The 40674-nt window shown below is 49.0% G+C and carries 46 protein-coding genes, 1 tRNA gene and 1 pseudogene; 25 read left to right on the top strand and 23 right to left on the bottom strand.

From position 1 onward, the window contains the following. Positions 1-164 precede the first annotated feature (164 nt). From AC5JLP_RS22820 to AC5JLP_RS22805, 4 genes are all read right to left on the bottom strand, one after another. Positions 165-647: a Crp/Fnr family transcriptional regulator gene (locus tag AC5JLP_RS22820; RefSeq protein ID WP_496070258.1), complete on the bottom strand. Its 483-nt coding sequence runs from the start codon at positions 645-647 to the stop codon at positions 165-167. 125 nt (positions 648-772) lie between these two features. Next, positions 773-3871 carry a HEAT repeat domain-containing protein gene (locus tag AC5JLP_RS22815; RefSeq protein WP_496070257.1) on the bottom strand — a complete coding sequence of 1033 codons (3099 nt, stop codon included), beginning with the start codon at positions 3869-3871 and terminating at the stop codon, positions 773-775. A gap of 455 nt (positions 3872-4326) precedes the next feature. After that, positions 4327-4869: a translation initiation factor IF-3 gene (gene infC, locus AC5JLP_RS22810; protein WP_496070256.1), complete on the bottom strand. Its 543-nt coding sequence runs from the start codon at positions 4867-4869 to the stop codon at positions 4327-4329. Positions 4870-5224: 355 nt separating this feature from the next. Further along, positions 5225-5596: a Mo-dependent nitrogenase C-terminal domain-containing protein gene (locus AC5JLP_RS22805; protein ID WP_496070255.1), complete on the bottom strand. Its 372-nt coding sequence runs from the start codon at positions 5594-5596 to the stop codon at positions 5225-5227. A 55-nt stretch (positions 5597-5651) separates the two neighbouring features. On the opposite strand from AC5JLP_RS22805, the gene AC5JLP_RS22800 reads away from it, so the two are divergent. The 6 genes from AC5JLP_RS22800 (at position 5652) to rfbD (ending at position 10823) form a co-directional block, all read left to right on the top strand. Beyond that, positions 5652-5828 (top strand): hypothetical protein, encoded by a 177-nt coding sequence (locus AC5JLP_RS22800; protein WP_496070254.1) that lies wholly within the window; start codon positions 5652-5654, stop codon positions 5826-5828. 201 nt (positions 5829-6029) lie between these two features. Next, positions 6030-6647 (top strand): TetR/AcrR family transcriptional regulator, encoded by a 618-nt coding sequence (locus AC5JLP_RS22795; protein WP_496070253.1) that lies wholly within the window; start codon positions 6030-6032, stop codon positions 6645-6647. A 124-nt stretch (positions 6648-6771) separates the two neighbouring features. Continuing rightward, complete coding sequence (locus tag AC5JLP_RS22790; RefSeq protein ID WP_496070252.1) at positions 6772-7386, top strand: 2OG-Fe(II) oxygenase; 615 nt, start codon at positions 6772-6774, stop codon at positions 7384-7386. A 161-nt stretch (positions 7387-7547) separates the two neighbouring features. Further along, complete coding sequence (locus AC5JLP_RS22785) at positions 7548-8990, top strand: aminopeptidase P family protein (protein WP_496070251.1); 1443 nt, start codon at positions 7548-7550, stop codon at positions 8988-8990. Positions 8991-9178: 188 nt separating this feature from the next. Then, positions 9179-9757, top strand: a complete 579-nt coding sequence (locus tag AC5JLP_RS22780) for a photosystem I reaction center subunit XI (RefSeq protein WP_496070250.1) — start codon at positions 9179-9181, stop codon at positions 9755-9757. A 184-nt stretch (positions 9758-9941) separates the two neighbouring features. Beyond that, the gene (gene rfbD, locus AC5JLP_RS22775) at positions 9942-10823 is read left to right on the top strand and encodes a dTDP-4-dehydrorhamnose reductase (protein WP_496070249.1); all 882 of its coding nucleotides are present in this window, start codon (positions 9942-9944) and stop codon (positions 10821-10823) included. Between the two features lie 142 nt (positions 10824-10965). Here rfbD and AC5JLP_RS22770 read toward each other — a convergent pair whose 3' ends face one another. From AC5JLP_RS22770 to AC5JLP_RS22755, 4 genes are all read right to left on the bottom strand, one after another. Beyond that, positions 10966-11235, bottom strand: a complete 270-nt coding sequence (locus AC5JLP_RS22770; RefSeq protein ID WP_496070248.1) for a ParE family toxin-like protein — start codon at positions 11233-11235, stop codon at positions 10966-10968. Beyond that, a complete protein-coding gene (locus tag AC5JLP_RS22765) occupies positions 11232-11462 on the bottom strand; it encodes a hypothetical protein (RefSeq protein WP_496070247.1) in 231 nt (76 codons plus the stop codon). The genes AC5JLP_RS22770 and AC5JLP_RS22765 overlap by 4 nt, the downstream gene beginning before the upstream one ends. 45 nt (positions 11463-11507) lie before the next feature. After that, positions 11508-11924, bottom strand: coding sequence for a DUF6896 domain-containing protein (locus tag AC5JLP_RS22760; protein ID WP_496070246.1), 417 nt, complete (start codon positions 11922-11924; stop codon positions 11508-11510). Between the two features lie 181 nt (positions 11925-12105). Beyond that, the gene (locus AC5JLP_RS22755; protein WP_496070245.1) at positions 12106-12453 is read right to left on the bottom strand and encodes a winged helix-turn-helix transcriptional regulator; all 348 of its coding nucleotides are present in this window, start codon (positions 12451-12453) and stop codon (positions 12106-12108) included. Between the two features lie 150 nt (positions 12454-12603). Between AC5JLP_RS22755 and AC5JLP_RS22750 the strand changes: the two genes are divergently transcribed. Further along, positions 12604-13380, top strand: coding sequence for an SDR family NAD(P)-dependent oxidoreductase (locus AC5JLP_RS22750; protein ID WP_496070244.1), 777 nt, complete (start codon positions 12604-12606; stop codon positions 13378-13380). A gap of 166 nt (positions 13381-13546) precedes the next feature. Here the strand turns inward: AC5JLP_RS22750 and AC5JLP_RS22745 are convergent, their stop codons facing one another. The 4 genes from AC5JLP_RS22745 to AC5JLP_RS22730 form a co-directional block, all read right to left on the bottom strand. Then, on the bottom strand, positions 13547-13741 hold the full coding sequence (locus tag AC5JLP_RS22745) for a hypothetical protein (RefSeq protein WP_496070243.1): 195 nt from the start codon (positions 13739-13741) through the stop codon (positions 13547-13549). A 173-nt stretch (positions 13742-13914) separates the two neighbouring features. Further along, complete coding sequence (locus tag AC5JLP_RS22740; RefSeq protein WP_496070242.1) at positions 13915-14187, bottom strand: hypothetical protein; 273 nt, start codon at positions 14185-14187, stop codon at positions 13915-13917. A gap of 314 nt (positions 14188-14501) precedes the next feature. Further along, positions 14502-14687, bottom strand: coding sequence for a hypothetical protein (locus AC5JLP_RS22735; RefSeq protein ID WP_496070241.1), 186 nt, complete (start codon positions 14685-14687; stop codon positions 14502-14504). A gap of 359 nt (positions 14688-15046) precedes the next feature. After that, entirely contained in the window at positions 15047-15559 is a 513-nt protein-coding gene (locus AC5JLP_RS22730) for a GNAT family N-acetyltransferase (protein WP_496070240.1), read from the bottom strand. Positions 15560-16137: 578 nt separating this feature from the next. On the opposite strand from AC5JLP_RS22730, the gene AC5JLP_RS22725 reads away from it, so the two are divergent. The 4 genes from AC5JLP_RS22725 to AC5JLP_RS22710 are packed head-to-tail and all read left to right on the top strand — an operon-like array spanning position 16138 to position 19346. Further along, positions 16138-16347 (top strand): DUF433 domain-containing protein, encoded by a 210-nt coding sequence (locus tag AC5JLP_RS22725; RefSeq protein WP_496070239.1) that lies wholly within the window; start codon positions 16138-16140, stop codon positions 16345-16347. A 13-nt stretch (positions 16348-16360) separates the two neighbouring features. Beyond that, positions 16361-17302 carry a glycosyltransferase family 2 protein gene (locus AC5JLP_RS22720; protein WP_496070238.1) on the top strand — a complete coding sequence of 314 codons (942 nt, stop codon included), beginning with the start codon at positions 16361-16363 and terminating at the stop codon, positions 17300-17302. A gap of 32 nt (positions 17303-17334) precedes the next feature. Continuing rightward, positions 17335-18264, top strand: coding sequence for a glycosyltransferase family 2 protein (locus AC5JLP_RS22715; protein ID WP_496070237.1), 930 nt, complete (start codon positions 17335-17337; stop codon positions 18262-18264). Between the two features lie 14 nt (positions 18265-18278). Next, positions 18279-19346, top strand: a complete 1068-nt coding sequence (locus tag AC5JLP_RS22710) for a glycosyltransferase family 4 protein (RefSeq protein WP_496070236.1) — start codon at positions 18279-18281, stop codon at positions 19344-19346. Here the strand turns inward: AC5JLP_RS22710 and AC5JLP_RS22705 are convergent. After that, on the bottom strand, positions 19329-20006 hold the full coding sequence (locus tag AC5JLP_RS22705; protein ID WP_496070235.1) for a phosphoribosylanthranilate isomerase: 678 nt from the start codon (positions 20004-20006) through the stop codon (positions 19329-19331). The genes AC5JLP_RS22710 and AC5JLP_RS22705 overlap by 18 nt on opposite strands. A gap of 130 nt (positions 20007-20136) precedes the next feature. On the opposite strand from AC5JLP_RS22705, the gene psaK reads away from it, so the two are divergent. The 3 genes from psaK to AC5JLP_RS22690 all read left to right on the top strand — a co-directional run bounded on the left by psaK (position 20137) and on the right by AC5JLP_RS22690 (position 25536). Then, on the top strand, positions 20137-20400 hold the full coding sequence (gene psaK / locus AC5JLP_RS22700; RefSeq protein WP_496070234.1) for a photosystem I reaction center subunit PsaK: 264 nt from the start codon (positions 20137-20139) through the stop codon (positions 20398-20400). Between the two features lie 191 nt (positions 20401-20591). Continuing rightward, on the top strand, positions 20592-23738 hold the full coding sequence (locus AC5JLP_RS22695; protein ID WP_496070233.1) for a hypothetical protein: 3147 nt from the start codon (positions 20592-20594) through the stop codon (positions 23736-23738). A 109-nt stretch (positions 23739-23847) separates the two neighbouring features. Continuing rightward, entirely contained in the window at positions 23848-25536 is a 1689-nt protein-coding gene (locus tag AC5JLP_RS22690) for a glycosyltransferase family 4 protein (RefSeq protein WP_496070232.1), read from the top strand. Between the two features lie 35 nt (positions 25537-25571). Here AC5JLP_RS22690 and AC5JLP_RS22685 read toward each other — a convergent pair. Both AC5JLP_RS22685 and AC5JLP_RS22680 read right to left on the bottom strand, forming a co-directional pair. After that, positions 25572-25880: pseudogene (locus AC5JLP_RS22685) on the bottom strand (DUF4241 domain-containing protein); the annotation flags it as partial. 42 nt (positions 25881-25922) lie between these two features. After that, positions 25923-26405, bottom strand: a complete 483-nt coding sequence (locus AC5JLP_RS22680) for a DUF4241 domain-containing protein (RefSeq protein WP_496070231.1) — start codon at positions 26403-26405, stop codon at positions 25923-25925. 192 nt (positions 26406-26597) lie between these two features. Here AC5JLP_RS22680 and AC5JLP_RS22675 point away from each other — a divergent pair, with 192 nt between their 5' ends. Further along, positions 26598-26771, top strand: coding sequence for a DUF3096 domain-containing protein (locus AC5JLP_RS22675; RefSeq protein WP_496070230.1), 174 nt, complete (start codon positions 26598-26600; stop codon positions 26769-26771). Positions 26772-26782: 11 nt separating this feature from the next. Here AC5JLP_RS22675 and AC5JLP_RS22670 read toward each other — a convergent pair whose 3' ends face one another. Further along, positions 26783-28018 carry a BaiN/RdsA family NAD(P)/FAD-dependent oxidoreductase gene (locus tag AC5JLP_RS22670; RefSeq protein ID WP_496070229.1) on the bottom strand — a complete coding sequence of 412 codons (1236 nt, stop codon included), beginning with the start codon at positions 28016-28018 and terminating at the stop codon, positions 26783-26785. 102 nt (positions 28019-28120) lie between these two features. Between AC5JLP_RS22670 and AC5JLP_RS22665 the strand changes: the two genes are divergently transcribed. From AC5JLP_RS22665 to AC5JLP_RS22655, 3 genes are all read left to right on the top strand, one after another. Further along, positions 28121-28261 carry a hypothetical protein gene (locus AC5JLP_RS22665; protein ID WP_496070228.1) on the top strand — a complete coding sequence of 47 codons (141 nt, stop codon included), beginning with the start codon at positions 28121-28123 and terminating at the stop codon, positions 28259-28261. A 27-nt stretch (positions 28262-28288) separates the two neighbouring features. After that, positions 28289-28525 carry a hypothetical protein gene (locus tag AC5JLP_RS22660; RefSeq protein ID WP_496070227.1) on the top strand — a complete coding sequence of 79 codons (237 nt, stop codon included), beginning with the start codon at positions 28289-28291 and terminating at the stop codon, positions 28523-28525. Between the two features lie 205 nt (positions 28526-28730). After that, on the top strand, positions 28731-29864 hold the full coding sequence (locus tag AC5JLP_RS22655; protein WP_496070226.1) for a DUF3747 domain-containing protein: 1134 nt from the start codon (positions 28731-28733) through the stop codon (positions 29862-29864). Between the two features lie 197 nt (positions 29865-30061). On the opposite strand, the gene AC5JLP_RS22650 is transcribed toward AC5JLP_RS22655, so the two are convergent. Continuing rightward, positions 30062-30949, bottom strand: a complete 888-nt coding sequence (locus AC5JLP_RS22650; RefSeq protein ID WP_496070225.1) for a glycoside hydrolase family 19 protein — start codon at positions 30947-30949, stop codon at positions 30062-30064. A gap of 313 nt (positions 30950-31262) precedes the next feature. Here AC5JLP_RS22650 and AC5JLP_RS22645 point away from each other — a divergent pair, with 313 nt between their 5' ends. The 3 genes from AC5JLP_RS22645 to AC5JLP_RS22635 all read left to right on the top strand — a co-directional run bounded on the left by AC5JLP_RS22645 (position 31263) and on the right by AC5JLP_RS22635 (position 33857). Then, a complete protein-coding gene (locus AC5JLP_RS22645) occupies positions 31263-32297 on the top strand; it encodes a hypothetical protein (RefSeq protein ID WP_496070224.1) in 1035 nt (344 codons plus the stop codon). A gap of 131 nt (positions 32298-32428) precedes the next feature. Beyond that, a tRNA-Gly gene (locus AC5JLP_RS22640) sits at positions 32429-32499 on the top strand. Positions 32500-32672: 173 nt separating this feature from the next. Beyond that, positions 32673-33857 carry a tyrosine-type recombinase/integrase gene (locus AC5JLP_RS22635; protein WP_496070223.1) on the top strand — a complete coding sequence of 395 codons (1185 nt, stop codon included), beginning with the start codon at positions 32673-32675 and terminating at the stop codon, positions 33855-33857. Between the two features lie 217 nt (positions 33858-34074). On the opposite strand, the gene AC5JLP_RS22630 is transcribed toward AC5JLP_RS22635, so the two are convergent. Further along, positions 34075-34701: a hypothetical protein gene (locus tag AC5JLP_RS22630; protein WP_496070222.1), complete on the bottom strand. Its 627-nt coding sequence runs from the start codon at positions 34699-34701 to the stop codon at positions 34075-34077. A gap of 482 nt (positions 34702-35183) precedes the next feature. Here AC5JLP_RS22630 and AC5JLP_RS22625 point away from each other — a divergent pair, with 482 nt between their 5' ends. Further along, complete coding sequence (locus AC5JLP_RS22625) at positions 35184-35804, top strand: hypothetical protein (protein ID WP_496070221.1); 621 nt, start codon at positions 35184-35186, stop codon at positions 35802-35804. 782 nt (positions 35805-36586) lie between these two features. Here the strand turns inward: AC5JLP_RS22625 and AC5JLP_RS22620 are convergent. Continuing rightward, positions 36587-36985 (bottom strand): transposase, encoded by a 399-nt coding sequence (locus AC5JLP_RS22620; protein WP_496070220.1) that lies wholly within the window; start codon positions 36983-36985, stop codon positions 36587-36589. Further along, positions 36982-37416 (bottom strand): transposase family protein, encoded by a 435-nt coding sequence (locus AC5JLP_RS22615; protein WP_496070219.1) that lies wholly within the window; start codon positions 37414-37416, stop codon positions 36982-36984. Before AC5JLP_RS22615 ends, AC5JLP_RS22620 begins: the two co-directional genes overlap by 4 nt. A 517-nt stretch (positions 37417-37933) precedes the next feature. On the opposite strand from AC5JLP_RS22615, the gene AC5JLP_RS22610 reads away from it, so the two are divergent. From AC5JLP_RS22610 to AC5JLP_RS22600, 3 genes are read left to right on the top strand one after another with little or no spacing between them, the layout of a single operon-like run. Then, positions 37934-38287, top strand: coding sequence for a hypothetical protein (locus AC5JLP_RS22610; protein WP_496070218.1), 354 nt, complete (start codon positions 37934-37936; stop codon positions 38285-38287). A 51-nt stretch (positions 38288-38338) separates the two neighbouring features. Next, complete coding sequence (locus AC5JLP_RS22605; protein WP_496070217.1) at positions 38339-39487, top strand: DEAD/DEAH box helicase; 1149 nt, start codon at positions 38339-38341, stop codon at positions 39485-39487. 15 nt (positions 39488-39502) lie between these two features. Next, on the top strand, positions 39503-39637 hold the full coding sequence (locus AC5JLP_RS22600; protein WP_496070216.1) for a DUF433 domain-containing protein: 135 nt from the start codon (positions 39503-39505) through the stop codon (positions 39635-39637). Positions 39638-40048: 411 nt separating this feature from the next. Here AC5JLP_RS22600 and AC5JLP_RS22595 read toward each other — a convergent pair whose 3' ends face one another. From AC5JLP_RS22595 to AC5JLP_RS22585, 3 genes are read right to left on the bottom strand one after another with little or no spacing between them, the layout of a single operon-like run. Continuing rightward, positions 40049-40237, bottom strand: coding sequence for a hypothetical protein (locus tag AC5JLP_RS22595; protein ID WP_496070215.1), 189 nt, complete (start codon positions 40235-40237; stop codon positions 40049-40051). 5 nt (positions 40238-40242) lie between these two features. Continuing rightward, positions 40243-40365 carry a hypothetical protein gene (locus AC5JLP_RS22590; protein WP_496070214.1) on the bottom strand — a complete coding sequence of 41 codons (123 nt, stop codon included), beginning with the start codon at positions 40363-40365 and terminating at the stop codon, positions 40243-40245. Next, complete coding sequence (locus AC5JLP_RS22585; protein WP_496070213.1) at positions 40362-40523, bottom strand: hypothetical protein; 162 nt, start codon at positions 40521-40523, stop codon at positions 40362-40364. Before AC5JLP_RS22585 ends, AC5JLP_RS22590 begins: the two co-directional genes overlap by 4 nt. Between the last annotated feature and the right edge of the window lie 151 nt (positions 40524-40674).

Here is a 40674-nt window from a genome sequence, read left to right as displayed (position 1 = left end):
GGGGGCAGGGGGGCGGTTCGGGTAGGCATTCATACCTTTTAAGACATCCTCTGAGCGCTACTCAGTCCTCAGCACTCAGCCCACCGCAAAGCGGAAGCAAGCTACAGCACTCAGCACTCTTGCAACATCGGTTGCAAGAGTGCTGAGTGCTGTACTAGTGGGTACTAGCGCCGTTTACCCGCTCCGTACATCGGTGGGGGTGGGGGCATCACAGGTGCCTTCATATGATTCATCTTTTGGTTGAGCTCCCGAATGCGGCGCGAGAGTAACCGAATAATGTTGACGGCGATACCAGGGGTTTCATCGATCGCCTCATAAAGCTGCTGCTGTGTCAGCACCAGACAATCGCAGGGTGCCAGTGTCGTGACTGATGCAGAGCGTGGTTCTGCATCAAAAAGAGACATCTCACCGAAACAGGTGCCTTGCTCAAGCTGCACAATTTCCTGATTGCCGATATGGACGCTGACTCTGCCAGAAACGACGACGTAGAGCGATCGCCCTTCTTGCCCTTCGGTAAAAATGGTGTGATTGGTCGGAAACGACAGTTCGTCCATGATGGAAGCCAGACGCACCAAAAAATCATCCCGCAGCTCTTTGAAGATGGGGACTTGCCGGACAAACAGTAAGCGATCGACGCTGGTTAACATAAATCGGCGGCGTGCAGCTTGGACTGGAGCTGAGACTGTGGGCTTTAAAGCTGGAAACGATGAACCTGAAGTCTACGGCTAAAATGGGCTTTCTCTAGAGTGCCCATCCTGCGCCGCTAACCCTACTAAAGCGTCTCAAATCCAGTTCGTTTTGGAAAATTAATCACATTATTGCCTCGTTTGGCTGCTCGGTTAACTGTTTTTGCCGAATTTAACGCAAATTCCTTCATCAATGCTTGCACCTGATCGGCCACCAGTGGATCTGGATCGTGCGTCAGCATCGGCAATAGTTTCATCAAAGCACGAGGCGACGCCATTGTGAGATATGCCAACACGGATTCTCGCACAAACCCTCTGGGATGTCGCAGACATGCGATCGTTTGTTCGGGGGTCAAGCTCCAACGCGCTTGACGTGCGAGATGAAAGCAGCAAGCAAGCGACCAGTCAGACAAGAAGTGGCGTAGATCGAGCAGGTGCCGCAGTCGATCGCTCGGAGCCATTGGCTCATAGCTCATTAAATCAGACAGGCTTTGGAGCTTTTCCAGGTCAGAGTTGCGGTCAAGCAAACTCAACAGGGCACGCTTGCTGGGAATATCGAGTGTATTGTCTAAAATTTCCAGTCCTCGTGCCATATTGCTACGCGAGTTTGATTGCAGGTTAAAGGCTGCGGCCTTGATAGACCCAATGGGGTACAAAAACTTCATCAGCAAAAACAGACGCTCTTCAGCATCCAACTGCAAATCACGCAACGCACGCCGCAAAAGGTCTGCTTCACGCCCCCAAACCTGTGTAGGAGTCAAATCTAACAACGCAGCATAGAGCTGCCCAACAAACATCAACTCCTGATCAATTAGACGCTCAATGCCTCGTCTGCCCAAATGATCGGCTACACTATCAACCCCAAGATCGCGGGGCATTTCGAGCAAGATCCGCAGAATGCTACGTCGATCAGTGCCCCATGCCGTCATTAGATGCGAAATGAGGGCATCTAGCGCTTCGAGCGTACCGATTTGCCCGATCGCCCGCCATGCATGCAGCCTCACCAGATCAGGCTTGTGGGTATCTTCTGCCAGTTGCACTAGCATGGGGATGGCATCATTCTCCAGCCTCACCAGTGCCTGCATAGCTGCATCACGCGTAGATTTGTAGTACAACCCACGCAGCAGCGATGGGTAAAATTCTTCTAGATGGGTAGCCGCGATCGCTTCCAGTAGCGCACACCGTACTCGCAGCGATTCGTCTTGCAAGAGATCGGGAATATAGAGCCGCAGAGCTTGCAGATAGACGGCTTCTCCTAGCGCTCGGCAACCCATCACGCGCTCTTTTTCCTGCTTGTGGGTCAGCATAAAGCGAAGCGTATTAGTGGCTTCTGCCTTTTGCGTTGGGTTGCCTCGCCGCATCATTAACGAAGCCGCCGTCCCTCGCACCACAGAATCGACTTCTGGACGCAGGTATGGACGCAACTGACGAATATCTGGCGCTTCCTCAGTAATCCAGACGTACCGTAGTGCCACAGCTAGCACCTCTGGCATGGGCGACAGGTCAATGAGATCACGTACCTGCCCCAAATAAGCTGCATTGGGGTACGCCAACATCGCCTCCAGGCTCTTGCGCTGCAACCCCGGAGAGAGTTTTGTCAGCAGGGGGGCCAGCACTTCACCCACATTTTTATGATCAAGCTGGCTCAACAGTTCGATGCAAGCGCCTTTATGAGCATCTGTTCCTGGTTGATCGAGGGCTTCAATCACGGCGCGCTTCAATTCACGTAAGTCTACATCGCCACTGAGTTGTCCCCGTTCTGCACTCATGACGAGCAAACCGACATATTTGCTGCGCAACAGCCAAATCGTCAAGACCCAGACGAGTGAGAGGCAAACGATCGCAGGTAAAAGCCAGTTGAGGCCAACATCACCAAAGCTAGTATTGCGGCTAAACCAAACTAGCACCAGCAGCGCTAGCCCAGTCGCACCTGTAGATAAGGGTTCAGCAATACCCCGTACAACAGATTGAATACTACTGCGAACACTGTCAGGAATCGGCTGAAAGAGCACAGGCCCCAAACTGGCAAACAATGTGTAGTGCAGCAATTCATCTAAAAACTTTAGTGCGATAATGCTGATGAAAAGCCCCATAACCCAGGCTGTCGGCGCGATCGCCATTGCCACTGCCCCTAAAACGCCAATCATGCCCGGTAACAGCATCGCGGTTGCAAACACCCCAATGCGCTCAATCACACGACTAGAGGCCAACCACTGCATAGCAAGTTCGCAAATGCCCAGAATGGCGCTAAACCAACCCAGAAAGCTGGCGATCGCCTCATCCGAATTTTGCTGTCCGAGCAATTGAGCGATCGCGCCTTCATTGCCATGCAGTTGCAACTGACGAAGAAACTGAAAGTCAACCAGGAGCAACAGCACCTGCGCCAAAATAAAAAACGTAAACAGCAGGACGACGTAACGGCGCAGCGGCCCCTTTAGACGGCGACTCGCAAAGTCAGATAGTCGATCGTCTGACGATCGCCGTAGCGAATCGGGAAACGCCTGTCGGTAGGACTGACTCAAGTAAAAAAGAATGCCCGCGCCGAACACCATCATCAGGCACGCCATTGCAATCACGTTTTTCAGCCCCACCCAGGCAATGAGAAACGTGAGAGAGAAACCGCTCAGCACATCCGCAACGAGAATGCCACTGCTAATGAGCGGATAGGTTCGCTTAATCTCTCGAATATTAAAGAGTTGGTTGGCAGTAATCGACGTATTGAGATCATTGAGAACGTAAATCGCTTCCAGCCAGAGCCGCATGAGGAAAATCGTAATGGCAACAACGGTTGCACCCCACAGCGACGATCGACTATCCAGCCCAAACCAGAACAGTAGCAGCGGTAACGCCATGAGCAGCGCGGTCAGAACCAATACCTGCCGCAAAGGCAACACTTTTTGCATTTGCGAGTATACAAAGCCTAATCCTGAGCCAATGCCCGCACTTGCAATGTAAATCCAGGGCAGCCCATCTTCTGCTTTGTATTCTTGCAGGAAGAGTGCCACCGTGCTGGCTTCAAACCATACTAAGCCGATCGATGTAATGGTATAGAACGCAAACATTAGAAATGTGCGCTCACTTTCTTCTGGGCGCAGGTTAACCCACCGCAGAATTTTCTGCCGCCACCCATTATCAACTAACCACTGGCTATTGAGTTCCATACCGCGCTTGCGTCCTGTATGCATTGCCGATAGGTACAATCAGCTCAACTCTAATCAAAGAGCGCTGTGCGATCGCAACCCTCTGCCCTATTGCCATCGTCGATGACATCACGCCGCATCGACTACACCTCATTAGCTTGCCCCGAATGGCTCTCATTGTAGATAGCGGTAGATCATTCATCGCAAAAAGATCCTGAGCGTAAGACCCAAACCACTAAGAAATGTGGATTGAACAGTACCTGGAAGCCAGAAATTAGCAGAGAAAAGCGGTAGACTGCTGCAATGTACCGATTAAAACTAGAGCTTTGGATCAAGCAAATAAAGGTTTGGAACCTCTTTATATGAGTCAGGCTACCACTTAGGGGCGCAAAACACCGCACTAGCTCACCCATAAGTAGGCCAAATCAACCGAAAAAGACACTCCAGCCAGAACCGGAGTGTCTTTAGAGCAACAGTAAATCGAACAATATTGTCCGTCGCTATTTCTTGGGGGCCAGCAGCATCATCATGTTGCGACCTTCGCGCTTTGGTGCCTGCTGCACCTCTGCAAGCTCCTGCAAATCGCCTGCCATGCGCTTCAGCAAATCCTCAGCAATGTCGCTGTGCTGAATTTCGCGGCCTCGAAACATGATCGTAGCTTTGACTTTATCGCCGTCTTTCAAGAATCGCTTCGCCTGACTGATGCGCACATTGTAGTCATGCTCCTCAATCTTGTAGCGCATCTTGACTTCCTTTACATCGACGGTGTGCTGCTTTTTCTTTGCCTCACGCGCCTTTTTCTCCTGCTCAAACTTAAACTTGCCGTAGTCCATGATCCGGCAAACCGGCGGATCAGCTTTATCACTGACCAGCACCAAATCCAGGTCTTTCTCTTCAGCAATTTGCATCGCTTCACGGGGAACCATAATTCCCAATTGAGCGCCGTCTGAATCGATTACTCGGATTTTTGGAAAGCGAATCCGTTCATTAATGGCTGGTAAATCGCGGTTTGGTCTTCTTTCAATTCTTTCAATCACAGGCATTTGATGGTTGGCAAAGTAAGGGGTGACAACGAAAAATCAGTCTTCAAACGTGGACTGGATGGCGTGTCGTCGATCGTCAGAGCACAAGTGATAGAGATAACCGATTCTAAAGTGGCTACGAACTCTGATACTTGCTATTCTACTCAGTCCATCCAATTTTCTGTTTATTTCTGCCTAATTGTTACGTAAGTTCCCAAACTACCGCAGAGGTGCCAAGACCGCCAAGAGTTGTCTTTGTTCCCTCTGCGTCTTGGTGATCGATCAAGAGCAAGGCCAACCTATTTTAATGCGCGATCATCGGGGACTCTTGATGGTGTAGCCAGTGACGAAGTACAACCTGGTGACGAAACTCAACCTAACAGTAGCGGCTGACATCCTGGCGGCATTCATCTGCAAGATAGCAGAGTGCTCGGAATCGTAACCCAACGACCTGATCGTAAAAGGGGTTGAGCTTGCAAAGGGGTGGAATGGAAAACAGGGTGCGATCGAAAAGTTTAATCGTCCGCTCAAAGGGGCAGCGAGACGGGATCATCTGACACAGAAAGTTGGCAGTTTCCGGATCGCGGATTTCGATCGTGTCAAGCCACTGACGAATCGGTTGGAGTGGAGCGAACGATCGAGGCGGTAACTCCTGTGGCAATGGCATTACTTCGACAGCAGCTTGTTGGGCAGCCCAAACAATCTGGCTGGCGTTGGAACGGGATACTGTAGCGTGAACGGATTTCATTGCTTGCTCTCCTGCATGAGGGGTGAGAGTTAAAGACGGGTGAGAGTAGTGAGTAGTGAATTTTGGGGGTGATCGCTGGTGGACGCTAACATCTCTCTGGATGGTGGAGCTTGAAGATGGGGCGCATGGGAGCGGTTGTTGCGCCGCGATCAGCCTTTACCTTGACAAGCCTATGCTGCCCGTAGTTGAAGAAATATTAATGGGCAAGATTACTGAAGTTCCGCGACCTTGATTTTGAGTGATCAGAGACTTCACCCAGGAAAGAGCAACCATTTGAGGTAGAGGAAAGGCAAAGAACTTGCCTGTTCCGACTCCTGTGTGGCTCGATCGTCGGCCAAATCTGTAATGATCTGTGACACTTCTGCTGTTTTCACAAGGTGGCAATGGAGAATGGCGCTACGTAGCTGCTCTCACTCGCTTATTCTTGAACGTTATGCGTCTTTCCCAACGTCCATTGCCGCCCGAAACTGAACCGCGCGATCGCATCTTAAAGTCAGCGCTGCGATTATTTGCGAAATTAGGGTATGACGGTACGACGACGCGTGATTTAGCTGAGTCCGCTGGGATCGCAGAAGGCACGCTGTTTCGCCACTTTCCTAATAAAAAAGCCATTCTCATCGAGGTCGCCACGCAGGGTTGGGTCGAAATCCTCACCGATCTGTTAACCGAATTGAGCGAGATGGGCAGCTATAAGGCCGTAGCTCAGGTCATGCGGAGACGGATGCTAAACCTGCACAAGAACGCCGATATGCTGAAGGTCTGCTTTATGGAGGCGCAGTTTCACCCAGAGCTACGCGATCGCATCCAGCTGGAGGTCATTGACAAGATGACGGATGTGGCAGAGGTTTTCTTTCAATCAGCGATGGATCAGGGGATTTATCGACGGACGAATCCGAAAGTTGTAGCGCGTGTCTTTCTGGGAATGTTTGCCGTGGCGGGGTTCAGCCAAGACACGATTATGGGCGAAGGCTCATCTCCTAGAGAGATGCAGGAAATGGCAGAGGGGCTGGCAGATATCTTTTTGAATGGGGTATTGGTGAAGGAGGAATGAAAGTTTTGAGTTTTGAGTTGGAAGAGAAAGGAGTGAGGTGAGAGGTGTAAGGGTGTAAGAGTTTTGAGTTTCCTTTGCTTCCCTTGCGTCCTCTGCCTTCCCTGCTGCCTCTGCTTCGCTTGTTATGAGTTACTACCGTCAACAGTTTGATGTGCTCTCATTGACCGATCTCCATACCCTGCGTGGAGAAATCTTGTCGTGCCCATATTTTGCGGTCAATAACCTCAACCGCGATTTTGTTGGCACGAAAGGGTTTTCGGTAGTGTTTCAGCAGAGTGGGTTAGAGACGGTGAAGCAGGAGTTTCCCTTTTTTGCGGCCTACCTCGATCGCGCTCTGGAACAGGATTGCAATGCATTTTACCTCAATCCGCTTTTGCTTAAGGAGGGGTCGCGGGTTGATCCCCACATTGATCGATCGCTGCGATCGTACTGCAAAACGGTGGAACCACCCGCGATCGTAAGTGTGCTTTACGTGCAAGTACCTGCCGATTTGCAGGGGGGTGAGTTAGTGCTGCGAAACCATCGGCAACAGGTGGGGCAGATTAAGCCAAAAATCAATACGCTGCTGCACTTTCAGGGCGATTTAACTCATTCTGTAAACCCTGTAAGAGTTAATGGCACACGTTTAAGTCTGGTTTGTGAACAGTACAGCTTAAGTGCGGCTGAGTTGCAGGAAATTCCTGAATTTACGGTGGAATCGAGAGCCGCGAAGCCGAAACGGGCAGCGATGAGGAGATGACACGATGGCAGGATAGCGGTCAGCGGTCAGCGGTCAGCTTTGTACTGCGATTGAAGGATAGCTTTCGGCAGTCAGTTTTCAGCGGTCAGCTTTATACTCATAGCTAGGCACTAGAACCAGCGGGTTTTGACAGGCTTCACATTTTTAGCTGATTTTTGTGTATGCAAACGCTTGATCGCACCCTTTCTCTTATCGATGCCTTAAAAGCGCGACGGCTTAGATTGGCGGCATTGGTGGACTTTCCTGTGCTTCTCTGGTCGGGGCAAAGCAGTCCGCGTAACTTTCGGGCAAATACATTTCCGTTTCGCGCTAGCAGTCACTTTCTCTACTTTACAGGGTTGCCGCTAGAGAATGCTGTGATTCGGTTAGAGGACGGCAACCTGATTCTGTTTATGGATGAGGCGAGTCCAGCCAGCGCATTGTGGCATGGAGAAACGCCGACGCGGGATGAGATTGCAGGCGCGATCGGTGCAGATGAAGCATATCCCCTCTCAGAGCTAGAGAAACATGAAAGCGATGAGTCGAGTGCTGATAGTAATAAGTGGCAGATAAATCCTTCAAAGTGGTTACAGGACACAGCAACGATCGGTGTGCAAGATCCTAGAACTCATGCTGATCAATGCGTCCTATACCAGCGCAGCATTCTTCGTGATGTCAGTCGGATCAAAGGCATTGACTTGGAGTTGGCAAAGGCGGTCGTCTCCTTGCGTTTGACTCACGACGAACTCGCATTGGCAGAACTGCGGAAGGCTGCAACGGTTAGCATTGTTGCACACAAGGCAGGTATGGCAGCGACGCAAAACGCTCGTGTTGAAGCAGAGATACGAGCCGCGATGGAAGGGGTCATTATTGCTAACGATATGATGTGTGCATATACCAGCATCGTCACAGTTCACGGCGAAGTGCTGCACAATAATCAGTACAGTCATTCCATCCAACCAGGCGATCTACTGCTGGCAGATATGGGTGCGGAAGCGACATCGGGCTGGGCCTCGGACATTACCCGTACATGGCCTGTGTCTGGCAAATTCTCTTCAACGCAACGATCGCTCTACGATGTGGTGCTAGCAGCGCATGATGCCTGTATTGCAGCCATTCATCCCGGTGTGGAGTATCGAGACTTGCATCTCTTGGCGGCACGAACGATCGCAGCCGGATTAGTCGATTTAGGCATTTTGTGCGGTTCGGTAGACGCATTGGTGGAAAGGGATGCCTATGCCCTGTTCTTTCCACATGGAGTTGGGCATCTTCTGGGTTTGGATGTGCATGATATGGAAGACTTGGGCGACTTGGCGGGCTATGAGTCTGGGCGATCAAGGAGCGATCGCTTTGGGTTGAATTATCTGCGGCTCGATCGTCCCTTACAAGCAGGAATGGTGGTTACGATCGAACCGGGCTTTTATCAAGTGCCTGCCATTTTGCACGACTCAGAACGGCGATCGCGCTATCAAGATGTGGTGAACTGGGATCGATTGGCTCAGTTTGCTGATGTGCGCGGCATTCGCATTGAAGATGACGTGCTGGTGACAGAAACAGGCTCTGAGGTTTTAACGGCGGCACTACCAACAGACGCACAGGCGATCGAACAATTAGTTTTGGGCTAAGCAACGCACTCTCCGCTCAAGCAAATACTTCTACCCGTTGCGTTGATATCGCACTATTAAGCATGGGCTCAAAGCGGTGATCGCATAGCGACCCCATGTCTCTTTGACTCAGTGTGTTCGGCATAACCAGTGCGATCGCCTCACTCCATTGCCTGCGAGAGAGGACTTGCCAAAGCAATGCTTTTAGGATGGTTGCAGACGCCGAACATCTTCAGGAATTACGGAATATGGCTCATCTAGTAGACAAGATTGAACGGTCTAATACGAACCCAAGAGACCCCAGAAACCGCGAGGTCGTTCACGCTGCCTGGGGTGATCCCCAAATTGGTAGCTTGGAAACGCCCATCAATGCGTCTGGGTTTTCTCGCGCTTTCATCAATAACCTGCCCGCCTATCGTCAAGGTTTGTCTCCTTTACGGCGCGGCCTTGAAATCGGTCTAGCGCATGGCTACTGGTTGTTGGGCCCCTTTGTGACCTTTAATCCGCTCCGGGATACAGCGGTTGGATCAATCACAGGGCTACTGGCTGCTGTTGGCCTGATTTTGATTGCGACACTAAGCATTTCACTGTATGCGGCCAGCAATCCTCCTTTCCCACTTGCTACGGTCACGGTTCCCAGTCCTCCAAAAGCTTTAGATAACTCTGAGGGGTGGAATGAATATGCTACAGGCTTTTTCCTCGGTGGAGTTGGCGGTGCCGTGTTTGCTTATGCCCTCCTCTCCAACATTGAGCTGTTCCAACAGTATTTAAGCTTTGTGGCTCAATAACCTCTGTCATGCACTACTTTTCAACGAGAGGTATTGTGTTGTAATTGTGAAGAAAAGTCTAGGGCAGTGCTGCTCTAGATTTTTCTTCTTTAAAGAAGCATTTTCAAGCACTCAGAAAGTGAAGCTGAGAGAGTATTTAGGTAAAGTAGCTCAAGCAGCACTTAACCCTTTTCCCCTTTACGATATGACCCGAATTTTGCTTACAGGTATCACCGGACAGGTTGGTCAGGAACTCCAGCAAACCCTGGCTCCATTGGGAGAAGTCGTGAGCGTGGGGCGCGATCGCGTCGATTTTTCGCAACCAGAAGCGGTACAAGCGGTGATGGAAACGGTAAAACCCACGATCGTCATCAACTCGGCTGCCTATACCGCCGTCGATAAAGCCGAAAGCGAACCAGACCTCGCTAAGTTGGTGAATGCCGTTTCGCCTGGAATTCTCGCCAAAGCCGCAAACAGCATTGACGCGAGCTTAATCCACATCTCGACCGATTACGTGTTCGACGGCACTCACAGTTCCCCTTACCTGGAAACGGATGCCACCAATCCGCTTGGTGTGTATGGCTCGACCAAGCTAGCAGGGGAAGAAGCGGTACGGGCAGCGTGCGATCGCCATTTCATTATCCGTACTGCCTGGGTTTACGGTGTAAAGGGCAAAGGCAACTTTGTGAAAACAATGCTGCGCTTGGGAGCCGATCGTGAAGAACTGCGAGTTGTGACCGATCAAATTGGTGCCCCTACCTGGTCGAAAGATCTGGCAGGCGCAATCGCACAACTTGCCCCCCAACTCTCTGCCGATACCGCAGGCACCTATCACTACACCAACAGCGGGGTCTGTAGCTGGTATGATTTCGCCGTTGCCATCTTTGAAGAAGCTCACCAACTTGGCTTCCCACTCAAAATCCAACGCGTCGTCCCCATCACGACTCCCGAATACCCCACCCCCGCTAAACGTCCTGCCTTCTCTGTCCTCTCGCTCAAAAAAGTTTCCACTCTACTGGGAACCCATCCTCCCTACTGGCGAGACAGCTTACGCGAGATGTTAAAAGAACTGCGATCGAGCCTCTAATCGCCTCTGCTAGTCTATAAACTTTTAGTGATCTAACGCTCCAATTGAGCGGCTGCCAGTAACTTTTGCTGCAACACTGACTAAGTTTGTTCAGTCCGCTCCAATTGGGTTGTTATGCTGCGTCTCCGCCGATCGCCTCAAACTACATCCGTTTTAGCAATTCATCGTACTCATCGTGTGTGCCAATCCAATACCAGTAAATATGGTCGGCTTCCAACAAACCTAGAACACGATAATTGATACTGACACGAGCAGAATAAATTGGTTGCTTCTGGCTGACTCGCTTGAACTGAAGACTCGGATAATAAGGATCTTCCTGCCAAAGGGCGTAAGCTTTACCGGCTTGTTCCTGAACTGATACAGGCAGATCAACTAGCCGCTTGCGAAATGACTTTGTGACACTTGATTTCATTTTTGGGTTGGGAAGACCTCATCAAGTGGAACAGTTTCTCCTGCCGCGATCTCCTGCCGCACCATTGCCGCCATCTGATCCCATTGATCATCTGTTGTGGCAGCAAAACTAGTTTCCCATTTTTGCTCATCTTGCAACTCTGCCAAAAATCGAGCCGCAATTGCATCTTGCTGATCAGGCGGGAGTCTTTGGATTTGGGCGATCACCTGTTGGAGAAGTTCAGTCATGGCTTAACAACAGTAAACAATGCAATTTTATACAGCTTCTTCATTCTACTCATTTCGTTTCAAATAATACAAAATGTAATCTGATTTGTGAAACAGACCTTTAGATTCTGCTTCGGCGAACACAGCCTCTAATACCTCTTCATCCTGAAACTCCGGAAAATTCTGTGTTCCTCTCTCCACAAATTCATACAGACGCCATACGTCAAACCCATCAATTTGCCCTTCTTGACCAAAATCCCAATCTACTCTTCCTGATGGCAAATGCACACAGCATCCATACCCATGAAGAAAATAGGAAATCTGCTTATCAGGATCTAGATATCCGCTCTGTGGAATTCCTGACGATTGCCATTCTAGAAGATGTTGAGGTTGTTTTAATCCTTTGTAATACTCAAACAGTTCAATCGCTTCTTGTACCCTATTTTGGTATTCATGAATTAATTGGATAAGTCGTTCTATCATTCACAAGTTAATTCAACTGTTCAACAATGTCAGGCTTTGTTCATTTCCTTGTGCTTTCAGTTCTTGTGTAAGGAGCAAAGCCCCTCAAAGAAATTCCGCACCGATTGCCCAGCAGCATAACGTTCCCAACCAGCGGCGGCAGATAACCTCAAACTTAGCACCAGCGGCTTTCGTCCGTCCGCTACGTTGGGGTTGTTATGCTGCCGCAATCAACATCCATCTCACGCTGCAACTCTGCAATTGCATCCAAGATCGAAATGAAGCGTCGCCCAAAATTAGTGAGTTTGTATTCAACCCGTGGTGGAACCTCTGGATAAGAGAATTTCTCCAGAATGCCAAAGTTAACCATTTTACTTAGGCAATCATTTTGAACTTTTGTTGTGAGTCCATCAATAGAGCGTGTAATCGCCCCAGGACGATCGACCCCCTGACAAATCAGGGTCAAAATTTGCATTGACCACTTACAACCAACAATGTACTCCACCATTGCGGCGGCTGAAGTATTTTTTCTGGTTTGCTTCCCATTCATGATGTAGTCTAAATTTTTCCTAGATTCCGCCTCAATTTCTACCCAAAAGTGCCTACCTTACTGAACGGTACATGCTTCCTAACCCAATTGAAGCTTGGTTAATATGCTTGCTGAAAGCACGTTACTCCCAAACTTTATAGGAACGCAACCATGTACCAGGAATTCAAGCATCGGCAAGCATTAGTTATTGGTGGAAGTAGTGGCATTGGACAGGCGGTTGCAGAAATTCTATTAAATTATGAAACATTTGTAACTGTCGTTGCTCGCAATTCTGAAAAGCTTCAGGCAGCCTTACCCCATCTGGAGCAGTTGGGTAACGTTCAGGGATGGCAAGCAGACATCAGCGATCGCCAGGAGACATCTCGCCTTGTGGAGCGCATTGCAACCGAGTTACCAGATGTGCATTACCTTATCAATTCTGCTGGCGTTTTTCTGCCAAAGACCTTTCTTGACCACTCTGAGGCAGACTACGATCGCTACCTCAACATCAATCATGGAACCTTTTTTGCTACCCAACAAGCTGTCCGTAATATGGTTCAGCATGGGCACGGTGGTGCAATTGTCAACATTGGCTCAATGTGGGCACATCAAGCTGTTCTGGCTACCCCCTCTTCTGCTTACTCAATGGCAAAAGCAGGTTTACACTCTCTCACACAGCATTTGGCAATGGAACTGGCACAGTATCAAATTCGTGTTAATGCTGTTGCCCCGGCAGTGGTGGAAACGCCTATTTATGGAGCTTTTATCAAACCAGAGGAAATTCACACGACGCTACAAGGCTTCAATAGCTTTCATCCAATTGGGCGGGTTGGAAAACCGATTGATGTTGCGGGGGCTGTGACTTTTTTACTCTCCGATCAAGCTTCTTGGGTTACTGGAGCGACATGGGATGTAGATGGTGGAGTCATGGCTGGGCGTAATACCTGATGTTGAGCGCTAACAGGCAATCTTCAAACATCTGTCCCTACCGAGGACTTGCAGCATAACGGTGAAGATGAGCGGCGGCAAATAGAGCCGAAACGAAGCGAAAAAACTTTATTCGCCGCTCCATCGCATTGTTAGACCGCGCCTCATCGATCGTCTTTGCACACAATCACAGTGCTTCAATCTTGACGATACCTCCCTCAACGTTATCGACCTGCAATCGATATCCGCGAAGTATTGCCAATCCTAGTAGGGGTTCCGTCTCTGATTCGGCAATATCGATCGAGCGGTACTGACCATCCCAGATTACGATTCCGGTGTAAAAGTCAAACAGGGTTTTGCTGCCATCCCCCAATGTCGCCATATTGGAAGTCCTCCAAGACAATCCAAGACGAACAATTATTTCAGAGGGCAAAGACAAGAATCCATCAAATCCGGTGTCAATCACGGTATTGACGAATTCTCGTTGCTCATTCGAGTTTCCGAGCACAAGGGAAAGCGTTAGTTCATAACGGGAATTAACAACTCCATGAATCATTAATCCTTCTTCAGACTCCTCGCTCCAAAATGATAGACAGCGCTGTGCCCAATCCGCAGCGTCCAAGGTTGAGCATCAGGCTGACGCTCAAAGAGTCGATCGGTTGCACCCATTACCGTTTCATCGACCTCAAACTCTCCGGTTTCAATGTCGATCGCCACAATTTTGCTATCGTTGTCTGCTTCGACCTGCTGCCGAATGCCAGATTCATAGAGTTCTTGACCTCGTCGAGCCAACTCCTCCTTGCTATAACGTCTTTGCCGAACTGTCATAGGCTTGACCTCATTTTAACTGTACCTCTTTATTTTAGCTTTAGCTATATTGCGCTGTCGCTAACACGTCCTACGCGATCGGAGATCGCACTGCAAGGTCGGCGATTGTAATCAACAGAGTGATTTTAGAGAGCTTAAGAGCTAGAGAATCAATTACTAGTTGAAATCGCTCGGAGTAAGATTGAAATCTCATTATTAAGTGCGGTAATCTCCTCTTGAATACTCATCGCTCTTGGTCCTAGTCCAGGAGCTCCGCCAGATTTTTCACCTGAAACTTCAGCCTGAAGTTGTTGTTGAAGCTGTTTGACTAGGTTCTATTTTTTACTAACAAGATCTTTCAACTTTTGGTTGTCAGACAGATTGGCTGCCGCCGCTAAAGGTAACTGTTGTGCTTGTTGAGCCTGAAGAAAATTTAGTGATTCTAACAAGTTATCACCATTTGGGTATGCAACCTTAAAAGCAAGAAGCAAGTTACCGTTGGCGTTCTTTATCTCTTTCATTCAGTATTTCTTTTAATGCAGCAAACCGTACTGACGAAATCTGTGTTTGAGATGATTCACGCCTCAGTATTGACTCTGGACTCTGTATCCAAAAGAAAACAAATACTCCCCCAGCAAAAGCAAGTATGGTCTTAACAGCCTCAAAGACAGTATTAAAATGGACACTTTGCCTTTCAGCTTTGAGCTTAGAAATCTCCTCCCTGAGCTTTTGGTTTTCTAGACTTTCCATATCGTACTTAACTATGAAACTAAGCAACAATCTGTAACTACTAAAATGCTGTCTAACGTTCCGGCTGAGCGGCTGTAATCAATCTTTGTAACGCAGCCAAGATTCTCGGTAGTCTGCTCCAGCCGGGTTGTTATCTCGCTGGCAAAGACTCTGCCAACTTCAACACATATCGCCAATACTGTATTCCAAAATGGCGAGGCAAATCAATCTCTTGTTTAAATCCCAGCTTCTCATATATCTGCCTTGCGGCTGCCATTAACTCGCTCGTATGCAGCCCAACCACTTCCGCTTTGTCTTGCTTCGCTCGATGAATGCACTCTAAACTGAGTTGCTGTCCGATTCCTTGACCTCGGTGCCGGGGCGATACCGCTAGCATCCGCAACGATGCCCACTCTGGCGAAAACAGACGACTATCGGATGCTCCAGGAGGATGATAAACAACCGACCCGACTAACTCTTGATCCTGTTTGGCAACGATCAATTGTCCCTGTTTCGCTATCTCTGCCATGTTGGATAAGCTAGATCGCATGATCTCCCAGTTGTCCAAGGTCAGGGCGTGAGAATATTCGCGATATGCTTCTACAGTTAGCAATGCAACATCATCAACCTCTTGAGCAAGAGCATCACGAATAATCACTGCCATAAGAATTAGTTCTCCTTCGAGCGAATCGACCTCAATCTAATTCTGATTGCTTGACCGAATCTTGTGCAAACAACTACCTCACCAATAATCTTGCCGATCCTATAACTTTAGACACCAATCGTTCTCTTTCAAACTGTACCCGCCCGACTAAACGAAGCGAGATAACTATTATTAGACTGAAAGTTTCTGCCTAAGATCCCATAGTGGGTGGATAGACGGAACGATTTGGCATAACATCTCAGATTTAGTACATAGGTAGAGTCTTTCCGCATAATATCCGGTTAACGGTAGCTAAACAGAATCCTTCCGCATGTTTCTAGATTTCTGTGGGGGTGAGCGGTCTGCGCTAGACGATCGCAGTATGTACAACGTTGCTGACATAGCAGGAGACGATCGCACAGATGGTTGGCAATTGTAAAACCCTAAACAACTATAGCGATCCCATTTGGATTGTGAGAAAGGATTCCAGTGGAATCCTTTCTCACAAAGCCTCTCAATCTCACAAATGATTTAGGACTGCTATAGTACTGAGTAAGCAATAATTAGGTAGAGCCTTGTTATGTGTGAACGCGATCGCCATGACCCAATTACTTGAACGAATCACCGTCAATCCAAAGCAGTGTGGTGGTCGTCCATGCATTCGAGGCATGAGGATTCGGGTGATAGACGTGCTGGATTTGTTTGCGACTGGACTCAGTGCCGAACAAATTCTAGAGGAGATGCCCGATCTTGAAATGGATGATCTCAAAGCATCGCTTGCGATCGGGCGAGTCGCTAGTAGAGATTAGCGGATATTGAAGCATGGGTAGCGATCGTCAAACGACTTACACCGTTGCTGCATACATTACGGCGTATGAGGATGCGATCGCTTTGAATGAGTGTCTTACAGCGATTCGAGCACAGTCCTACCTTATTAAAAAAATTGTCATTGTTGACAACTCGTTGCGATCGCTGGAACTTTCGGATGCAAATCGAGAGGACGATCGTCTTCTGATCTGGCATCATCCTGAAAATATTGGCATTGCGGGAGGGTTGTCACTGGCAACGCAATGGGCCGTGCAGCAGGGATATGATTTTCTATGGACGTTTGACCAGGACAGTGCTCCGGCTTCTGATTGTCTGGAACGATTACTAGAAGCGTATGGTGAGTTTACGACAGAGGCGTATGCGATCAGCATGATGGCACCCACCGCGATCGATGCTCGCACAGGGCAAATCGTGAAGCCAAGTCTGTTTTTGGGCGATCGCTTTCGTGGCTTTTTGCCTGATAACCCAACGGTTCCTTATGAATGCGATGCCCCCATTACCTCTGGTGCGCTGGTGTGGTTGCAAACAGTTGATCGCGTGGAGCCTCCAGCGATTGGACTATTCATTGATGGCCTTGATCTAGACTATGGGCTACGCTTGCGCCAAGCAGGCTTCCACAATTTGGTGGTGCCTGGTGCAGCGATGTATCATCGGTTTGGGGTGCCGTTTCAAGTTGAGTTACTGGGTAAGAAAAAGGCGTTTCAGCTTTACTCTCCACTGCGGTATTACTACATTTGTCGTAATCATACGTATCTTGAATTGGCACACTCGAAAGGATGGTATCGATTCACGTGTGCCCTAAGACGCGCGAAATTTTTGCTATTAACGCTGCTTAAAATTTTGCTGCTCGATTCAAATTCAAAATCCCAAAAAGCGATCGCGTGCATTATTGGTACCTATCATGGTTTTTTAGGTAAGCTGGGTAAAATTTGGTAGAGGAATAAAAGAGTCGAGGGTAGGGAGTGCAAATGAGTACGGCTGTAGTTTCAATTATCTTAGTTAACTACAACGGATCAGATGTGGTAGTAAATTGTTTGCGATCGCTCTTGCAATTTCTTCATACTATTCCATACGAAATTGTTGTAGTTGATAATGCTTCTACTGATGATAGTGCAACGTTAATTAGTGAGAATTTCCCAACTGTACAACTGCTTAAGCAACGAGAAAATCAAGGCTTTGGTGCAGGAAACAATGTAGGGGCAAAACACGCTCAAGGAGAATTTCTCTTTTTCTTAAATACAGACACGCTGCTAACCAATAATGTGTTACCTCCTTTAGTCATGCTGATGAAAGAACATCCAGAAGTCGGTATTATTGGGACGAAGTTGTTAAATACAGATGGTAGCTTGCAGTCTTCGATCGCGTCGGAAATCAGCATTGCGGGAGAATACCAAACGCTCAAACAACTCAAGCAATTTAACAACCCTCAGTACCGAGAAATGATTGAACAGAGGTTCGCACAAGTTCAGATTGTTGACATTGTCATTGGTGCCGCTTTCTTCATACGCAAATCGTTATTTGAAGCGCTCAATGGGTTCGACGAAGCCTTTTTTATGTACTTTGAAGAATCGGATCTCTGTCAGCGTGCGCGCGATCGAGGTTGGCAGATCCTCTACACGCCAGAGGTTTCGATTATTCATTTGGGCGGCTATTCTGTAGACAAAGTTTCTGATCGGATGCGGCTAGAATATCGCCGCAGTCAGCTTTACTATTATCGGAAGCATCGCTCAGTGTGGGAACAAGCTGTTCTAAGATGCTATCTACTGGTTAAATTTGCGCTTGCCACTTTAAGATCGTTTAATCCAACCAACTTTAAGATACTGCGCTTGCTTCTAGATCTCTATCGTTATCCAATGCAGCTAAACCGAACACACGCTGTTAAAAATTACAGCAAATAATGTATTCATCAACTATGTCAATCTTGGTGAATTTGTCTCCTGTTTTACCTCAACCTACTGGTATTTCTACTTATAGTCTCAACATTGTTAAAGAGCTACGATCGCTCAACCCCGAAGTTATTAGTTCCTTTGAGATTGATGGATATACGTTTCATCGCTCTCCCGCTGATTTAACAGCTGAATACGGTTTAAAGGGTCACTTTAAACGCTTAGTCTGGACGCAGTTTCAGCTTCCTGAGATCTACCAAAAACTGGCGTCTCAGCTATTATTTTCGGTTTTACCGGAAGCACCATTATGGTCAAACTGTCGCACTATTGTGATGGTGCATGATCTCATTCCGTTACATTTCCCCAAGCGCTTTTCACCCGGAACGCTTTATAACCGTCACTATATTCCTCAAGTATTGAGACAAGCAGAACACATCATCTGCAACTCCAGCGCAACGGCACAAGATATCATGCAGTTTTGTGGCCTTTCTGCCAATCGAATTACTCCGATTCCCCTTGCTTACGATGCTCAACATTTTCGGTTTCTAGATTTGCCTAAGCGTCATTATTTTCTCTATTTAGGTCGCTTTGCACCGTATAAAAATGTGCAGCGGGCGATCGCCGCTTTTGCTACGTTTCCCAATTGTTCAGACTATGAATTTTGGCTGGCAGGGCCAACTGATCAACGGCAGTTGCCGCTTTTACAAACCCAAATCGAAGAGTTGCAACTCACGCATCAGATTAAGTTCTTGAATTACGTGGCTTACGATGACTTGCCGAAGCTGATCAATCAGGCGATCGCGCTTGTGTTTCCAAGCCTCTGGGAAGGGTTTGGGTTGCCTGCGTTGGAAGCAATGGCTTGCGGTACACCTGTTATCACGTCTAACGTATCGTCACTGCCAGAGGTTACGGGCGATGCGGCGCTTTTGGTCGATCCCTATGATGTGGGGGCGATCGCGCAGGCGATGCATGACATCACTACCGATACTCAGCTATGGGCTAACCTTCGTAGCGCCAGCCTTACAAGAGCCAGTCAGTTCAGTTGGGCAAAAACCGGACGGGCGACGGCTGAAGTTCTACAGCGGTTTAGCTGAAGGTGCTTGGAGCGTTTCAAGTTGGTCAAATAACCGAGCGACTTCCCGCAGGTTTTTATCACCGGGTGCATGTTCAACGCCACTTGAAAGGTCAATGCCGTGAGGCTGAGCTTGACACAACGCATTCAGAATATTGTCTGGCGTAAGACCACCCGCCAGGAACCACGGGCACGCTGGCTGAAATTGCTGAAGCAAGGACCAATCAAGCGTTTTGCCAGTGCCGCCAAACAGTTTTGGATCGTAGGCATCGAGAAGAAGGGTATCAACCCAGGCCGCGTAGGTATTGGCTTGCGCCAGAGCATCGGCTGTATGGATACGTAGCGCTTTAATGATTTCAATCTCAGGGATTACCTGGCGGAGGCGATCGCAAAACTCAGGCGCTTCGTTGCCATGCAGTTGAACCCCGGTAAGTTGGCCGATCGCAACGGTCTGCTCAATGTCTTCAAGGCTCGCGTTAACAAACACCCCAATCCGATCACCGCTGGGTCTTCCAGTCTCAAGATGGGGCAATGCAGCGACAATGGCTGCGATGTCTGTCGGCGAGACATAGCGCGGTGAAGCCTCAACGCAAATGAAACCCAGCGCTGTGGCTCCCAGTTGGACGATCGCGCCTCCTTGTTCTGGTTTGGTGATACCACAAATTTTGACGCGTAGACGCATGAGATGTATCGAAAGATAACGGTTTTTGTTAACTCTTAAAACAAATCTAGCCTTTTTTTTAGTTTGTTCTTGAGGTATTTTTATAATCCTCTTTGTTTATAAGTTTTTCAATGATTTAGGAGGCAGAAAATTGGTTTATACATCTCTGGTAGCAGTTGCACGGACGATCGAATGGTCGCCTAACATCGCCATTGTCATGATTGCAGCAAACCTGTTTGCGATCGCGATTGGGCGCTACGCCATTCAGCGACGTGGTGTCGGTCCGGCGCTGCCTGTGCAGGTACCTGGTCTCTTTGAAGGGTTTGGCGTTCCCGAACTACTGGCTACCACAAGCTTTGGTCATATTCTGGGAGCAGGCATGATCTTGGGTCTCAGCAACGCAGGCATCCTTTAAGGTCATTGGGGCATAGCAATGCTATGCCCCAACTCAATTGAGAGAGTTCCTTGAAGTCTCACTTAGGACGGGCGCGACCGACAATCTTCGGTTGCTATGCTGATGCTAGCTTTGACAGCCTGGGCAGACACGCAATCGTAGTACTGCCTGGGCTGTCGTAATTTAGCACTGCCGCATTTGCATGGCGCTCGATGCATTCAGAGACTTCGTTTTTGGCAATGGGTACTCCTCCAGTCCTGGTCACGCTGTTTACAGGTTTGCTGATTGCCTTTGCAGTGCAGCTATTGTTAAGCACTTTTGGGATTGCGGCAGGCATCACCGCGATCGGCTACTTACCAGGTGTGCAAGCAGCAAAACCAGACGAAGCTCTTGAAGAGGAGGCCGAAGCTGAAACTAAAGTCGCAGGCCATGCAGGTACCGCAGGCAAAATTGGGTTTGCCGTTGGAGCAGGTACGCTCTTAACCGTTAACACTGTCCTTTTTGTTGCGTCGTTTCTGGCGGTCAAACTGAGCCTGGTGAGCACACTCACGCTGGGAGCCACGTTGGGCATCGTCATCTGGGCAGGCTATTTCCTGGTGCTCACCTGGTTGAGTTCAAAAGCCGCAGGGTCAGTGATGGGCTTAGTAACCGGGGCTGTCAGTGTCGGCGTGCAGGGTTTTATGACAACGGCCATGACCGCGCTGGGACGCAATAAGGATGCAAAGAATGCTGCCACTGCACTGCCAGCCGCAATAGACAACCGCTTAGCCGCAGCCGAATCGAGCCTGGAAACGCTGCAAACGCAGCTAGAAGCCAATACTCGCACAGTTGAGACGACGCTTCAGAGCTATGTGCAGACGCTGCAACCACCCAAGCTTGATCTGGAGCGCATTCGGAATGAAGTCGCAGCAATTCTAGCAAACGCAGAACTGCCGTCTGTGTCGCAGAAAACGGCTCTTAGCAGGATCGATCGCCAAACATTAGCCGATCTCGTCAGCCGTCGCACCGATTTTTCTAAGCACGATATTAATCAGGTTGTGGATCAGTTGGAAGCGGTGTGGCAGGAGGTAACTGGTGGAAATGACGCGATCGCCGACCTCACGACCTTCTTGCAATCCGCCAGCCCCGATCAACTAACACCCGATGCGGTGAATGATCGTCTCAAGCATCTACGCGCAGAAGCTCAGCAGGATGCACCAATCGATGGGCGACTTGCAGACCTAACCCCAATCGCCTTACTGGAACCAAAACAGTTGATTAAACGGTTGGCGCAGACCGTGCGCGATCGCGTAGATCTCTCTGATCTTGATGTCGGCAAAGTTTTGCAGCAGTTACAGGCGTTCACCCAAGCCTCTGATACAACAGACGCAGACAACTCGATCGATCCGTTTAGCGCCACGATCGCGTCCGATGTGGAAGCTTACTTGCTCAACGCCTATCCCTGGAATTTGACGCGCAAAACCGTCACAGAAGAATTCAAGGATGTGCTTTACGATTCTGAAGCAAACCCAGTCGCGGTAAAACATCAGCTTCTATCCTTAAACCGCGAGGCGTTTGTGTCGCTGCTGGAGCAACGGGATGATCTCACCTCTAAAAAGATCGACAAAATCGTCGATCGCCTGGAAGAAACACGCCTGGAAGTGCTGGACAGTCTGGAAGCTGCTATCAGCGAAGCACCCTTTAAAACCTTTTACACTCAGGTCAGCGAGTATCTTCGTACAGCTAAGAAAAGTGCCCTAAAGCCAGCCAGTTTTCAAAAGCAACTCCAGACCCTTCTGCAACAAGTAGAACATTCGCTTGAGTACTGGAGCGATCGCCTGCATTACTTGACCCACGATCGCCTGCTAGCAAGCCTCAAGGAGCGACAAGACCTGACTCAGGAGGAATTAGACGCCCTCATAACCCAGCTAGAAACGGCGCGCGATCGCCTGTTAGAAGAACTTCAAACCCGTCAAGCTACCTTGTCCACCGAGGCGATGGCCTTCTGGCAGAAGGTTGGCGACTATGTAAGCGATCGCAGCCAAAAATTGACGGCTCGTAACATCCAACGCCGGTTCAACGCCCTGACTAAAACCACTCAAAGCGAATTTGCTGAGCTGCGGCACTACTTACCATCCTTTGATGCTGAAGCGGTAACGCAATGGCTCGCCGATCGTCAGGATTTGACCGTCAAGCGCCAAAAGCAAGTCCTGAGCCAGCTAGAAAAGACGTGGAACAGTTTGCTTCAGGTGCCCCAAGCGGCGGTTAATGCCGCACGATCGAGCTACAGTCAGGCATCGACCATTCTTACAGACTACCTTCAGCACCTTGACCCTACGACCTTCAATGCAATTGAACTGCCTCAAGATTTACTCCACTACTTGACGCAGCATCACCTCACCGAAGAAGCTCTTGGTGAACTGACTCACATCGACTGGACATTGTTGGTCGATCGCGTGCAGCAACGGCAAGACCTGACGATCGACCAACAGCAACAGCTTGTAGAGCAAGTACAGCAGACCATTTACACGGTGGGTAAGCTACCCCGTCGCTTTGCATTGCGCGGCAAACGGCAAATTCAACAGTGGCAAGACACATTGAGAGATTACCTGCGGTATGCAGAACGCGAAGATTTAAGCATTGATCGCCTGCCGCAACTCCTTCAACGCTTATTCCACGAACTGCAAGCCTCTGACTCAGGGAGCCGTCATTGGGCCGAGGCATTGCAACAGCAGTTTCTCAGCTTTGATCAGGCCCATTGGCTGGCAGTGCTCTCTGAGCGAGGCGATCTGACTGAGGCAGAAATCAGTCATCTACTTGAGAAACTTGAAACGACAATCAAACAAGCGATAGAGCAAGCAAAAACGCTACAGCAGCAGACTCAAGCCGCCCTTGCAAACACCTTTGACCAGCTACAGCACTACATCACCTCCCTGCCGCTACCTGACCTGGACTACGATCGCCTGAAAGATGAACTTCAACAATTGCTCGTCGATCCACGCCTTGGGTTAGAAAATCTCAGCAGCGCCGTTGGGGACACGCTACGCGAACAGTTGAGCCGCTTCAATCGTCAAACCCTATCTGCCTTGCTCAGCACCCGCGATGATCTGTCAGAAAACGTTGTCCAGAACCTGATCGATCGGGTTGATGCCGTCCGTCTCAGCACTCTCGATCGCATTGAAACCGTTCAGCAAGAAGCCCAACGTCGCGTTGAAACCCTTAAACAGCAGGCCCAACGTCAGGCCGAAGAAACCCGTAAAGCCATCGCTGTTGCCGCCTGGTGGCTCTTTGCAACCGCCTTCTCTTCAGCACTCACCGCCGCGATCGCCGGAGCAATAGCAGTTGGTGGCTTGGATTGGTTAGAGCAAATCATTAGCTAAAAGCAATGTCCCCAGCCATTTTCATCGGCATTCACTACACCCTACACCACACACCCTATCCCTATTACCGCTGTATGATGGCGATCGACACGCAGCAAGCAGCAACGCAATGAGCGCCACAGCAGCAATTTTCTATCTCAAAGATGGCTATCATACGGGTGGACAAAAGCTGTATGGACGCCAAGCCGCCAGCGAAGGGTTTCTTAAAGGGTTTGTGCAGCACGGAACAGCCGATCGCCTATATTGCTATACAGCCGAGCAATCCGGCTTTACAGAATTTTGTGAACAGGTCAAGCCCTGGCTGACGCGTCAACGGGATGTACAGTGGTTGCCATATAGCCAGCCGCATCAACTGGCGCAACCAGGTGCCGTCTTTCGTCCCGATTCGGTCATCACGCCAATGGTATGGGAACGGCGGTTCGTCAATCAGCAAGCTTATAGCATTTGCGGCATGACACACTCGATCGCCAGCAAAGACGCGATGGAAGATCTGGGTAAACTGCTGCTGGCTCCGGTGCAACCCTGGGATGCGCTTGTGTGTCCATCACCCGCCGTCAAAACTGTCGTTGAACGCCTCTGGGCCACGTGGAGCGAGTATTTAGCCAAGCGGACGGGTGGTCACATCCAGCAAGAAATTAAGCTACCCGTCATTCCGCTAGGGGTCGATTGTACGGCCTTTCCACAAGGCGAGCAGGCGCAGGCCATTCGTCGTGATCTGCGGGCGAAGTGGGACATTGGGCAAACCGATATTGTCGTGCTGTACGTGGGACGGCTTAGCTTCAGCACCAAAGCGCATCCAGTGCCGATGTTTATGGCGCTAGAGCGAGCCGCACAGGCAACGGGCGCAGCAGTCCATTTGGTATTAGCTGGCTGGTTTGAAAACGAAACGGAGTCTACTACCGTGCGCGAGTGCGCTCAGGTCTTTTGTCCCTCGGTGATGACGAGTTGTGTGGATGGACGATCGCCCACCATTCGTGCCAACGTCTGGTCAGTTGCAGATATCTTCCTGTCTCTCGCCGACAACATTCAGGAAACGTTTGGTCTCACCCCAATCGAAGCAATGGCAGCCGGATTACCGACGATCGTGTCTGACTGGGATGGCTATCAAGCATCGGTGCGCCATGAAATTGATGGCTTTCGCATTCCAACCGTGTTGCCGCCACCTGGAGTAGGGCTAGATTTAGCCTGGGAGCAGTTGAGCGATAGCATGCCCTACAGCGCTTACGTAGCGCATACCGCGATCGCCACCGCGATCGATATTGATGCCTGCACACAAGCTTTAACAACTTTAATGACCAATCCTGATCTGAGAGCACGGATGGGTGCCGCAGCCCGCCAACGAGCCGAGCAGGTTTATGACTGGAGTGTAATTATTGCCGCATACGAACGCTTATGGCAAGAGCTAGCCGAAATTCGGGCGATCGCGTCCGAAGTTGCACCTCTGGCACCCAACGAGCCACCCTATCCCTTAGTGGATGATCCCTTCCGTCTCTTTGCCCACTACCCAACCACAACGCTTGGTGCCGATCATCGCCTCAAACTGGGCGCGATGGCGAAACCAGATCCCCTTGCGGCGCTACGTCAAATTGGTATTACAGGCTTTGGGGCTGAACGACGGCTTGCATTGGATGTACAGGATGCGATGTTAAGCGCGATCGCCGAGAATAGTTCTCTCCCAGTCAGTACCCTCCTCAATCGCTACGCCAACCACGATCCGGCTGCGTTCTTCCAAACCCTCCTCCACCTGTTGAAATTCGATATTTTGCAGCTAGAACACCAAGGAATACAACCTAAATAAGACCAGCTTTTTTAGATGCTATCTCTTGCTCAAAATTAGACTTGAAGCAGTGATTTAGGACAGACACCAAAGTCTGTAATAACACTCACAACTTCACCGCTTTCATTAAATCCAAAATAAGTTGGGTAAATTCCGTCTCCCCAACCACTTGAAAATGCAATTACGTTAGCTTGAGTCTCGTTATCTAAACACATATTTGCCCAAGAGCATGTAAATGTTTGATTGACTTCAAGCAAATTCTGCAACTGATAAATCAGAATACTCTCTTCTTCCGCGTAAATTGAATCATCGAGTATTGTGGTAACATCTGCATTCATGAAACAGCCTGTTCCGGAGTCAACACCATACCAAAGAAAGTTCCTTCTTCAAGAGAATCTAGGGCGTGTTTAAAGCCCTCGGAAGCCCCCAACCTCCAAATTTGGGGGCTTGTAAACCAGCTTCAAAGTCCCCCAGCATTGGGGGCTTAAAGCCCTTTGGGCATACAAGAAAAGGGGGCAGAAGCTATTAGCAATGAAACGATTGAATTTTAAAACACTGCCTAGCTTTTCACCAGAATGATATGCCATTTCCCAATTTGAACTCTGCTGCCAGTCATGGTGAACGCAGATCATTGCATAAGCAAGTACATGAGCTTCTTGTTGCTTATTTCTTTCGATATGAGCAATACTTAACAAAACTGGGTATTTCCCAGGTTCTAAAGTCGCTGTGAAAGGTTCGCTACCTACTAACGTCAGTGGATCGCAAGCAACTAATTGCCCAGAAGTTAAAATCAACTCTCCAGCTTCGATGGTTGTAAAATTGATCTTGCCTCCATTTATAGTGAATTCTCGTTTTTCGTGGAAAGCTTTTGAGTAATTAATATTATCCATTTCTTATTAAGTCTACGATTAGCAGAACAACACATTTCAATAATGTCTGTTGCAAATAATTAACTTAGCTTACATGGTTGATGAGGTAACTAATGCCAAGTTATATCTCATGTTTTCTACCTTGAGATATATTCACACAGAGTGATCGACACGATAATGTGAGATTTTCCAACGCATCCAGAGGAAAACGCCGTGCTTGACCACCTCTTTCTGGCCCAACAAGTTGCTGTAAATTTCCGGTTGAGCGGCATTGTTGCACTCATCGCGGGCATCCTGATTCTCGCCATTCCTCGACTGCTCAATTTAATTGTGGCAATCTACTTGATTGTGATTGGCCTGGTGCAAGTGTTCAATTTGAGAATTTAAGACTTGAGAATTTAAGCCATTCCCATTGCTTGTCCCGCAATCCATCCTGTCGTCCAGGCACTCTGAAAGTTGAAACCACCTGTCACACCATCAATATCGAGAATTTCACCTGCAAAATGTAAACCAGGACAGAGACGGCTTTCCATCATTTTGAAGTCTACTTCCTTGAGGTTGACCCCTCCACACGTCACAAACTCTTCTTTAAAGGCTCCTTTGCCGTCGATCGTATACTGCCCACGCGTCAACTCCTGAATCAACAGGTTCAATGTCTTGTTAGAAAGCTCTGCCCACCGCATTTCAGCCGTGATGCCCACATAGTTCGTCAGGCGTTCCCACAAGCGGCGGGGGATGAGAACCGGGCAACTCGTGGCGATCGCTCGTCTTGGTAACTGCGCTTTTACCACTAGAAGCTGTTGGCGCAGTGCCTCTGGATTAGTTTGCGGCAACCAGTTCACCAGCAAGGTTGCCTTGTATTGGCGATCGTATAAAGCTCTCGCTCCCCACGCAGAAAGTTTGAGCACCGCTGGCCCACTCAAGCCCCAATGGGTAATCAAAAGCGGCCCCGTTTGCTCTAAAGGACTTTTTTCGCCAGTTTGCAGTCGTAAATGGGCGTTTTGTACCGACACACCTGCTAAATCTTGTAAGCGGCTATCCGTAAGGTTGAAGGTGAAGAGAGACGGTACAGGTGGCTCGATCGTGTGCCCTAAAGCCCGCGCGATCGCATACCCTTGGGAACTGCTGCCAGTGGCGAGAAGGAGGCGATCGCACCGCAGCACCTCACCCGCCTTCACATCCACCCTAAACCCATCATCTTTGCGAGTGATAGCTTTCACGGCAGCGCCCTGCCAGAGCTTTACTCCCACTGCTTTAGCGGTTTCCATCAGGCAATCCACAATGGTTTCTGAGTCATCCGTGATGGGAAACATGCGCCCATCCGCCTCCGTTTTCAACGTCACGCCATGCGACTCAAACCATGCCACCGTATCCTGTGCTTGAAAGCGACTGAAGGGACTCCGCAATGCCTTGCCCCCTCTGGGATAATGCTGCACCAAAAGCGCTGGATCAAAGCAGGCATGGGTGACATTGCAGCGTCCTCCACCCGATACCTGCACTTTCGCAAGCGGTTGACGAGCCGCTTCTAGCAGTGTGACTCGCACGTTGGGGTAATGACTGGCGCAGGCGATCGCTCCAAAGAATCCAGCCGCACCACCACCTACCACCACAATAGAACAAGGGTCAGATGGCATAAGGTGAGGGAAGAAAAGCTAAAGGCTAAAACATTTTGCAGTGGGTGTTCTATCGTAACCGATCTTTCTGCTACGCTGAGGCAACTATTTTCCAGTAAACCGATGACCGAGCCTCGTGACGCCTTTGATAGTCCCTGGAAAGACGTTCTCGAAGCTTACTTCCAAGACTTCATGCAGTTCTTCTTTCCTCAAATTCACGCCGATATTGATTGGAGTCGAGGGTATGACTTTCTGGATCAATAGCTACGGCAAGTTGTGCGGGATGCCGAGTTGGGAAAGCGACCGGAGGGCTTGAGGCAGGTGTTTCGAGCAGAACTTAAGCAGTACGAACAGGAGCGACAGATGCCTTACGTTACGTCGATTGAACAAATGGGCAGAGAGGAAGAGCGTCGATCGATAGCCCTAAGAATGCTTCAGGAAAACATTCTACTCGAAGCGATCGCCCGAATTACTGAATGGACGATCGCCGAACTCCAACAACTTCAAGCCGATCAATCACAGGAATAGCGTTCCTAAAAAGGTCTGCGAGGTAACATTTGGCTGACCGAAAAGCAGTGTAAGAGTTCCCGAAAACCATTGCTTTGTAAGGATTTGTAATCTTTTAATCTGCCAGTTGGAAAATTGGCACATAGGTGTTTTATTTCGTCCGGAAGGGAGAGAAAGGGATGCGGACAGGACAACAGTACCTACCTTCCTACTCAGACAAACGGATATGATGACTCATCTTAAAGTGGTTGCTCTAGCAACCCTGGCTTTTAGTTCCCTGACCGTTGTAAAACCAGCCACTGCGGCCCTGTTTAGCAAGGCAGATTTAGATCCTAGCAGGCTGGTGTTGGTCGCTTCGCCCTATGGCAGCAATGCACACCAGCTTTTGATTGTTGAGCAAGTTGCCAATAACCGTGCCTGCTGGAGTGAGAGCGGCACCAGTCCCACAATGGTCGATCCACTCCTGGTAAATTTTGACTTTACGGGCATTTGTGGACGTAGCACCGATGCCAATGGCTACTCCATTCGGATGGGTGACCAGGACTTGGGCCTGCAATACAGCCTGCGGGTTGTGAAACGCAATGGCGATTTGCTGTTGGTTGGCATGCCAACCATGTCTCGCAACGGCCCAGAAATTCAAATTGGTCGCGCGGGTGGTGCCACGAATGGGTTTGCCAAGCTGTATTTGAATCCTGGTTGGCGCATTACCCGTCGAGTGTATAACAATCAGGCGTTAGGACATTACTACCTGACGAATGACCAACCGTTGAATAGCGCGATCGCAGCCGCTCCAGTACAACCCCCCGCGCCACTGCCTCTACCGTCTAAGCCCCTTCCAACTTCAAATCCCTCAGGGCCACTGCCTGTATCTCGTCCCGATATCATCTTTACGCCGGGTTCCAGTAGTCCGAGTAGCTCCGTCACATCCTCCTCTCGACCTGCTAGCGCTTCGATTCCCATTGCCGTACCACCACCCGAATCAGCCATCGCTACAGGCTCTACCCGTCCCACTCCACTACCCGCACCGTCGACAACGGCTCCCGTAACGACCATTCCGGTCAGCGGGTCGAAAACGCCCGTGCGGCCCAGTGCTAATCAGTCCACGAGTTCTGCCGGATCACCCATCACAGGCAAGCCCATTCGCGTGCCACTGCCTGCGGCAGCAACTCGACCGATCGTCACAGTCCCCAAGGAAATCCCACAGTTAGCTATACCGCAACCTGTGCCCCAGTCACCGATCGTGCAACGACCTGTCACACAGACACCTGTTACGCAACCGTCTGTCACACAGCCCCAACCAACTTCAAGCCTGCCCAAACCGAAGCCTGGAGACTTTGTAGTACGAACAACAGCGCTTTGAGGGAGTGGGGAAAGGCTAAAGGCGGAGGGGATGGGGGATGAAGGCTAGAAAAGGCAGAAGGCAGAAGTGGGGAGTCGAGAGTGGGAAGTGGACTCACGGCTGGTAGCTGACCGCTGCTAGCTGCTAGCTGACTGCTCAACCAACTCAAAACTCCTCCCTACTCCCTTCCCCCACCCCTCCCCCCTCACCTCTTCCCCTCACACCTTCAGTGCCCGTTTGGCGGCTTGCAGAAGCTGGATGCGATCGTCTAGCCCGTTATAGCCACCATTAATGACCCTGGTAACGGTTCTCACATCGTCGTTGTCGGCATCTCCGTTGAGCTGATTGGTTGTCCAAAACCAGCCAGCGCTCCGGCTTGCCAGGTCAGGCGATGATAGCTTGGTCGGATTGTTGATGAGATCGACCCCTAGCGCTTTGCCACAGGCTTCATAATTTGTTCGTCCTGTCACCTGAATTAGCCCTCTGCCCTTATAGCGCACACCATCACCACTGTAGATGTTGCCCAAGTCATCTCGACCTTCATAGTCCTCACCAGAAGCATACTCTTCTAGGGCATTAAAGCGATCGGATTCATGCGCTAACTGGGCCAGAAAATGGGCCTGTCGTAACGGCGTTGACACATTGAACTCAACCATCGTGCGGTTCAAAAAGGGTGTGAGCGCATTGATTCGGCTCGTGCTGGCTTCGGGGGCGATCGCTAAAATTTGTGGTGGTGTCAGTAGCAGCATCGTGCTGGTGGGAAATAACCCGGCATAGGGTGGTTTACCTGCGGGTCGAGCAGGCAAATTGCTGAGCGATCGCAGCACGTTATCCATCTGCCCATCTTTGTCATTCACCGCTCCTTGCAGACTACCCGCCAACTCTTGCAATCGCGTAGCTGCGCCCTGTCTGCCAACCCTGACATCCGTGACTGAAAACAACCCCACGTAGGGTGGCTTATCGGTAGGACGAGGAGGCAGATTGCTCAACACTCGAATTAAGTCGTCTACTAACTCGTCTTTTTTGCCAACCGTTCCTTGTAACTTGTTCACCAACGATGCCAGGCGAACAAAAGCCTGAATTCTCCAAATATCAAGTTGCGCCATAGTTAAGCACCTTTTTTTACAAGCAGCCAGACTAATCCTGGAAAACAGCGCGAGGTTTTCATCTTTGAGCTAATTATTCACGCAGATGGAAGCGATGACCAGATTCTTAACTACAGCTTTACGAATCAACATACCGGAAAGTGTGCTTCACTTGGCAAAACCTGCCCCCTACCAGGCGCTACATTCTTTCTTGGAAACCTCCTGAGCACTCTAGAAGCGTGGGCAATGAGTTAGGGAATGCGACGAGTGAGCTAGGATCAAGCTGATTGAAAGGTCAGCAGCCCTCTCTCATGGCTTTAACGCCGTTGCCCCCGTGATAAGTCCCGTTGATCAGCCCCCTACGCCAGCAGTTCCACGATCGACCGATCCACCCACCCTTTGGCTCTCGCTAGTGCTGGGGTCAGTGCTGATTCATCTGGTGCTGTTTATTCTCGGTACCCTTGCTTTAACTCGTACTGCAACCGTACAGCTTACCACAGAGCCAATTACCATTGAGTTGGTCGATCCAACTGCTGTGACTGCACGATCGTCAACACCTAACCAGTCGATCGCTGCTCGTCCTGGTGCGCCTTCATCAACGACTCCCTCTACAAGCCAGGCTCAACCCAACACGGCGCGATCTCATCCATCAGAAACCAATCCAGCCGTAGAACAGCCATTCGTACAGCCTCTTCCGCGAAGGCGGTTACCCGTCCGTACACAGGAACCGAAACCATCGAGCGCTCCAGCCCAGTCATCCAGAAACCCGGCTCCGCTGCCCTCTACTCCTGCCAACAACTCAACTCAACCGCCGCCAACCTCAACGAGAAATCCTTTTCCACCATCCGATTCGTCCGAGACAAGACAGCCCCAACCACCTTCCGATCGACCCGGAGAACGGTTACCAGGTTCTTTGCCCAACCCTTTAGGTGGCTCTGAACCATTACCAGCCGATTCGCAGCCCCCCGCAACGGGCGAACGTATCTCTCACGGGCCGCAGGAAGAGAGCGTGTTCGTCAAGGTGACTAATTTTAGTCCACCCTCTGTCGATATCTCACGACAACCAGCCCAGCCGAGCGTTTTCCAGCAAAATCTTTTCATCCGTTATCCATCTGCCCTTTCAACGCAAACGATTAACCTGCAAGCGGCACTCATCATTGATCAAAATGGGAAAGTGCTGAGTGTCGAAAAGGCAACGTTGCTCTCTTCTTCTTTGGGGAGCACGATCGACGAAGAAACCCTAACTACTGTTGCTAACCAGATTTTTACTCAGTGGCAGTTTAACCCTGCCCAGGATCGTGTAGATGGCAAACTGGTGAAGCCGCCGCAGTCAAACCTGGTGGTTAATGCACAGGTACAAATCCCTTAGAACAAGGACATTTAGAAGAGGGACAGCAGTTTGAAAGATTAGCTATTAGTAAATCCTCCAGAAGCAATGTCCCCTGGTGTACACTGCTAAGAGTGTGTTACAATTGCAAAGGCCTTGGAAGGTTTCCCCTTGCGGGCGTAGTTTAGTGGTAAAACCTTAGCCTTCCAAGCTAATGATGCGAGTTCGATTCTCGCCGCCCGCTTTCAAACACACACACCCATAATCCCTTTCTACACGGGCATTATGGGTTTTTTAATGCCCGTTATGCGTTTCACGACCCACATAACGCACTTGTAAAACACGTAATTGAGTAGCCATTTGAGTACGTTTTGAGTACGATGTGATTACAACCTTAGCAAGCGTACTCAGAACACCATGAAAGGCAAACAGCAGAAGCAACAGAGCAAAGCAGGTAAAGGTTCTGTAGGCATTGAGGCAAGGGAGGGAAGACTCAGACTTAACATCCCTCGTCCCTGGTTTAGCGGTACTCAAAAGAGACTCACCCTCGGTTTAGCTGACACCCCAGAGAACCGAGTGATTGCAGCAGCTAAAGCCCGTGAAATCGAACGAGACTACGCTTTAGACGCATTTGATGAAACCCTCGCCAAGTACAAGCCTAAAACCCATCTAACACCCGTTACAGCTATTACAGCAGCGGTACACACCCCGTTGGAGCTCTACAGCCTTCACACTACCTATCTCGCTCCTCGCAGCAAAGAATCCACTCGTGAGTTTCATAAGCACATTGGGCGCATCCTTGAGAAGCTTCCTAAGATGCCAGTTACGAACGCTTTAGCAGTGAGGGAGGCAATTCTAGCTGTCACCACACCCAAACGCGCTAAACGAGTCTTTATGGGTCTCTCTGCTGCTTGTAACTGGGGTATAGAGCATGAATTAGTCACCAGCAATCCTTACGCTCGTTTGGTTCAAAGTCTTGATGAGGATGATTTGAAGGTGAAAAACAAGGCAGATGCCTTTACACCAGAGGAAGCAGACGCACTCATTGAGCTATTTAAGACTGATGACAGACCAGGGATGAACTACCGTCACTACGCACCTTTTGTAGAGTTCCTGTTCCTCACCGGATGCCGTCCTAGTGAAGCTGTAGGTTTGCAGTGGCAGGACGTTCATTTTGAGAAAGGCTACATCACGATGGGACGTTCCATTTCTCAACCCAACAACGGCAGGAAAGTACACTCAGACACCAGTAAGAACCGTAAAACTCGAATGCTACCCCTTTACCCTCGCCTGCTTGCTTTCATGACTTCACTGTCTGAAAAAGCGGGTGATTCCTTACAATCTGATGCGCTCATCTTCCCAGCACCGAAAGGAGGTTCCATCACCTTTGCCAATTTCAGGACTAACGCATGGAATAAACTCGCTCGTACCATCAAGCCTGACGTAAGCCCTTATAGCTGTAGAGACACCTTTATTACCGCTCAACTCGCCAAAGGGTCTGGTGTAGCTGATATAGCCCGTTGGTGTGACACTAGCGCTGAGATGATTGAAAAGCACTACTCAGACAAGTCGAAATTGCTTCACATCATGCCTAAAGACTAATTAAGAGTGAGGGTGAAGTTTTAGGCTAAAACTTTAGGCTAAAAGTTTAGGTAGATACCTCAACACCCACTTACAACTACATTTCACCCCACTTGGCAACTTGCTAATGGTTAGGTAAAACAATTGGCAATTTAATTTGCCAATTTATTCAACAACAAACCCTCTTACCTTTTACAGTAGGAGGGTTCTTTTTGGAGGAAACGAGGTTAGCTACGAGTTAATGGTGCATCAGTTCCACGAGGCAATTTTTCCACACCCTTTTAACACTGTCTATTAGATGTCGAGTTATCCAGTCGATGACTTCCTCATCCAGGTGAGCTAGCAGGTAATCAGGCTCATCCTTCGTCTCTTTCATCAGCAGATCAGCGTAACCCTCTAGCGCCACTTCAGCCAAGGCAACACACCAACGCAGCTTGGGTTCCACTTCTCTAAAGAACGGATGCCATTCACTCATCTGCATGATGCGTTCATCTCTCCAATTAGGGTCATCCAGATGCCACACTTCCAAGGGAGTCTCATCTTCTCCTTTACCTTCACGCTCACCAACACCCTCACCAGTAACCCTACTAGAGCGACACTCGTAGAACTGTCCTATCACCCTCTCAAGTGCCTCCCAAGTGCGTTTCTTCCTCATATCGCACCCTAAGCCGTTCTCACCGAAAGCACTCCTCAGAGCGTCCCTAAACTCAGTCGCAGCGTTAATCCAACCAAACACCGCATCTGGGTAGCCGTATTTCACTGCATAGCGTAGCGTCTCACTGGAAAGCGTCACACCAGTAATCGCTAGAAAGTGGTCTCTAACGGCATCACGATCGATTCCTACCGCCTTAGCGTTATGATTCATTTCAGCCTCTCTTACAGGTATGTGTAATGGGGGTTAGCCCTGTCTCGGTGTTTCCAGCACCTTGATGGGGCGTTTTGCTTGCGCTCCTTTAGGATATCTCAACATCCATAATCGTCAAGCAGTTTTACGTTATGCGCCCTGACAAAATCGTTAATTACCGCTTACAACAGCTAATTACTTACTCTATTCCTATTACCTATGACCTATTATCTATTATTTATCTATCTATCTATTTATCTATCTATCTATCTATTCATTATCTATTTATCTATCTAACCTACCTACCTACCTACCTACTTATTTATCCATTCAATTATTACATTATTGATTTATCTGACCACAACGTTGTAGTATGTAATTAAGCAGTCGCTTCATTGTCAACCTTTTGAAAGGTACCGCACAAAAACTTGAAAGGTACCGACATTTTTTGAAAGGTACCGTATACTTTCAACAGTAAAACCCACTGTTTGAAAGGTACCGATATGTCCATCTCTCCAAACGTTGATGATGCGCTAGCGCTGGATAGCTACTGGTATTACTGCAACAATGCTTTTTTGGGTGGCTTACTAACTCTTCCTAAGCTTTCCCTGCTGCCTTTAACCAAGGTAGATGCACAATTCATCAGAGACGGTCATAAACACCCTGTAACGGGTGAAACCTGCCACGAGCTACAACTGAACCAAGAACTCATTATTGGCGGCAAGGTAGCTTTTTATCAGCATTTGGTGCATCTCATGGTTCACCAGTGGCAGTACGAGAAAGGTGAAAAGAAGCCAACGAAGCATGACCATAACGCGGAATTTGTCAGGGTAATGAACGGTATAGGATTTGAATCATCAGCGAATTACGGACGTTCACTAGAGTTCACACCAGAAGAGGGAGGAAGATTTATGAGAGCAGTAGCAACAGCACCGGAACTAGCCTTGTTGAGGCCTTCTAACAGCAGTGCCTTGTTAGACCTTGAAGACAGTAGAAGCAAGCCCAAAAAGGATAGGAAGACTACTTACTGCTGTCCTCAGTGCCAACAAAAGACATTTGGAGGAAAGAACCTACAGTTAATCTGTGGACGTTGCAATGAGGCACTGATTAAGCAGGTAGAATAATGCTCGGTACCTTTCAAGTTTGTTTCAAAAACGCACGGTACCTTTCAAAAAACTCTGTTACAGTTAACCCAAGGTAGACGGTAACGTTAGCCCTTCAAACAGTAAACTTTACGAAACCCCTGTCCTCACTGGATTAGGGGTTTTTTCTGTTTGTTAGTAGTTCAAATTAATGGCATTAGCTAATGCCATTAAAAATAGGTAGACACTTACCTACCCAGTTTCACACCCACTTTTCCCTACCTTTTTTGAAACACCCGTTAGTACCAAGTAACAAAAATTCTGTCCCTAGCTGTCGAACAAACGATACTGGTGTTTTACAGCGCTTCTCAGCGGTTACTGAGGGAACGTTCTAGTTTTTGAAACGTACACCCAACTTTTGAAACAAACCTCACGGTACCTTTCAAAACCCTCGGTACCTTTCAAAAACTGCTGAGTACGTTTTGAGTACGTCTTTCTACTTATTAATCGCTACCGTGTATCAAGTTAATTTCTCAAACCTTCCACTACGTCTCGCTCTCTTTTTGGAATGTACACTGCAAAAAATCACCAGCACACCCCTTTTGAGTACGTTTTGAGTACGATTCCACCCTTTTGAAAGGACTCAAAATCTGAAACACCCGCTACCACTGCATCATCACGGTAAAATAGCTTAGCCTTCCAAGCTAATGATGCGAGTTCGATTCTCGCCGCCCGCTTTAAACCGAAAACCTCTGAAACTGTTATGTTGCAGAGGTTTTTAGTTGCTCGCACTGTCTTCTAAAACAGTAGACCTCCTGCACAAATTACTGAGTGTGTGCCAGTTCGTAGTTCAGTAAGTCAGCAATCAGGTTTAAGCGCAAGCCAAACCGCTTTCTGCGATTGCGATAGCGTCCTGAAAAGATCCGAAAGATCTTGAAACGGTGAATCACGTGCTCGACTCGTACTCGCAACCGTGCTAACGCTCGATTATGCTGCTTCTCCGCCTTTGGCAACGGCAGGTTCCAGGGCTTCTTAGTGGGCGTACAGGCTCCAGCATGGCGCTTGGCAAACCCTTGATAGCCGCGGTCAGCCAGACAGAGTTGCGACGAGATAAACGGCAAGCGGCTGCGCTTCAGCAGTTTGAAGTCATGGATTTTACTCGTGTCCACGACTGTCGCAACGATCTGTCCGCTTTCAAACGCCACCAACAGTTGCGCCTTCAAGGTATGGCACTTCTGCTTGCCACTGTAGTCACGTTTCTGTTTTTTGGGGGGCGTTCGATTGCCATCTCACCGACATCGACGATCAGTACTGTCCACTCCCAACCCGGTTGATAGAGTTGACGCTGACTGGGGAGGCGGAACTTGCCGCACTTGATCAGCAGGTCTTCTACCTTTTTGACGAGCCGTCCGACCGTCGTTTCATCCACGCCCCAACTCACACCGATGTGAAACTGACTGCGGTACTCACGCCAATACTCTAACGCCACGAGCAACTGGTCTTCGACGCTCAGTTTGTTCTGTCCGCCGCGCCGTCCCTGACGGTCAAGTTGGGTGCGTAACACTTCAACCATCTCGCTGAACGTGCTACGGCTCACGCCGCACAAGCGTTTGAACTCAGCCTCGGATAGAGATTGCAATTGGTGGTAGCGCATGCGTGTGTGCCAAAGTTCGATCATCTTCCAGTATCGATGCTGGCGATCGCAAACTGGCACATCGTTTTCAATTCATGCAGGAGGTCTATTGTGATGCAGCGTCCCAGAGTGGAGGATAAGGGGAAGGTTTAAGGGGCGATTCCTAAGGAAAGCTGCGCCAACGTGGCGTTTCGAGTTTCGAGGTCGGGGTTTCAGGTTTTGAGGTTGGAGTTTCAGGTTTATAGCTCGACGTTCCGTGTTCTGAGGTCGGAATATCAGGCTTTGAGGTCGAGGTTTCGTGTTCGGGGGTCAAAGTTCCGTGTTCTGAGGTCGGAATGTCAGGCTTTAAGGTCGGAGTTTCAGATTCAGAAGGCGAAATTTCGAGTCTAAAGGTCGAAGTGTCGAGATCAGAAGGTGAAATGCGAGGTTGGGGCGAGTGTATATAGTTTTGATGGTAACAAGACTATCACTTTGTACTGAGACGAAATCTGCCAGAGACTGGCTACTATAAGGGTTGTTTGGACAATTTCCTTAACAGATGGCGATTAGTACAATTGGATTTCTCGGTGTGTATCGTTTTGAGGATGGAGCCGCTACACGTGGAGCAATCCTGGTTACTTCTATAGACACCAAACCGTTGGAGTTTCGCATTACATCACCTGTTCGTCCACAGCCTCTTCAGACAACCCTTTATGGTGAATTGTTAAAGGAGCACATCGCAGTAGATCTGACGGGACTCCCTCTTCTCAGCGCAGTAGACAATAAACCTGATTTGATTTTGGTTTGTGATGATTTACTACTGGGTATCAATAGCAAGCAGGAAATCCCAACGATTCGGATGATGGGAGCAGATGCCTCTGTAGTAACCGGGGAAGCGAAGCTCACACACTAAATCCGCTAGATCCTAGTCGCCAGTCAGCAAAAGTTTATACTTCTGAAAAATTTGCGGAAAGCCTGCAAGCAATTGCTGAACAGCTACCTCCAATCAAAGTATCGCTGGGCTTTAACTGGCACCCCCATTGAAAATCGCTTGGAAGATGTTGTTTCATTGTTCGCCTTTATCCGTCCAGGAACATTTTTAACAGGAGCTGATTATTCGCCACGAGATGTCTCAACCATAATCGAGCCATTCATGCTCCGTCGCTTAAAGGAGAAGGTCTTGCAAGACTTACCTGATAAAGAGAGGCAAGAATTTTGGTTGGATTTAGATAATGCCCAAAGGATTGCTTATGACCAAGCATTGAATGCAGGTCGCAGGAAGATTGAAACTTCACTGGATGGAGAACAAACATTTCAGACAAAGCGACATATTTTTGCTTTGCTAGTAGAGTTGAAGCAGATTTGTAACTTTGCGAAAGAACCAGCAACAAGTCCTAAAACATTTTTGTTGCTGGAACTACTGGAAACCATTGCAGCTAACCAGAAAAAGGTGCTCATCTTTTCGCAGTATCGAATAGAAGGAACAGATAAGATTGATCAATTGCTTACCCAAACGGGAATTCGCTATGTGTTTTACAAAGGAACACAAAAGCAGAAAGACCAAGCGGTAAGCGATTTCAGAAATAATCCGGAGACTACGGTCTTCTTAGCAACGCTTGAAACTGCTGGTTATGGCATTACTTTGACTGAGGCAACCTATGTAATTCATTTTGATCAGCCCTGGAATCCAGCCAAGATGCAGAACGCTGAGGATCGAGTTCATCGTATAGGGCAGACAAAAGGTGTGACAATTTTTAACCAGCAAGGTGCAACGATCGGAGTCAATTACGCGGCTTCCGGCAGTAAACAGGAGTTTACGCAGAATGCCACTACTACAGAGCAAAACTTTGAAATTTTACTGGCTGACTTTGAGCAATTCATCAATGACCTTCAACGGCAGCATCCCAATGCTACGGATGAAACGGCAATTCAAATCATTGATGTTGAAGTTCAAAAACAACCTATTCGACTCCAAAACTTCTTGAACCTAAAACGTCTATGGAATGGGGGTAAAAAGGCAGCAGTCAAAGTCGGTGAGCACTTTACTGAGCAAAATCCTTGGGGTAAAGGCGCGATTGCCTTTCTCGACGGAGTGATGGAAGAGCCAAAATAATTGAGATTAGAGCAGATGAATAACTGGCAAGAACGCATCAGCATCAATCCCCACGTCTGTCACGGTAAACCCTGCATTACTGGAACCCGCGTTATGGTATCCGTCATTCTCGATAACCTTGCAGAGGGCATGACACCCTCGGAGCCGTAGCCGACAGGCTGTATTAGACTTGCTTTCCCGCATCCTCAACGACTATTCGTTGGAATCTCTGCAAGGATGCCTGGTTGTTGCTGATGAAGCCCAAACTAGAATTCGTCGCCCACCTGAATGAGCGATCGTCTGATCTTGGAAGTGCAGCGATCGTCCTCTAGTCTGCACCTTCCAACCTCTATATAGCCTTCAGCATCCAAGAAACGCGGAGCGTTGCCTGTAATACTCGAAACTTTGACCTTTTTACTTGAAACTTCGACCCCACAACTCGGAACTTCGACCTTTGAACTCGGAACTTCAGGCTTTTTGGTCTAAAAACGAAGCTCAGAACCAGGAATATTGAGCGTTTTGCTCTAATGTCCGAGTTCTAAGCTTCAACCGTCAGCCTTCGAGGTCAAATAGTCAAGCTTCTTACTTCACTGTTGTCCTCTGCGGCTCCACCTTCCGAGACTTTCGCACAAACCGCTTACTCATCTCATCCGCCACCGCATCTAACCCCGCTCCCTTCCCGCTTGCTTTCGCAAAGTTATAGACCAGCAGTGCTGCTGCATACACATCACTGCCCACCGCCACTACCGTATCGTCTATCAACTCCTGCAACTGCGTCAGCGCCAGAAAAATAGGATGCAGCGATCAAGCAATTCTACATCCCGCTTCATCTCATCCAGGTCAAACGATCGCGGCAAAAAGTCGGGATTCTGCCGTGCCACTTCCAGCGCTTTGCTCACAAACGCCCGACTCTTATCGCCCATCTTCGGTAGCGATCGGCGTTCTCTGCGGTCAAATCCATCAAAAACGGTAGCTTTTCTTTGAGCGTGACGATCGCTGTTAGTGCAGCATCCCGGTCTGTTTGAGTCAACGTTGCACTAATTTGATTCGTTGTCATCAGTAAATTTCCCCTGAAGGGGTTTACAGCTTTTAGAGTGCTCAGATGTAAAAAGAGCCAAACCACTCAAGGCGTATGCAACTGGCTGGTGGTGAAACATTAGACCACTTGCACATTAGCTTACTGGCTGCACGAGAGACCGTTCAAAGTT

The organism is Stenomitos rutilans (assembly GCF_059505485.1).
The sequence above is the reverse complement of the archived record's forward strand: the minus strand, read 5'-3'. Positions and strand labels throughout refer to the sequence as shown.

Coding starts and splice junctions, on each gene's coding strand:
- AC5JLP_RS22710 (WP_496070236.1), top strand. CDS start 18,279: ATGTCAATCTTGGTGAATTTGTCTCCTGTTTTACCTCAACCTACTGGT.
- AC5JLP_RS22765 (WP_496070247.1), bottom strand. CDS start 11,462: ATGACTGAACTTCTCCAACAGGTGATCGCCCAAATCCAAAGACTCCCG.
- AC5JLP_RS22695 (WP_496070233.1), top strand. CDS start 20,592: ATGCATTCAGAGACTTCGTTTTTGGCAATGGGTACTCCTCCAGTCCTG.
- AC5JLP_RS22690 (WP_496070232.1), top strand. CDS start 23,848: ATGAGCGCCACAGCAGCAATTTTCTATCTCAAAGATGGCTATCATACG.
- AC5JLP_RS22770 (WP_496070248.1), bottom strand. CDS start 11,235: ATGAAATCAAGTGTCACAAAGTCATTTCGCAAGCGGCTAGTTGATCTG.
- AC5JLP_RS22610 (WP_496070218.1), top strand. CDS start 37,934: ATGGCGATTAGTACAATTGGATTTCTCGGTGTGTATCGTTTTGAGGAT.
- AC5JLP_RS22790 (WP_496070252.1), top strand. CDS start 6,772: ATGAGTTACTACCGTCAACAGTTTGATGTGCTCTCATTGACCGATCTC.
- AC5JLP_RS22665 (WP_496070228.1), top strand. CDS start 28,121: ATGACCGAGCCTCGTGACGCCTTTGATAGTCCCTGGAAAGACGTTCTC.
- AC5JLP_RS22615 (WP_496070219.1), bottom strand. CDS start 37,416: ATGCGCTACCACCAATTGCAATCTCTATCCGAGGCTGAGTTCAAACGC.
- AC5JLP_RS22725 (WP_496070239.1), top strand. CDS start 16,138: ATGACCCAATTACTTGAACGAATCACCGTCAATCCAAAGCAGTGTGGT.
- AC5JLP_RS22715 (WP_496070237.1), top strand. CDS start 17,335: ATGAGTACGGCTGTAGTTTCAATTATCTTAGTTAACTACAACGGATCA.
- infC (WP_496070256.1), bottom strand. CDS start 4,869: ATGCCTGTGATTGAAAGAATTGAAAGAAGACCAAACCGCGATTTACCA.
- AC5JLP_RS22780 (WP_496070250.1), top strand. CDS start 9,179: ATGGTTGCAGACGCCGAACATCTTCAGGAATTACGGAATATGGCTCAT.
- AC5JLP_RS22600 (WP_496070216.1), top strand. CDS start 39,503: ATGAATAACTGGCAAGAACGCATCAGCATCAATCCCCACGTCTGTCAC.
- AC5JLP_RS22740 (WP_496070242.1), bottom strand. CDS start 14,187: ATGACAGTTCGGCAAAGACGTTATAGCAAGGAGGAGTTGGCTCGACGA.
- AC5JLP_RS22630 (WP_496070222.1), bottom strand. CDS start 34,701: ATGAATCATAACGCTAAGGCGGTAGGAATCGATCGTGATGCCGTTAGA.
- AC5JLP_RS22585 (WP_496070213.1), bottom strand. CDS start 40,523: ATGACAACGAATCAAATTAGTGCAACGTTGACTCAAACAGACCGGGAT.
- AC5JLP_RS22730 (WP_496070240.1), bottom strand. CDS start 15,559: ATGGCAGTGATTATTCGTGATGCTCTTGCTCAAGAGGTTGATGATGTT.
- AC5JLP_RS22655 (WP_496070226.1), top strand. CDS start 28,731: ATGATGACTCATCTTAAAGTGGTTGCTCTAGCAACCCTGGCTTTTAGT.
- rfbD (WP_496070249.1), top strand. CDS start 9,942: ATGACCCGAATTTTGCTTACAGGTATCACCGGACAGGTTGGTCAGGAA.
- AC5JLP_RS22750 (WP_496070244.1), top strand. CDS start 12,604: ATGTACCAGGAATTCAAGCATCGGCAAGCATTAGTTATTGGTGGAAGT.
- AC5JLP_RS22805 (WP_496070255.1), bottom strand. CDS start 5,596: ATGAAATCCGTTCACGCTACAGTATCCCGTTCCAACGCCAGCCAGATT.
- AC5JLP_RS22755 (WP_496070245.1), bottom strand. CDS start 12,453: ATGAATGGGAAGCAAACCAGAAAAAATACTTCAGCCGCCGCAATGGTG.
- AC5JLP_RS22815 (WP_496070257.1), bottom strand. CDS start 3,871: ATGCATACAGGACGCAAGCGCGGTATGGAACTCAATAGCCAGTGGTTA.
- AC5JLP_RS22820 (WP_496070258.1), bottom strand. CDS start 647: ATGTTAACCAGCGTCGATCGCTTACTGTTTGTCCGGCAAGTCCCCATC.
- AC5JLP_RS22625 (WP_496070221.1), top strand. CDS start 35,184: ATGTCCATCTCTCCAAACGTTGATGATGCGCTAGCGCTGGATAGCTAC.
- AC5JLP_RS22720 (WP_496070238.1), top strand. CDS start 16,361: ATGGGTAGCGATCGTCAAACGACTTACACCGTTGCTGCATACATTACG.
- AC5JLP_RS22670 (WP_496070229.1), bottom strand. CDS start 28,018: ATGCCATCTGACCCTTGTTCTATTGTGGTGGTAGGTGGTGGTGCGGCT.
- AC5JLP_RS22745 (WP_496070243.1), bottom strand. CDS start 13,741: ATGGCGACATTGGGGGATGGCAGCAAAACCCTGTTTGACTTTTACACC.
- AC5JLP_RS22680 (WP_496070231.1), bottom strand. CDS start 26,405: ATGGATAATATTAATTACTCAAAAGCTTTCCACGAAAAACGAGAATTC.
- AC5JLP_RS22650 (WP_496070225.1), bottom strand. CDS start 30,949: ATGGCGCAACTTGATATTTGGAGAATTCAGGCTTTTGTTCGCCTGGCA.
- AC5JLP_RS22705 (WP_496070235.1), bottom strand. CDS start 20,006: ATGCGTCTACGCGTCAAAATTTGTGGTATCACCAAACCAGAACAAGGA.
- AC5JLP_RS22785 (WP_496070251.1), top strand. CDS start 7,548: ATGCAAACGCTTGATCGCACCCTTTCTCTTATCGATGCCTTAAAAGCG.
- AC5JLP_RS22795 (WP_496070253.1), top strand. CDS start 6,030: ATGCGTCTTTCCCAACGTCCATTGCCGCCCGAAACTGAACCGCGCGAT.
- AC5JLP_RS22635 (WP_496070223.1), top strand. CDS start 32,673: ATGAAAGGCAAACAGCAGAAGCAACAGAGCAAAGCAGGTAAAGGTTCT.
- AC5JLP_RS22735 (WP_496070241.1), bottom strand. CDS start 14,687: ATGAAAGAGATAAAGAACGCCAACGGTAACTTGCTTCTTGCTTTTAAG.
- AC5JLP_RS22760 (WP_496070246.1), bottom strand. CDS start 11,924: ATGATAGAACGACTTATCCAATTAATTCATGAATACCAAAATAGGGTA.